General features: G+C 38.8%; 54 protein-coding genes and 10 pseudogenes (2 of these 64 running past the window's edge). 34 read left to right on the top strand and 30 right to left on the bottom strand.

Going from position 1 to position 57,671, the window contains the following annotated elements:
• Positions 1–878: pseudogene (gene acs / locus ACLKL2_RS09415) on the bottom strand (acetate--CoA ligase) (it extends 1,072 nt beyond the left edge of the window).
• A gap of 326 nt (positions 879–1,204) precedes the next feature.
• Between acs and ACLKL2_RS09410 the strand changes: the two are divergent.
• The 5 genes from ACLKL2_RS09410 (at position 1,205) to ACLKL2_RS09390 (ending at position 4,611) form a co-directional block, all read left to right on the top strand.
• Entirely contained in the window at positions 1,205–2,248 is a 1,044-nt protein-coding gene (locus tag ACLKL2_RS09410; RefSeq protein WP_413694192.1) for a hypothetical protein, read from the top strand.
• A gap of 5 nt (positions 2,249–2,253) precedes the next feature.
• On the top strand, positions 2,254–2,562 hold the full coding sequence (locus ACLKL2_RS09405) for a hypothetical protein (protein WP_413694191.1): 309 nt from the start codon (positions 2,254–2,256) through the stop codon (positions 2,560–2,562).
• Positions 2,562–3,245 (top strand): type IV pilus modification PilV family protein, encoded by a 684-nt coding sequence (locus ACLKL2_RS09400; RefSeq protein WP_413694190.1) that lies wholly within the window; start codon positions 2,562–2,564, stop codon positions 3,243–3,245. The genes ACLKL2_RS09405 and ACLKL2_RS09400 overlap by 1 nt, the downstream gene beginning before the upstream one ends.
• A 120-nt stretch (positions 3,246–3,365) precedes the next feature.
• Positions 3,366–3,899, top strand: a complete 534-nt coding sequence (locus ACLKL2_RS09395; RefSeq protein ID WP_413694189.1) for a hypothetical protein — start codon at positions 3,366–3,368, stop codon at positions 3,897–3,899.
• On the top strand, positions 3,871–4,611 hold the full coding sequence (locus ACLKL2_RS09390; RefSeq protein WP_413694188.1) for an NRDE family protein: 741 nt from the start codon (positions 3,871–3,873) through the stop codon (positions 4,609–4,611). Before ACLKL2_RS09395 ends, ACLKL2_RS09390 begins: the two co-directional genes overlap by 29 nt.
• Positions 4,612–4,648: 37 nt before the next feature.
• On the opposite strand, the gene ACLKL2_RS09385 is transcribed toward ACLKL2_RS09390, so the two are convergent.
• A complete protein-coding gene (locus tag ACLKL2_RS09385) occupies positions 4,649–4,876 on the bottom strand; it encodes a SlyX family protein (protein ID WP_413694187.1) in 228 nt (75 codons plus the stop codon).
• A gap of 97 nt (positions 4,877–4,973) precedes the next feature.
• Positions 4,974–5,870, bottom strand: coding sequence for a WD40 repeat domain-containing protein (locus tag ACLKL2_RS09380; protein ID WP_413694186.1), 897 nt, complete (start codon positions 5,868–5,870; stop codon positions 4,974–4,976).
• A gap of 125 nt (positions 5,871–5,995) precedes the next feature.
• Between ACLKL2_RS09380 and fkpA the strand changes: the two genes are divergently transcribed.
• Positions 5,996–6,772 (top strand): FKBP-type peptidyl-prolyl cis-trans isomerase, encoded by a 777-nt coding sequence (gene fkpA, locus ACLKL2_RS09375; RefSeq protein WP_413694185.1) that lies wholly within the window; start codon positions 5,996–5,998, stop codon positions 6,770–6,772.
• A gap of 64 nt (positions 6,773–6,836) precedes the next feature.
• Here fkpA and ACLKL2_RS09370 read toward each other — a convergent pair whose 3' ends face one another.
• Positions 6,837–7,433: a histidine phosphatase family protein gene (locus ACLKL2_RS09370; protein ID WP_413694184.1), complete on the bottom strand. Its 597-nt coding sequence runs from the start codon at positions 7,431–7,433 to the stop codon at positions 6,837–6,839.
• A gap of 109 nt (positions 7,434–7,542) precedes the next feature.
• Here ACLKL2_RS09370 and ACLKL2_RS09365 point away from each other — a divergent pair.
• From ACLKL2_RS09365 to ACLKL2_RS09350, 4 genes and pseudogenes are all read left to right on the top strand, one after another.
• A pseudogene (locus ACLKL2_RS09365) lies at positions 7,543–8,731 on the top strand (NAD(P)/FAD-dependent oxidoreductase).
• Positions 8,732–9,443: 712 nt separating this feature from the next.
• Complete coding sequence (locus ACLKL2_RS09360) at positions 9,444–10,286, top strand: AraC family transcriptional regulator (protein WP_413694183.1); 843 nt, start codon at positions 9,444–9,446, stop codon at positions 10,284–10,286.
• 42 nt (positions 10,287–10,328) lie between these two features.
• Positions 10,329–11,056 (top strand): annotated as a pseudogene (locus ACLKL2_RS09355) (AzlC family ABC transporter permease).
• Positions 11,049–11,276, top strand: coding sequence for an AzlD domain-containing protein (locus tag ACLKL2_RS09350; RefSeq protein WP_413694182.1), 228 nt, complete (start codon positions 11,049–11,051; stop codon positions 11,274–11,276). Before ACLKL2_RS09355 ends, ACLKL2_RS09350 begins: the two are co-directional and overlap by 8 nt.
• Before the next feature lie 578 nt (positions 11,277–11,854).
• On the opposite strand, the gene ACLKL2_RS09345 is transcribed toward ACLKL2_RS09350, so the two are convergent.
• Positions 11,855–12,478, bottom strand: coding sequence for a tyrosine-type recombinase/integrase (locus tag ACLKL2_RS09345; protein ID WP_413694181.1), 624 nt, complete (start codon positions 12,476–12,478; stop codon positions 11,855–11,857).
• A 179-nt stretch (positions 12,479–12,657) separates the two neighbouring features.
• The gene (locus ACLKL2_RS09340; RefSeq protein WP_409440157.1) at positions 12,658–13,557 is read right to left on the bottom strand and encodes a LysR family transcriptional regulator; all 900 of its coding nucleotides are present in this window, start codon (positions 13,555–13,557) and stop codon (positions 12,658–12,660) included.
• Positions 13,558–13,663: 106 nt separating this feature from the next.
• On the opposite strand from ACLKL2_RS09340, the gene ACLKL2_RS09335 reads away from it, so the two are divergent.
• Positions 13,664–14,176, top strand: coding sequence for a DMT family transporter (locus ACLKL2_RS09335; protein WP_413694180.1), 513 nt, complete (start codon positions 13,664–13,666; stop codon positions 14,174–14,176).
• Positions 14,130–14,579: a DMT family transporter gene (locus ACLKL2_RS09330; protein WP_413694179.1), complete on the top strand. Its 450-nt coding sequence runs from the start codon at positions 14,130–14,132 to the stop codon at positions 14,577–14,579. Before ACLKL2_RS09335 ends, ACLKL2_RS09330 begins: the two co-directional genes overlap by 47 nt.
• Positions 14,580–14,903: 324 nt before the next feature.
• On the opposite strand, the gene ACLKL2_RS09325 is transcribed toward ACLKL2_RS09330, so the two are convergent.
• The 3 genes from ACLKL2_RS09325 to ACLKL2_RS09315 form a co-directional block, all read right to left on the bottom strand.
• Positions 14,904–15,329, bottom strand: a complete 426-nt coding sequence (locus ACLKL2_RS09325) for a Fe2+-dependent dioxygenase (protein ID WP_413694178.1) — start codon at positions 15,327–15,329, stop codon at positions 14,904–14,906.
• On the bottom strand, positions 15,326–15,574 hold the full coding sequence (locus ACLKL2_RS09320; RefSeq protein WP_413694177.1) for a hypothetical protein: 249 nt from the start codon (positions 15,572–15,574) through the stop codon (positions 15,326–15,328). The genes ACLKL2_RS09325 and ACLKL2_RS09320 overlap by 4 nt, the downstream gene beginning before the upstream one ends.
• Positions 15,575–15,640: 66 nt before the next feature.
• Positions 15,641–17,869, bottom strand: coding sequence for a TonB-dependent siderophore receptor (locus ACLKL2_RS09315; RefSeq protein ID WP_413694176.1), 2,229 nt, complete (start codon positions 17,867–17,869; stop codon positions 15,641–15,643).
• A 370-nt stretch (positions 17,870–18,239) separates the two neighbouring features.
• Here ACLKL2_RS09315 and arsH point away from each other — a divergent pair, with 370 nt between their 5' ends.
• A complete protein-coding gene (gene arsH, locus ACLKL2_RS09310; RefSeq protein WP_413694175.1) occupies positions 18,240–18,971 on the top strand; it encodes an arsenical resistance protein ArsH in 732 nt (243 codons plus the stop codon).
• A 61-nt stretch (positions 18,972–19,032) separates the two neighbouring features.
• Here the strand turns inward: arsH and ACLKL2_RS09305 are convergent, their stop codons facing one another.
• From ACLKL2_RS09305 to ACLKL2_RS09285, 5 genes and pseudogenes are all read right to left on the bottom strand, one after another.
• Positions 19,033–20,016 carry a hypothetical protein gene (locus ACLKL2_RS09305; RefSeq protein ID WP_413694174.1) on the bottom strand — a complete coding sequence of 328 codons (984 nt, stop codon included), beginning with the start codon at positions 20,014–20,016 and terminating at the stop codon, positions 19,033–19,035.
• A 457-nt stretch (positions 20,017–20,473) separates the two neighbouring features.
• Complete coding sequence (locus tag ACLKL2_RS09300; protein ID WP_413694173.1) at positions 20,474–20,773, bottom strand: hypothetical protein; 300 nt, start codon at positions 20,771–20,773, stop codon at positions 20,474–20,476.
• Between the two features lie 61 nt (positions 20,774–20,834).
• Positions 20,835–22,154 (bottom strand): annotated as a pseudogene (locus tag ACLKL2_RS09295) (methyl-accepting chemotaxis protein); the annotation flags it as partial.
• Between the two features lie 183 nt (positions 22,155–22,337).
• Positions 22,338–23,192 (bottom strand): S-formylglutathione hydrolase, encoded by an 855-nt coding sequence (gene fghA, locus ACLKL2_RS09290; protein WP_413694171.1) that lies wholly within the window; start codon positions 23,190–23,192, stop codon positions 22,338–22,340.
• A gap of 64 nt (positions 23,193–23,256) precedes the next feature.
• Positions 23,257–24,390 carry an S-(hydroxymethyl)glutathione dehydrogenase/class III alcohol dehydrogenase gene (locus ACLKL2_RS09285; RefSeq protein WP_113817399.1) on the bottom strand — a complete coding sequence of 378 codons (1,134 nt, stop codon included), beginning with the start codon at positions 24,388–24,390 and terminating at the stop codon, positions 23,257–23,259.
• A gap of 189 nt (positions 24,391–24,579) precedes the next feature.
• Between ACLKL2_RS09285 and ACLKL2_RS09280 the strand changes: the two are divergent.
• Positions 24,580–25,444, top strand: a pseudogene (locus ACLKL2_RS09280) (LysR family transcriptional regulator).
• Positions 25,445–25,527: 83 nt separating this feature from the next.
• Here ACLKL2_RS09280 and ACLKL2_RS09275 read toward each other — a convergent pair.
• Positions 25,528–26,196, bottom strand: coding sequence for an alpha/beta hydrolase (locus ACLKL2_RS09275; protein WP_413694170.1), 669 nt, complete (start codon positions 26,194–26,196; stop codon positions 25,528–25,530).
• Positions 26,197–26,249: 53 nt separating this feature from the next.
• Positions 26,250–26,726: an Lrp/AsnC family transcriptional regulator gene (locus tag ACLKL2_RS09270; RefSeq protein WP_113817402.1), complete on the bottom strand. Its 477-nt coding sequence runs from the start codon at positions 26,724–26,726 to the stop codon at positions 26,250–26,252.
• Positions 26,727–27,005: 279 nt separating this feature from the next.
• On the opposite strand from ACLKL2_RS09270, the gene leuA reads away from it, so the two are divergent.
• The 13 genes from leuA (at position 27,006) to ACLKL2_RS09205 (ending at position 36,265) form a co-directional block, all read left to right on the top strand.
• On the top strand, positions 27,006–28,742 hold the full coding sequence (gene leuA / locus ACLKL2_RS09265) for a 2-isopropylmalate synthase (RefSeq protein ID WP_413694169.1): 1,737 nt from the start codon (positions 27,006–27,008) through the stop codon (positions 28,740–28,742).
• Between the two features lie 202 nt (positions 28,743–28,944).
• Positions 28,945–29,397: a response regulator gene (locus ACLKL2_RS09260; RefSeq protein WP_413694168.1), complete on the top strand. Its 453-nt coding sequence runs from the start codon at positions 28,945–28,947 to the stop codon at positions 29,395–29,397.
• Positions 29,397–29,636 carry a winged helix-turn-helix domain-containing protein gene (locus ACLKL2_RS09255; RefSeq protein WP_413694167.1) on the top strand — a complete coding sequence of 80 codons (240 nt, stop codon included), beginning with the start codon at positions 29,397–29,399 and terminating at the stop codon, positions 29,634–29,636. The genes ACLKL2_RS09260 and ACLKL2_RS09255 overlap by 1 nt, the downstream gene beginning before the upstream one ends.
• A gap of 240 nt (positions 29,637–29,876) precedes the next feature.
• Complete coding sequence (locus ACLKL2_RS09250; protein ID WP_413694166.1) at positions 29,877–30,512, top strand: PepSY-associated TM helix domain-containing protein; 636 nt, start codon at positions 29,877–29,879, stop codon at positions 30,510–30,512.
• A gap of 12 nt (positions 30,513–30,524) precedes the next feature.
• The gene (locus ACLKL2_RS09245) at positions 30,525–31,043 is read left to right on the top strand and encodes a DUF2271 domain-containing protein (RefSeq protein WP_413694165.1); all 519 of its coding nucleotides are present in this window, start codon (positions 30,525–30,527) and stop codon (positions 31,041–31,043) included.
• 37 nt (positions 31,044–31,080) lie between these two features.
• Positions 31,081–31,914, top strand: a complete 834-nt coding sequence (locus tag ACLKL2_RS09240) for a DUF4198 domain-containing protein (RefSeq protein WP_413694164.1) — start codon at positions 31,081–31,083, stop codon at positions 31,912–31,914.
• Positions 31,915–31,958: 44 nt separating this feature from the next.
• Positions 31,959–32,240 carry a hypothetical protein gene (locus ACLKL2_RS09235; RefSeq protein WP_413694163.1) on the top strand — a complete coding sequence of 94 codons (282 nt, stop codon included), beginning with the start codon at positions 31,959–31,961 and terminating at the stop codon, positions 32,238–32,240.
• Positions 32,237–32,812 (top strand): DUF6162 family protein, encoded by a 576-nt coding sequence (locus tag ACLKL2_RS09230; protein WP_413694162.1) that lies wholly within the window; start codon positions 32,237–32,239, stop codon positions 32,810–32,812. The genes ACLKL2_RS09235 and ACLKL2_RS09230 overlap by 4 nt, the downstream gene beginning before the upstream one ends.
• A gap of 26 nt (positions 32,813–32,838) precedes the next feature.
• Entirely contained in the window at positions 32,839–33,777 is a 939-nt protein-coding gene (locus tag ACLKL2_RS09225; RefSeq protein ID WP_413694161.1) for a metal ABC transporter solute-binding protein, Zn/Mn family, read from the top strand.
• Complete coding sequence (locus tag ACLKL2_RS09220; RefSeq protein ID WP_413694160.1) at positions 33,777–34,034, top strand: ATP-binding cassette domain-containing protein; 258 nt, start codon at positions 33,777–33,779, stop codon at positions 34,032–34,034. Before ACLKL2_RS09225 ends, ACLKL2_RS09220 begins: the two co-directional genes overlap by 1 nt.
• The gene (locus ACLKL2_RS09215; protein WP_413694291.1) at positions 33,926–34,507 is read left to right on the top strand and encodes a metal ABC transporter ATP-binding protein; all 582 of its coding nucleotides are present in this window, start codon (positions 33,926–33,928) and stop codon (positions 34,505–34,507) included. Before ACLKL2_RS09220 ends, ACLKL2_RS09215 begins: the two co-directional genes overlap by 109 nt.
• On the top strand, positions 34,507–35,451 hold the full coding sequence (locus tag ACLKL2_RS09210; RefSeq protein ID WP_413694159.1) for a metal ABC transporter permease: 945 nt from the start codon (positions 34,507–34,509) through the stop codon (positions 35,449–35,451). The genes ACLKL2_RS09215 and ACLKL2_RS09210 overlap by 1 nt, the downstream gene beginning before the upstream one ends.
• A complete protein-coding gene (locus tag ACLKL2_RS09205; RefSeq protein ID WP_413694158.1) occupies positions 35,384–36,265 on the top strand; it encodes a metal ABC transporter solute-binding protein, Zn/Mn family in 882 nt (293 codons plus the stop codon). Before ACLKL2_RS09210 ends, ACLKL2_RS09205 begins: the two co-directional genes overlap by 68 nt.
• Positions 36,266–36,309: 44 nt before the next feature.
• Here ACLKL2_RS09205 and ACLKL2_RS09200 read toward each other — a convergent pair whose 3' ends face one another.
• Entirely contained in the window at positions 36,310–37,770 is a 1,461-nt protein-coding gene (locus tag ACLKL2_RS09200) for a hypothetical protein (protein ID WP_113817412.1), read from the bottom strand.
• Between the two features lie 299 nt (positions 37,771–38,069).
• Between ACLKL2_RS09200 and guaD the strand changes: the two are divergent.
• Together guaD and ACLKL2_RS09190 are read left to right on the top strand one after the other, a co-directional pair.
• Positions 38,070–39,376 (top strand): annotated as a pseudogene (gene guaD, locus ACLKL2_RS09195) (guanine deaminase).
• A gap of 84 nt (positions 39,377–39,460) precedes the next feature.
• The gene (locus ACLKL2_RS09190; RefSeq protein WP_413694157.1) at positions 39,461–40,036 is read left to right on the top strand and encodes a nucleoside triphosphate pyrophosphohydrolase family protein; all 576 of its coding nucleotides are present in this window, start codon (positions 39,461–39,463) and stop codon (positions 40,034–40,036) included.
• Positions 40,037–40,113: 77 nt separating this feature from the next.
• Here the strand turns inward: ACLKL2_RS09190 and ACLKL2_RS09185 are convergent, their stop codons facing one another.
• From ACLKL2_RS09185 to mutS, 5 genes and pseudogenes are all read right to left on the bottom strand, one after another.
• Positions 40,114–40,905: a sensor histidine kinase gene (locus ACLKL2_RS09185; protein ID WP_413694156.1), complete on the bottom strand. Its 792-nt coding sequence runs from the start codon at positions 40,903–40,905 to the stop codon at positions 40,114–40,116.
• A gap of 20 nt (positions 40,906–40,925) precedes the next feature.
• A complete protein-coding gene (locus ACLKL2_RS09180) occupies positions 40,926–41,366 on the bottom strand; it encodes a hypothetical protein (RefSeq protein ID WP_413694155.1) in 441 nt (146 codons plus the stop codon).
• The gene (locus ACLKL2_RS09175) at positions 41,366–42,064 is read right to left on the bottom strand and encodes a response regulator transcription factor (protein WP_413694154.1); all 699 of its coding nucleotides are present in this window, start codon (positions 42,062–42,064) and stop codon (positions 41,366–41,368) included. Before ACLKL2_RS09175 ends, ACLKL2_RS09180 begins: the two co-directional genes overlap by 1 nt.
• Positions 42,065–42,278: 214 nt before the next feature.
• Positions 42,279–43,418, bottom strand: coding sequence for a Na/Pi cotransporter family protein (locus ACLKL2_RS09170; protein ID WP_113817419.1), 1,140 nt, complete (start codon positions 43,416–43,418; stop codon positions 42,279–42,281).
• Between the two features lie 808 nt (positions 43,419–44,226).
• A pseudogene (gene mutS / locus ACLKL2_RS09165) lies at positions 44,227–46,818 on the bottom strand (DNA mismatch repair protein MutS).
• Positions 46,819–46,863: 45 nt separating this feature from the next.
• Between mutS and ACLKL2_RS09160 the strand changes: the two are divergent.
• Together ACLKL2_RS09160 and recA are read left to right on the top strand one after the other, a co-directional pair.
• A complete protein-coding gene (locus ACLKL2_RS09160) occupies positions 46,864–47,376 on the top strand; it encodes a CinA family protein (RefSeq protein ID WP_413694153.1) in 513 nt (170 codons plus the stop codon).
• Between the two features lie 90 nt (positions 47,377–47,466).
• On the top strand, positions 47,467–48,516 hold the full coding sequence (gene recA / locus ACLKL2_RS09155; RefSeq protein ID WP_413694152.1) for a recombinase RecA: 1,050 nt from the start codon (positions 47,467–47,469) through the stop codon (positions 48,514–48,516).
• 101 nt (positions 48,517–48,617) lie between these two features.
• Here the strand turns inward: recA and ACLKL2_RS09150 are convergent, their stop codons facing one another.
• The 7 genes and pseudogenes from ACLKL2_RS09150 to ACLKL2_RS09120 all read right to left on the bottom strand — a co-directional run bounded on the left by ACLKL2_RS09150 (position 48,618) and on the right by ACLKL2_RS09120 (position 53,810).
• Positions 48,618–48,935: an AzlD domain-containing protein gene (locus tag ACLKL2_RS09150; protein ID WP_113819234.1), complete on the bottom strand. Its 318-nt coding sequence runs from the start codon at positions 48,933–48,935 to the stop codon at positions 48,618–48,620.
• Complete coding sequence (locus ACLKL2_RS09145) at positions 48,932–49,684, bottom strand: AzlC family ABC transporter permease (protein WP_413694151.1); 753 nt, start codon at positions 49,682–49,684, stop codon at positions 48,932–48,934. Before ACLKL2_RS09145 ends, ACLKL2_RS09150 begins: the two co-directional genes overlap by 4 nt.
• Positions 49,685–49,700: 16 nt before the next feature.
• Positions 49,701–50,846, bottom strand: coding sequence for a radical SAM family heme chaperone HemW (hemW, locus tag ACLKL2_RS09140; protein WP_413694290.1), 1,146 nt, complete (start codon positions 50,844–50,846; stop codon positions 49,701–49,703).
• Positions 50,847–50,909: 63 nt separating this feature from the next.
• Positions 50,910–51,521, bottom strand: a complete 612-nt coding sequence (locus ACLKL2_RS09135; RefSeq protein ID WP_113819237.1) for an XTP/dITP diphosphatase — start codon at positions 51,519–51,521, stop codon at positions 50,910–50,912.
• 165 nt (positions 51,522–51,686) lie between these two features.
• Positions 51,687–52,232 (bottom strand): YggT family protein, encoded by a 546-nt coding sequence (locus ACLKL2_RS09130; protein ID WP_113819238.1) that lies wholly within the window; start codon positions 52,230–52,232, stop codon positions 51,687–51,689.
• 37 nt (positions 52,233–52,269) lie between these two features.
• Positions 52,270–53,093, bottom strand: a pseudogene (proC, locus tag ACLKL2_RS09125) (pyrroline-5-carboxylate reductase).
• A 24-nt stretch (positions 53,094–53,117) separates the two neighbouring features.
• The gene (locus tag ACLKL2_RS09120) at positions 53,118–53,810 is read right to left on the bottom strand and encodes a YggS family pyridoxal phosphate-dependent enzyme (protein WP_113819240.1); all 693 of its coding nucleotides are present in this window, start codon (positions 53,808–53,810) and stop codon (positions 53,118–53,120) included.
• 20 nt (positions 53,811–53,830) lie between these two features.
• On the opposite strand from ACLKL2_RS09120, the pseudogene ACLKL2_RS09115 reads away from it, so the two are divergent.
• The 3 genes and pseudogenes from ACLKL2_RS09115 (at position 53,831) to yaaA (ending at position 56,827) form a co-directional block, all read left to right on the top strand.
• Positions 53,831–54,866 (top strand): annotated as a pseudogene (locus ACLKL2_RS09115) (type IV pilus twitching motility protein PilT).
• A gap of 9 nt (positions 54,867–54,875) precedes the next feature.
• Positions 54,876–55,985, top strand: a complete 1,110-nt coding sequence (locus ACLKL2_RS09110; protein ID WP_413694150.1) for a PilT/PilU family type 4a pilus ATPase — start codon at positions 54,876–54,878, stop codon at positions 55,983–55,985.
• 66 nt (positions 55,986–56,051) lie between these two features.
• Positions 56,052–56,827 (top strand): annotated as a pseudogene (gene yaaA / locus ACLKL2_RS09105) (peroxide stress protein YaaA).
• 101 nt (positions 56,828–56,928) lie between these two features.
• On the opposite strand, the gene ACLKL2_RS09100 reads toward yaaA, so the two are convergent.
• On the bottom strand, positions 56,929–57,671 hold the 3' portion of the coding sequence (locus ACLKL2_RS09100) for a Cof-type HAD-IIB family hydrolase (RefSeq protein ID WP_113819244.1). 55 nt of this gene lie beyond the right edge of the window; only the last 743 of its 798 coding nucleotides appear in the window; its start codon lies off the right edge, out of view; its stop codon occupies positions 56,929–56,931.

The following is a 57,671-nucleotide window of genomic DNA, read 5'->3' as shown; positions in this document are numbered from 1 at the left end:
AACACATACTTAAAGGTCATTGCTGCATATACTAGATAACCACCCGTGGTATGCAGTACACCTTTTGGTGTACCGGTAGAGCCTGAGGTATACAGAATAAATAACGGGTCTTCAGCGTTCATCACTTCTGGTTCGCAGTCACCAGCTTGATCTGCGGTGATCTCTGTCCAGTCAATGTCTCGACCTGCTTGCCAATTAATATCTGCACCGGTATTTTTTAACACAATGACATGTTCGACACAGTCTGTGCCATCTCGGGTTAACGCTTCATCAACGTTGCCTTTTAATGGCACGGTTCTACCACCACGACGTCCTTCATCAGCAGTGATCACTAATTTGGCATTACTGTCGATAATACGTCCGGCAATTGCATCAGGAGAAAAACCACCAAAGACGATTGAATGGACTGCACCAATACGCGTACAGGCTAACATAGCTACTGCCGCTTCCGGTGTCATTGGCATATATAAACAAATAACATCGCCTTTTTTAACACCTAATGACTTTAATGCATTAGCAAATTGACAGACTTGTGTGTAAAGCGTTTGAAAAGTGATGTTAGCGTCTTGATCGGGTGTATCGCCTTCCCAGATTAACGCAACTTGATCTGCTCGCGTTGCTAAATGACGGTCGATACAGTTAACTGAAACATTTAATTCACCGTCTTCAAACCATTTAATATCAACTTGACCAGGGGCGTATGAAGTGTTTTTTACTTTTGTATATGGGGTGATCCAGTCTAAAATTTTCCCTTTTTCATACCAAAATTTTTCTGGGTTTTCAATCGATTCAGCATAATCAGCTAGGTACTGATCATTTGTTAATAAGCTTTTCTTGGCTACTTCAGATGAAACTGGGTAAATATTATTTTCGCTCATTGCTCGCTCCGTTATGTCGTAATATTCATTACTTAAAAGGTTAGTGCTTGTTTAAACATTTATAACCTGATTCTAAATGACAGATAAAACCGTTATTGTGAGATAGGACAATGTTGTTAAATAAATGTTAATTGTCATTGAGTTAGCTGTCGTTTTGAGATCAGCATCAATAAAAAAGTAAACCTAATATCAATTATTTTTTACTTTACTGTTCGTATATTGCGTTTTTATGGCTACGCTTATTAGTTACCATGCAGAAGATAATGCGTAAAGAACGAGGGAAGCGTGAATCTCTTTAGTGTGGTTGAAAACACTGGAGAGATGTTATGGATAACAAACACCGCGGCTTTGCGGTACTCGCTATTGTAATAATATTGAGCATCGCAAGTATCGCTTACACCACTAATATGGCTTATCTGCAATTAATGGATAATAAAGTGCTGAGTAATTACTATGCTAATAGTGAGGCCTTTATCAACGCTGAGTCTGGGATTAACTTAGTACTGAATAAATTAAGCTCTGCAGCTCATGCCCATGAGATGTTAAAACAACTACCTTTCACTTTCGCAACTGCTGAGCAGGCTAATACTGCTTACCAAGTTAGCGTTACTAGTTTGACGGCGAATCAATTAGCTATCTCATCTACGGGTTACTCTAGCGATAAATCCGCCTTAAGGCTGATCTCTCTAGAAGTCTATTATGAGCTGGATTTTGATATTCCAACAGCACCCCTGCAGAGTAATGGTCGTTTAAATATTAATGCAGGAGATACGATTAATGACGGTTGTGAAGGTGTGTCGTTAATCGACTGTCTTTCCTCGGATAATATTGCCGACAATATTGTCATCAGCCAACATGATCTCAGTCTAAACGAACAAACGCTGGCGTTATGTCCTGATCATAAAAGCCTCGAGCAGGAAGCCATTTACGGCGAGTTGACAGATGCGCAAGGTGCATCGCGAATACAAAGTATTAATAAAGGGCAGTGGGGAAGCACAGCAACCTTTAATAATCCTATTTTTGATCAAGTCACGCCGATTACTGACTTAACTGATAGTCGCTCTTTATTCGAAAAAACTTTTGCCGTGACCTGGGCAGATGCAAAGGCACATTTTATTAAATCTGAACAAGTTGCTTATATTGATATGCGTTACGGTAGTGCAATGGATTGCTCACATCAATTAGCTCAGGTAGAAGAGAGTATCTCCGTTATTTATATTGAGGGCGATTGTCATATTAACCCGTTAGACGTGGCTTCTAGCACATTATCGGGAGATCAGCACTTTACCATTGGTAGCACAGAGCAACCTAAAATGGTGTTTATGGAAGGGGGACATTTGTTACCCCTCAAGATACACAAAGTGCAGTGATTGGCATGTTATACCTTTTGCCTAAGAGTGAAGCGGTATTAGATAACAGTGGTTCCTTTCAATATCAAGAGGGTATTCAACAAGTCAGTGAGCAGCAATCTATTAACCTATCTGGTATCAAGGTCAATGGCAGCTTACTGAGTGAATATGATTGTTCCTATACCAGTAACTTAGTAGACAGTGATGGCGTTACATCACCTCATTTATCTGTTCGTTACGATAAACAAGTCTTAAAGCGTTTATATCAACAATTAGCGGTGATCCCGTCAGCAAGTCATTATCAATTAGTCGCTGGAACATGGAGAGACTTCTAATGAAAAAGGAAAATCAAGGCTTTACCTTTGTAGAAATTTTAGTGTCACTGATTGTAATTAGCTTAACGGCGTTAAATATGAGTGGCTTACAAATAAAAATTGCACAACAACAAAATAAAAATATAGCCCATGCACAGGCAATTTCATTGGCAAGCACTAAGCTAGAAGGTTTGTTGAAGATAAATGACGTCGATGACCTGTTAGCACTACATCAACAGGTTGAAACTGATATCCCATTAGCTAGTAGCGTTTTCTCTATTGAATGGGAAATTAAGTCTGTTGCAGATGATTTTAATGCGAATAATCAATTTAAAGAAATTAATTTGCATGTATCTTGGTCTAATAGTTTAGGAGAAGTTGAAGGCGTTGTTTATTCACAGCAAATCAATATGACGTCGATACTCTCAGAGCAGTTTGAGCAACAAGCGAAAAAGGGTTTCTCTAATATCGTAGCACCGAGTACTACGTTAAATGAAATACTGTATTTTGACCCTAATAAAACGTATCAAGTGGGTGATTTTGTTATTTATAACAGTCATTTGTATCAAACTAATGGACTGTATTCGCAACTGAGTACTCCACTCATTAGCGGTTCGGATAATAGTGAGCTTGAAGTGGTAGGCTGGGATAGTCACGGGCAAGTGGATCAACTCAATCTGTTTGATAAGCAACAGGAGGAGTAAACGCTTTAATGTTATGACTTTGTGATAACCCAATAAACATGCTTATGCTATAATTGAACTATCATGCACTCGCTTTACTCTAATTCTATATAATTTAAATTTTGAAGGAATGTTTGGCCAATGATAGAAAGCCAACTGGTTATATTACAACAAGCTAATACCTATTTAGCAGCAGTGACAGAAGCACAATATACAGAAGTCATTTCGCCAATGTTTATGAGTTCTGCAGGTGCACATATGCGCCATATTTTAGATCATTACCAATCTGTTATTAATGGTTTTTCAGAAGGTTTAATTGATTACGATAAACGCAGTCGTGGTGGGGTTGTTGAAAGTTGTCCTAAAGCAGCACAAGCAGCCATTAAAGAGATTGGCGTATTTTTACAAAGCCTAACACCCGAACAGCTTGCAACGAGTGTTAAGTTATCCACTGAAATCTCTGTTGTTGATAAACAAGTTGCCATGGTTGATACCACATTAGCGAGAGAAGTTATTTTTGTTGGTAGTCATACGGTTCACCACTTAGCAACTATTAAACATATCGCACAAGTACAAGAAGTGGATATTGAACGAGATTTAGGAATTGCACCAGCCACAGCGACCTTCCTACGAGCAGAAGTAAGTTATGTGTACATTAACTTATCAATTGACTGAGCAGGGTTACCAGCTATTTTTTAATAGAGATGAGCAGCGTACTCGACCTCAAGCCATTATACCTATGTTAGATAAGCAACTTAACGCTGTTTATCCGATAGACCCTACAGGTGGTGGTACTTGGATCGCAACACATCAAAGTGGTGTGAGTTTAGCTTTACTCAACTATTATCAAGCTCAAATTAACCCCAGCCTTAAAAACTTTACCAGTCGTGGGGTGATTATTCCGCGTTTATTAGCGCGTGTTGATCAGATCCATCAACAGTTATTAAGCATGGACTTAAGCTGTTTCCAAGCCTTTCAACTATGTGTTTTTGACAGTCAATTGTCGTTATTAACGGCAAGTAAACACGGTGCCCGACAATATGTATGGGATGGTAAACAACTCACTCACTCTTTATTAAGCGCAATTGAGTCGTTGCCTGTTACCTCTTCCGGTGTGGATTTTGAAACTGTATCTGCCTATCGTAAACAGCACTTTGTTAATGCTATTAATGTACAAACAGCCAATACTGCTGATTATATTCAATATCATCAGCATCAAGGTGAATCGGGCAAATGTTCAGTAAAAATGTTCCGTGATGATGCCAAAACGGTGAGCTTTACTCATATTGCAGTCAATCAAAATAATCACTTAGGTAAGAAAGTGCAGCTGGGGTATGTGGATTACTTTGCAGAGCAAACAGAAGAGAAAATTTCACTGACTTTTTAATTTTAAAGTCAGTGAGTTATAACGGAGCTTGAGCTTATTATTTAGTAATGCGGTGGACGCATCTCTTCTTTTCTGACGCTAACTGATTCGGCTGACTCTCTTTTAACTTCACTGCTAATAAAGCCACTTGTTCTGTTAATTGTTGAGTGCGACGTTGCTGCTCAAATATCTCTTGATTAAGCGTGTCGATATTATCCTCTTGAAAAGCAACCTTCATTTCCAATTGTTCTATACGTTCTTCTAATTCTGTCTGTTTGTTAGTCATGATGTCTCTTATAAAGGGGCTAATGGCCAAATTTCTAATAAACCTGCGGAACTTTCAGTGACAATCGCTGAATCGTTCCATAATGAGGCTGAGTATACTACAGCTGTTTTAGGACGTGTCTCTTTCTTGCAGTCACTGCCCACTCTTGTTGTTTAAGTCCGCTCTCTGTATCCCATAAATTAACTGACTGAGTCGCATTGCCAGTTAATAAGTATTGCCCACCTTTGATAAAACGTACCGAAGAGAATATCGACTGACGGGCTTTATATATCAATGTGCTTTGTAACTTACCTGTTTGTAAGTTCCAGATTTGAGACGCTTTTTGAGTATCGGCAATAAATGCAAAGCGACCATTTTTCTCTAATCTTACTAAACTAACGCGCTGATCAAATTCAAAGCGTTGTACCACTTGTGCTGTCTCAGTATCCCATAAAAAGGCCTGGTGATCGTTGCCACCGGATAATACATAACGTCCATTACTAGACATATCGATACTGTTCACTTTTTCTCGGTGCAATGGTGCCTCTAAGCGGCGGCCCGTCTGTAAATTAATGTGAACTAACTTACCGTTAACCTGTCCATAAGCTATCATATTGCCGTTTTCAGATAGTTGAATATCTCGAATAGGAGAGTCGGACACTTGGTAAAATCCCAGTGATTTTCCAGTTTTTATATCCCATAGGGCAAACTCATGGCGACTCGCTGTTAAGGCAACACTATTATTTGCTGATAAACGAACAATAAAAACGTCATTGTCTTGATTTTGATGGTGATACCAGTTGAACAATAGTTTATTGTTTCGGTTGTCCCATAAACTGATACCATGGTGGATGGATGATATAAGCGAATAATCTCCATTGTCGGAGATGTCCGCACTGAAAGCTCCCTCTGCAGCATGCTCAAATTGCTGCGAAGGTTGTGGATATTGCTCACAAGCAGTTAACAATAGGGTGCTTACGAGTAAAAGGGATTTAAAAGTATTAGCTAATTGCATGATTAAATTGTCTTTGTTGGTAAACAGCTATAAGGTTAGTATAAGTTAACTGTTTTAGATACTGCTTTGCAATTTTTGAAGTGAAATCAAAAGCTATCTGTTTTAATTTAATATTTGGAGTAACAATGAAAAACATTTTTAAAGTTTCTTTACTAGCAGCTACAGTTGCATTGACCGTTGGTTGTAACCAAGAACAAGAATCAGCAGCCCCGACTCAAGAAGCAACTGCTGTGAATTTTAAAGATGCTAACGAAAAAGCAGCCTACGCAATTGGTGCTTCATTTTCTCGTTACGTTTCGACTACATTAGAAAAACAAGCTGAATTCGGCATGACATTAGATAAAGAAGTTATCCTACAAGGTATCACTGATACATTACGTGGAAACTCTAAATTAACTGATGAAGAGATGATCGAAACATTAAAAGTATACGATACAGAAGTTAAAGCTGCCGCTGAGAAAAAACAACTAGAATTAAAAGAAAAAGCGACAGCAGAGTCAAAAGCATTTTTAGAAGAGAATGCAAAAGCTGAAGGCGTAACAGTCACTGATTCAGGCCTACAATACTCAGTGATTACTGAAGCTGAAGGTCCAAAACCTGCTGCTGAAGACACTGTAACTGTACACTATGTTGGTACATTAATTGACGGTACAGAATTCGATAGCTCTGTTGCACGTGGCGAACCAGCTAAATTCCCACTAAACCGTGTTATTCCTGGTTGGACTGAAGGTGTTCAACTAATGAGTGTTGGCGAGAAATACAAGTTTGTTATTCCTGCTGACCTAGCATACGGAGAGCAAGGTGCTGGTTCTATCCCTGCTAACGCAACCCTGGTTTTCGAAGTTGAATTATTAGATATCGAGAAAAAAGCTGACGCAGCAGAAGAAAAAACAACTAAATAATGCTGTTAAAGCACTATTAGTTACTGAGGCCACTTTTTAGTGGCCTTTTTTGTGCCTTAAATTTTTAATCATTACGCTGAATACTTTGCAACATCCATCGCTCTGCCTGACAAGTGAGGTGACAGATACACGCATTGTGAATATTAAAATGACGAGGTGCATCCACTGGAATATGCAAAATATGCTTTAATAGCATCACAATGGATAAGCCATGGGTCACCACTGCGATAGACTCACCAGGATGACGCAACGCAATCTCATTTAACTTATTAACAATACGTTCCTGTACCTCTTGCAAGGTTTCACCCTCACCAATACGATAACCTAACTCGCCAGAGAATAAGCGTTGTAGCTTCTGTTTGTCTTGTGCTGTTAACTGTAATTTAGGTTGCCCATCTAAATAGTCATAACTGATTTCTCGTAATTGCCCACTGGTCTTTATAGTAAGTTGTTGAGCTGAAGCTAATGGCAGTGCAGAGGATTGAGCTCGGCCTAAATCGCTGCAATAGAGTTGTTGTAACGGTATTACTTTGAAGTATTCGGCTAATTGTAAAGCCTGTTGTTGTCCCTTTTCGGTGAGTGGACTATCAGAGTGGCCTTGAAAGCATCCTTGTTGATTAAATAAGGTTTCGCCGTGGCGAATTAAATACACATCAGTCATAGCATTCCTTAGCATAAAAGAGCACTAATATTAACACCATAAAATGGCAAATAGTGTATCCTTGTGCGATAAATTTTAGACGATAATGAACAAGTGTTAGGTGATTGATGTGATGGGTTTTGACGTAGTGGTAATTGGTGCTGGTGCATCTGGTTTAATGTGTGCCATTGAGGCTGGTAAACGTGGACGAAAAGTACTGGTTATCGAGCATGCTAAACGTATTGGTCAAAAGATCATTATGAGTGGCGGTGGGCGTTGTAACTTTACTAACTTATACGTAGAACCAAGCAACTTCCTATGTAGTAATCCACATTTTGTAAAATCAGCACTGAGCCGTTATACACAATGGGATTTTATCGCGTTGGTGGATAAACATAATATTGCCTGGCATGAGCGTGACCATGGACAATTGTTTTGTGATGATAGCGCCAAACAGATAGTAAAAATGCTCCTTGATGAAGCACAGGCAGCAGGTGTGACTATCAAAACGCAATGTGAAGTAATCGCTCATCAACAACTAGGCGATGACCATTTTAGAGTGCAAACTTCGCAAGGTGATGTTGAATGCCAATCATTAGTGGTTGCAACAGGTGGGCTGTCACTGCCGAAATTGGGCGCGACACCTTTTGCTTATCAACTGGCTGAAAAATATAACTTACCTGTGAAACCAACCCGTGCTGGCTTAGTGCCTTTCACTTTACAACCGACACAAAAAGAGAAACTAACTGAATTATCAGGTATTAGTTTACCTGCAACGGCCACAGCAATTAAAAAATGCGACGAAAAAAGATCGTCCAATGAGTTTTAGTGAAGCGTTATTGTTTACTCACCGCGGCTTAAGTGGCCCTGTGATTTTACAAATATCTAACTATTGGCAAGCGGGCGATACTATCTCAATTGATCTCTTACCCAGTGAAGATCTTAGTTTATTATTGACTCAAACCCAGCAAGATAGACCTGAATTAGCGTTAAAAACCGTGTTATCGCAGCATTTACCAAAGCGTGTCGTAGAGTGCTTATTAGCTATTGCAGAGATTGAAAGCCGCCCATTAAAGCAATTTACTGAAAAAGAGTTATCGCAAGTTGTCGAGCTGTTCCATCAGTGGCAACCACTCATTAACGGAACAGAAGGTTATCGTACAGCCGAAGTGACCTTAGGCGGTGTTGATACCGACGTTATCTCCTCTAAAACCATGGAATGTAAATCTGTAAAAGGGTTGTACTTTGTCGGCGAAGCCATGGATGTCACCGGTTGGCTAGGCGGGTTTAATTTCGCATGGTGTTGGAGCTGTGGTTGAGCCGCAGGGCAAGCGGTTTAATACTGTGAAGTAACAATAAAGCTGGCCCGTAGTAATGTTCGTTTTTATTCTTATCTTATATTTTAAAGTAGAGAGTAATTATGCCACGTGGACGAAAGCTAGCGTCTTTAGAAGATTATCAACAGGTACTTAAAAAAATATGGGATTGGAGAAGGTAAGTTTTATAAACCTTGGCTTGAAATTTAGATGTAAAATCTAAAGGTACGAGAAGTATTATACAAGTCAATTAAAAGGACTAGAAGCCCATCAATCTAACTCGCTTTGGGGCACAAAGCGACTTAGAATTTATGTGAATTTCTGAAGTATGTAACGTCAGCTGTTCCGACAGAGCGGTCATTAACGTTGATAGCTACTCAGTGTTTAGAAAGCATAGACCTTTATTCATCATGACAGACAACAAAGCCGCCATAGCAGTCATTCAAAATTCACTTAGATTTGTATAGTCTTAACGCTAAGGCATTTCGCCCTCAAAGTGCCACAGCAACCAACAAATTAGTGGGCAATATGACTCAGCCACAACAGTCTTATGAAAGAGGCTAATAGAAATGTTTAAAAAAATAGAACTAATTAGAACCGCAATCATTGTATAATGACTCATATCTCAAGGCTGCATTTATCCCATTCTAACCATGAACAGATAAAAGGTAATTTTCATGAGCAATTTTATACAAAAAATCACTGACTTATAAAAATGAAGCAAAAAGAAAAAGCTGACTTTGAAATAGCAAACGCCTTCGATGGTATTGAAGTTGTAAATGCAAATTATACTAAACAAACTTTTTCAAAGCATGTGCATGAAGGCTATACTATTGGTGTTATTGAATATGGTGCACAGAGGTTTGATCGTAGTGGTGCCTCCCATTTAGCTGGCAAAAATAGTATTATTTTGGTTAATGCTGACGATGTTCATACAGGAGAGTCAGCCACGACAACAGGCTGGGGTTATAAAGCAATGTATCCTACACCGGAGCATTTCGCGCACATAAGTACAGATTTATATAATGGAAAAAATTTGACCCCGTATTTCCACTCATCCGTTGTAGAAGATCCACAGTTGGCTCAACAGCTCAGGCTCATATTTTCTCAAATGGAGATGAATAGTTCTAAGCTTTTAATGGAAACGTTATTCTATGCCACTTTGATGAGCCTAACCTTACGCCATTCTAGTCCTGCGGATACTCCAAGTGATCGTTCTGGCAGTATAAATAAACTACTATTGGCTAAAGAGTTTTTAGATTGTTATCCTGAAGAAGATATTTCATTAGCACGTTTATCTGAAATATCTGGCTTAAGTAAGTTTCATTTTATTAGGCAATTCAATAAATATTTTCACTTAGCACCACATAGCTACCAAATACAAGTTAGATTAAAAAAAGCAAAAGCTTTGCTAAAGCTCGGGATTAAGCCAAGTCAAGTTTCCATCGATTGTGGATTCTATGATCAGAGTCATTTTACTCATCACTTTAAAAAAGCACTTGGAACCACACCTAGCCGTTTTCAAAAACAAGCAATTATATACAAGAATACTGACTAACAAAGATCTAAACTCCCCATAAATAAATAAGGAGTTAATTTTATGCAAAAGCATATGTATTCAAGTTGTAATAGCGTGAAACAAGAAAATAAACCACAACTCATATATCAAGCTACCATTGATATGCTGCCCTTAGGCATTGCAGTCATTCCATGGGGGATTTTGTGTGGATCTCTTGCTATCAAAATTGGACTATCACCTATTCAAGCTCAGCTTATGTCATTACTGGTATTTGCAGGAGCAGCACAACTTGCAAGTTTAACGCTTATAGGGGGGCTTTATCTTCCATATTTACCTCTACTTTTGTTATAAGTTCAAGGCACTTGCTTTATTCTGCTGTATTTAGAGAGCATGTTCGCCAAAGTTCACTCACGACTCGTTGCTGTACTGCTTTTTTCCTAACTGATGAGATGTTTGCTGTGACTTGTGCTTATATAGAAAAATATAAATCTTATAACCATTTGTATGCAATAAGTACTGGTATTGTATTTTATATCATGTGGAACATATCTACTTTTATAGGAATTAATGTTGGTCAGTTTATTCCTAATATTGAAAATATGGGACTTGAATTTGCCATAGCAGCAACTTTCATTGCAATTGTAATCCCTTCTATTAATAGTCTTTCAACACTAATCTCTGTTCTTGCTAGTGGGGTAAGCGTATTGGTCCTCACCGATATGGGCAATGAACACGCCTTAATTATCGCAACCTTAATTGGGATTATTTCAGGTTTTTTATTCGCTATAAAAGGAGGGACATATGAATAACTACTGGGTAATGTTGCTGGGAATGACATGTATCACATTTACTTGTCGATATTTATTCTTCTCTAAAAAACTCCCATTTGAACTGAGTGTAAAAGTAAAAATGGCGTTAGGTTATACGGCCCCTTCAGTTTTAACTGCAATGTGGGTACCTATTGTATTTTTAAGCAATGAAAACACTGAAAGTTCATTTTTTCTAGTCCATTTTTATTGGCTGGTTTAATTTGTATTCTTTTAAGTCTTAAGATAAAAAGCACATTAATAGTTGTAATTATCAGCATGCTTGTATTTTTAGCACTTCAATTTTTTTATTAGAGTTTTAAGTACTTTTTATTCAACAAGTTAATAGTGAATTTACCTCGAAAATTTAAAATTGTTAGCATTTTACGGTTAATTACCACTTAGGTTGAATAGTTTCCTTTCTGTTTAAATATCACCAACATAATTTAGACACGTAGAAAACGCACTTCTAAAAATATACTAAGGCTTTGTCTTCAGGTAATAGATGCAATAATTTTAAAAAACATCAAAGAAAATGTGTTCTGGCCAAATGATTTGAGCCACTAATTTGGAGTGAACAATAACCTTTTCTATCTTGCTTCGTGCAAAAAGTGTTTCAGGAAGCTATAAATATGTGGCTAATATTAACTACATATTACCAACATCTGCTATGAACTTGAATCTGACTCAAAATTAGCAGCAAATTTTGGTTAATATTAGTCTAAATAAGTTGATGGTTTCACAAAAGCTTAATCTCGGCTTTAGGCTCAAAAGCGTCCATGCTTATTTAACAATTAATGACTATATATCGGTGTGCTCAGAAATTCCTAATGCATCATCAACTTCAACACCAAGATATTTCACAGTACTTTCCAGCTTGGTGTGGCCTAACAATATTTGTACCGCACGAAGATTTTTAGTGCGTTTATATATTAGTGACACCTTAGTTCTACGCATTGAGTGTGTGCCGTAAGCAGTAGGATCAAGTCCAATACTAATAATCCAACGTTTTACGATTCTGGAATATTGACGAGTTGATAGATGATCATTGTTTTTTACTCTACTTGGAAAAAGATAATCACTAGCGCTTAAGTGCTGAGATTTGATCCAAGAAGTGATGGCGTTTCTAGTTTTAGTTGTTATTTCAAACTGTACTGGCTTCCCTGTTTTTTGCTGAACAAGTATTGCTCTGGATTGAACGGTTGTCCCATGGGCTATATCCCTGACTTTCAACTTAACAAAGTCACAAGCTCTAAGTTTGCAGTCTAGTGCGAGGTTAAACATAGTTAGTTCTCTGAGATTATTGCTTATTTCTAACCGTGTTCGTATTGACCACACCTCTTCGAGCTTAAGAGGTGATTTTTGCCCTACAAGCTTGCCTTTATTCCAAGTTGGTTTAGGTGTGTAAACGGTGAGTTGATACATGATAGTTCTCCTTCTTTAAAGGGACTATAAGTATAGTTGTTAGTGGTCGCTTTATCCGACACAGCAGACGTTAACCTTGAATATAATTTAGATAGAATAGAGTACGACTTCTAAGCTATATTGCCCCAAATCTGTTAGACGTTTCTTAAATTGTTGCCTACCTTAATTAGCATCAACACTTACCATATTTGACTCTTCAGAACTAATTTTTCTTCTAGATAATTAAGGAATACCTTGAGTTTTTCTGGAATGAAAGAGCGCTGAGGATAAACTGCGTATATCCCGTGCTCAGGTAGTTTGTATTGTTCCAATGTGGTTACTAATGCACCGCTATTCAACTCTTGTTCGACAAGAAATAGTGGCATTTGGCAGAGACCAATGTCATCGAGCATCAACAACTTGAGTACATCACTGTTATTTACCTGAATATTACCATCTGGCTTGATCCGCTCAGAACCATTGGGGCCATCAAACACCCATTCAAGACCCGACCTATAATAGGAATAGTACAAACAATTGTGCTGTTTTAGATCATTTAATTCTTGAGGCTTACCATGTTTTTTAAAATAACTAGGGGATCCGCAGAGTACACTACGACAACGAGATAGCTTACGTGCCACAAGATTTGAATCAGATAATTCACCGATTCTTAATACCATATCTAATCCATCTTGAACTAGATCTACGACTTTATCATCCATTGATAAACTAAGCTTTATATTAGGAAAACGAATTAAAAACTCACTTAACAAAGGTGCAATATGAAGTTGTCCAAACACCATGGGAACACTCACTTTGAGATGCCCAGAGGGAGTTCCTTGAAGACTGCTAATAGCATCCTCACCTTCATTGACTAAATTTTTAGCTCTATGGATATAGCTGTAATATTGTTCACCCGCCTCTGTCAAACTTAATTTACGAGTTGTTCGCTGAATCAGTTTTACACTCAGATGTGCCTCTAACGAACTAATTTGCTTACTCACGGCTGATTTGGTTACCCCAAGTTTGCGGCTTGCTTGAGAAAAACTGCCCAGTTCGACTACGGCAGTGAACACCGGAATAGTTGAAAATGTATCCATTTTTACTGTTTACCTGTGGGAAACAAAGAGTTCACAATATAGTGGATTATCAAGCTAATAGAAACTCTATATATTACATAACAACATTAAATCATTTGGAAATAGCATGAAGACACAACCAATCAATCTCTCTATGGCACTTGCAGGCGGGGTAATGCTTGCCAGTATGATTGCAGTTAATAGTAAACTAGCCACTTTTAGCTCACCTTTGCTTGCGTCCTGGGTTGCACACGGAGTTGGTACAATAGTTTCCCTTGTGGTGTTAATGCTAGCCAGTGCTTTCGTTAAAGGAAAAATATCTTCGCATTCCAAGTCAAAAACTCCCATTTGGGCTTATTTGGGAGGCATACCAGGCGCTTTTACCGTAATTTTGGCTGCTATCACGGTCAATAGCCCACTAGGTTTGTCCGGTTCAATCGTATTAATTATGGCAGGTCAAGTCTTGTTTGGATTTATATGCGATACCTTAGGCTTGTTTGGTTTAGATAAACGTTCAATGAACCTTAATGATGCTATTGCATTAATACTAATGGCGGTAGGTTGTTTAGTAACATTGTTCGGAAGGGATATTAATGACAATGGTAATTATGATTGCTCTATTCAACGGATGCTGTATTAGTTTTTGTAGAATACTTAATGGAAGACTAAGTCAGGATACCAGCCCGTTCTACGCATCTCTTTGGAATCATGCTATAGGGTTTATTTTCCTAAGTATAATTGTATATTTTACATCAATAGTTCCGCTTGAAAGAATTATGGATGCTCCTGCCGCAAGCTGGACTGGCGGTATTTTAGGCGCTTTATTTGTCGCTATAAATAGTTATGTACTGTCAAGAATTGGGGCAACGCTGACCGCATTGCTCGTTATTGGAGGTCAATTACTTACAGGGGTTGTTTGGGATATTATCAATAATGGTGGGGAACTATCACAGTTGTTTGGCATTTTATGTATATTAGCTGGTGTTTTGGTCGTAAAACGTAATCAACGCAAAGACATAAAAGAGATTGAAGCACCTAGGTAAACTTACTGGTTGTGTTAATTAGTAAGCACAGGAGTATTGCTACACTCAAAAAAGTGGTAAATTGCAAGTGTAAATGGTTACCATTCTTTACGACCTTTTCAACTTAGTGCGCTATCTTGCTTCGTGGTTCCAATCGGTAGAAAAGTACTTTTTTAAAGACCGCTTTAGGCTCACAGCGGACTTTTAAATTATGAACAATGATATCCATTTCTAAGTTGCTTTGGGGGCGAAAGCGAGATACAAAAATTGAACATCGCCAAGTTTACTTGTTAAATGCAATGAAAATATTTCGATGAGTGATCTTTCCTTGATTTTGTAGCTAAATTAAGTTTCAGCCCACAAGCGTAATAGGTTAGCGTGTGATTTGCTGATTTTGTCAAAGGCGTTGCTTTTACCTTGTGTTTTCATGATTTCTCGTCTGGCATTATCTAGATCTTGTAGTACTTCACGTTGGTCTGCATGACGAATATAACTCTCTAACCAAGTAATACCTACATGCCTTACCCCTTCAGTTACTGGATTGACTCGATGTAATGAGGTTGAAGGATAAATAATGGCGTGACCTGCCGGTAGTTTATAACTGAGCTGCTGCGCACCAAATGAAAAGACTAATTCTCCGCCTTGATAATCATCTGGGTTGGAGAGAAAGAGGGTGCAGGATAAATCGGATCTGAGTATTGCTTCGCTACCCATTAACGCATCATCAACATGATCCCCATAGCCACCTGAATGTTGGCTTTGGCTAATCAAAAAGGCGCTATTTTTTTAGCATAGGTGCTGGTGGAAAACTCTGGATGTGTGACTAATTGGCTGGTTAGGGCGTTAGTGACTTCTGACTCTAGCTCAGGCGTTGCTTGCCATTGCTGATTAGTTTTCACTGATTTAGCTGCCCAACCTGCTGTTTCGGAACCTGCATAAAACTCGCCTAATGTAAGTGTATTATGGATGTTAACTAAAGCTTCTTTGTCTAATACATTGTCTAGGATCGTGATCATGAGGTTTTATATTACCTTTTATTAATGAGAGTGGGCAGTAGTATTACTGCCCACTCATTTTAACCGTTATAAACGGTATTTAAAGTCCAAGGTGATTGAACGAGGGTCGTTGGCTTCTGCAGATACCCAGTTTGGTGTTGTGACAACACGACTTTTGTCAAATAGGTTACGTACCACTAATGATACATCCCATTTGTCCATTTCGTAGTAAGCACCAAAGTCAAACTCTGCATAACCAGGAATGGTGTAGTCATCATCGTTACGGGAACCTTCTGCACGCATCCCTAAAGCAAAACGCATTGGCTCATTTTGCATCGCATAGCTATTCCATACTGAGAATGCGTGGTACGGCGTGTAGTTAGCTTGTCTACCCGCATCATCGCCGGTCGTATCGTGTGCATCTGTGTAAGCATAGCTAACACGGCTAGAGATTTGGTCATTAAAGTGGAAGATGGCATCAACTTCTACACCTGTCGATCTAAACGCTTCACCTAACTCTTGTGTTAAGACACGCTCTCCATCGATGGTTTCAGTACTCGTTGGGTTTTTAGTGTTGATGTAGAATAACGTCACACTTGCATCTAGTTTCTTATCAAAGAAATCGCCTTTCACACCAATTTCATAGTTGTCACTTTCTTCTGACTCATACTCAACACCATCTTGGCCATATTGGATTAAGTTTGATGTATCCACTGGCTCATAAGCTTGGCTGTATGAAGCAAATAGGTTGATTTCAGGGGTAAGTCGGTAGACAACACCTAGATCATAAATGAAGTTAGTTAGGTCTTGGTCATAAGCATCATCACTTGAACTTGTTTCTTCACCTACGTACTTAGTGAAACCAACCCCTAGTGCTAAGGTAAAGTCGTTAAGCGAAATACGATCTTTTAGATATAAATTAAGCTCTTTATCAGTCGCGGTAGAAAAATCGCCGTCTTTTAGAGAGTCAGGCATTGCTGAGTATAATTGGCTATCTGGATCATAAAGGTCAATCGTGTATAGGCCAACTGCTTCTGCGTTATCTTGGAAGTTACGCATAAATTTAGTTTCTTTATAACGGAAGTTCGCACCGGCAATAAGATGATGCTCAAGCTCTCCAGTATCAAATTTACCTTCGGCATTCATATCTAGTAATGCATATTGATCTTCACCTTTCGCGTATACCCATTTTCTTTCGAAGGTGGTATCACCAATGCTGTTACCTAGCGCACTACTATTACTAATGTATAAATCTTGAGATTCTGATTCAGTACGAACCGCGGCTGCACGTGCATTTAACGTCCAGTTTTGTAATTGATGTTCAACGCTAAGTTCTAATGTCGTTGATTCTGTGGTGCCTTTATCAAGCGGGCTGCCGTAGTAACTACCACGGTTGATCACACTGCCGTAGCTGCTAGTGGTATCACCTAATGTACCGTTAGCGAAGTTAGTGGTGAATACACCATCTGTCCATGCACTGCCGCCAACTCTCTCTTGGTTTTTATATTCTACACGCGGTGTGATTTTTGTATCTTCACCGACCAAGAAAGTTAATGATGCATCAACTAGTTGATCATCATAAGAACGACCTTCTTGGTAACCATCAGCATCCGGCGTTAATTCTGCATTGATGCGGTACAATACTTTATCACTTGCTAATTCACCGGTAGAGTCGATGTTTACTGATGTTTGGTTTCTTTCAAAGTAGCCCGTGTCATCAGAAACAAAAGAGCGGTTTTTAATGCCTAAGGTTGTTTCAGATTCTTTTTTAGGCTTTTTAGTGGTGACATTTACCATACCGCCACCGACACCTGTTCCATATAAGATGGCATCAGAACCGGTAAGAAAAGTTGCTGATTCAAGGTTATAAGTGCTTGGTAAACGTGACCCTGTACCTGTTTCCCCACCTTGTAATGAGCGTAAACCATTCACCATAAAATTATCGATATTAGTTTCAATACCACGCACAATCACTCGACGCGCTGCCGAACTTTCTGTGTGGAAACTTGCAACATATTCAGCAACATCACGTGTATCTTCAGCAGCCATATCACTGATTTCTTTCTCCGATACTCGTACAACAGAACGACCAGTTTCTTTTAAAGTTAGGTTCATTTTTGTTGCTGTAGAGTCAACGGTATTATTAATACCTTGTTGCTCAGACTCTGCTGTTACAGTAATGGTATCAAGGCTTGATACTCCATCTTCTGCATCTACTTCTGCGGCAAATGAGGTTGGACATAGCGCTGTGATTAGGGCTGAGCCTACTGCTAAATGAGAGAGTGATTTTGAGGTGGTGAAAGACTTGCTAGACATGCTCCAATGTTTCCTTTTTAAATAATTATTTTATTAATCCATTTGGTATATCCAATATACTGGCGCGCACTTTAAACTAAATGATAATTATTACTATTAAATGGAGGCGTTATTTACATTTTTTACATTTGTTTTTGTGGTTATAAAATAAACGCATTATAGGTTAGTGAAAAAGGTGACAATGAATAGAGGCCTATTTATTGCCGGGAAAAGTAGCTAACGGTATGTTGTTTAGGTAGCAGAAAATAAAATACACTCATACATATATATAAGTGCATATGCAATTTATGTTATATTTTGGCGAGGGCTACGTGAAGTCTGATCGTTTAGTTAATTATTTTTTAGTCTGTGGCCTGCTTAGGAGAATAAAATGTCCAATCGCGACTCGAATTTACCCAATATCCAAGAAAACACATTCGATATACCAAGTGTCGATAAATTAGTTGTTAATTCTGCAGCAACAAGAGCTATTCATAAACCAAGAATCCTATTACTTTATGGCTCATTGCGAGATCGCTCTTATAGCCGTTTAGCAGTGGAAGAAAGTGCGCGTTTATTAGAAGCAATGGGGGCTGAAACCCGTATTTTTAACCCAGCTGGGTTACCGCAGCCGGATACGGAAGATGAAACCCATCCTAAAGTCAAAGAGTTACGTGAATTAATGATTTGGTCTGAAGGACAAGTTTGGTGTTCGCCTGAGCGTCATGGGTCAATGACGAGTATTCTAAAGAGTCAAATTGATTGGATGCCATTAAGTATCGGAGCGGTGCGACCAACACAGGGTAAAACTTTAGCAATCATGCAAGTATGTGGTGGTTCTCAATCGTTTAATGCGGTTAATCAAATGCGTATTTTAGGTCGTTGGATGCGTATGTTTACTATTCCAAATCAGTCTTCTGTGGCAAAAGCATTTTTAGAGTTTGAAGAAGATGGACGTATGAAACCTTCATCCTATTACAACCGTATTGTGGATGTAATGGAAGAGTTGGTGAAATTCACTCTATTATTACGTGATAATAAAGACTATATGGTAGATCGTTATTCTGAGCGTGTTGAGAGTGTAGAGCAACTGAGTCAACGGGTTAATCAAAAAAGCATATAAATACAGAATTGAACATCGTGCCTAGCACGATATTCAATTCCAGTAGGTTAAGTTGAGGGTGTTATCCGGCAGGTTGTAGATACTGTTCGATAATCTGTTTATGCTTCTGTGCTAATGCCCCTGCTTGTACAGGTGGGATGCGCATTAAATCTACTTTTTGGTTGGTTTTAGAAAACTCATTCGCAAAGTGAGCGGCGAGATCATGTTTACGAGTTTGTTGTGATAAGTCAGCTATATCAGCAATATCGATACTTGGGTCAAAACGATGAAAGCCACGATAATTAAAGTGTTTATCTACCTGTAAGTCGCTCAATCGAATAAACTCTTGCATTAACGCTCTGCTTAATGTGTTTAAGGTAAGGTCTTCAACCATTAAATACAGTGTTGCATTGGTCATTTCAGTTAATGTACTTCGCTGGCTTTGATGGACATTGATATCAACTAGCCACAAACCATTAGGTCGTTGTTGAACCTCAGATAAACTTAAGGTGCTGTGATCATAAGTGATTTTAGTTAACGTATCGTTTATTTCTTGTTCTGCGCTGAGTACTTTTTTCTGCTCATTAACTACATCCTTTTTATTATAAAACTCAGCCATTAAAGGCAAATCAATATGTGTGTTAAATGGTGTAGTTGTGCTGTTATTGAGTGTGAGTTTAAATAGCTCTCTTACTTCATGTTCGCGCGATTTTTTAATGGCCAAAAATACACTTTGAATAATTTCAGAAGTTGGGAGTTCGGGTTCAACACGCCACTTCCTACCAAATAATAGCTTCTCTTGGTTTGCTTTCAGCGATGACTTTTTGTGGTAATTATCATGTCCGATAACACCGACTTGAATATATAAGCCACTTGCTTCTTGCGCTGCAAACACCACATATCTTGGGTCATATTCAATATCACAGATTAATGCTTCTACACTGGCGAGTGTATGATGATAAGTGAGGTAGTGTTGAGGCACACAATAATTACCATTACTCAGTAATACTTTTGGTGCTTTAGGCATGATCTTTTCACCTAAACGCAATGCGACTTGTTTCACCATCTGAGAGACCTTATAAAGAATATTTTACATTGAAAAGATATACGCCATTCAATTCACGAAAGTTCACTGAATTGTTAAAAAGTAAAAATAAAGACCTGATAAATAGATTAATAATTTCATCACATAGGCTTATTACTGTTATTCAATAATGGTGAGTAAAATAAAGGTATAAGATGAAGGATTGATGACTAAATAAGCTGAAGATAATACCAATCATAGTAAGTAACTGATCTATTTTACTTGTTAAAATAACTTATTTTTTCGTTGTAAGTTTCGTATAGGGAACAACCATTTACATCAACTTACGTCTCAAACTAAGCCATTTTTCCGGCGCAAAATTTAGATCAGTTATTTAATACAATTGGTATAAGTTAATTTAAAACAGGGGGATAGAGCTAAACATAGATAACTTACTGCTATCTATGTCTAATTTAGATGGTTGTTTTCATCAGTAAAATTATTTTAATTTAAAATAACTCACCGAGTTGAGCAGCTCTTCACTTAATGCTGACAACGAAGAGGCTGACGCCATAGAAACCTGAGCGCGATTATTATTCTCTTCGCTCACTTGATTAACCTCTCTTACATTTGTGCGTATTTCATCTAAAGTTGTGGTTTGTAGTATTGAGGCACTAGAGGTTTGTTTAGAAATATCTTTAATCTGCTCAACGGAAATATTGATTTCATCTATCACATTGCCTGTATTTGCTACATGCTCAACACTTTGTAATGATTTATTATGGCTATTATTAATCACTGAGACTGCGCTCAAAGTACTGCGTTTTAGCGTTTCTAATGTGACCTGTATTTCCCCAGGTAGAGTCTTGAGTACGCTGGGCTAAGTTTCTAACCTCATCGGCTACCACTGCAAACCCTCGGCCCTGTTCTCCTGCTCGTGCTGCTTCAATCGCTGCATTTAACGCCAATAAGTTAGTCTGGTCGGCTATGCTTTTTATCACTTCTAAAATATTGGTGATGTTATCGGCTTCAGTATCTAACTGCTGAATCGCCGACACAGAGTTTTCAATCTCGTTGGCTAAATCCTCAATGGAATTAATGGTCTCATGAACGATTCCTTTACCTTTTTGTGCGGATTCAATAGCATTATCTGACTTAGCAACTGCGTTATCCGCATGCTCAGCAAGTTGTGTTGAAACACCATAAAGTTCATCTACAGAGTTTGATAAGGTATTCATTCTGCTGCGTTGAAATTCAGCATCTTCGATTCTTTGTTGGTTATCTTTAAGCAAACCATTGGTTGAATCATTTAAGTTATTAGCCATCGCAATTACCGATTGGAAAATAGCTTTCAAATTGTTAGTCATTGAAGAAACAGAGCGTTTAATCTCGCTGATCTCATCTTTATTATCACCGACATCAATGTTGTTACTAAGGTCACCCTCTGCTAATGATGAAGTGGCAGATACAATGCTATGTAGGTCTGTTTTGAGTTTTCTAATCATTAAAAAAGAGATGACGATGACAACAAAGAAGATACTCACGGCTAGTACCATCGACTGAATCATAATCTTATTTTCTTTTTCAATGATGTTCGTAGCGCGAATATTCACTAATTTGTCATGCATATTATTAATGCGTTCGATGCTGTCCAAAATGGGAGGAAAAGCTAAGCGTGCGGCTTTTTCTGCTTTTTTACGTGCCACAAAGGTAGCTTGAGTTAACCAGACATTTGTTAAGTCAGATAAAGCGCTGTCCAATTGCTTAACCTGCATGACTAGTTGGTCACGGGCTACGATTAAACCTTGATCTTGGGGTAATGCTAGTTGCTGATCCCATTGATGTTCAAGCGTCGGACTAATCTTCAATAAATTATCACGATAACTTGTTAACAGTGTTTTTACTTTATCGGTTGATGTTTCTAGCTCTGTTTGTTCAATGGCTCGAGCAGAAAATTTCATACCCATCTCTTCCGAGTCTTGATAAGCCTTAGTGATCTCTTTCCATTTGGTATTGGTGAGTGAGTAAAACTGTAAAATCTCTGAGTCGAGCGTGATATTTTTAACCACCTCTCTGCTGTTATTAACTAAGTTAATGGAGATAAATAAGAGGGCACATAATAGTAATAGCACTAAGCCAGATATTTTAAATGATAACGTTAAGTTCCTAAATAAATTCAAACTAAATCCTTATAGTATAAAAGTTATTGTGAAATACGGTGTTTAGACTTTACCACTACTACCTAAAAAGTGAGAGCTAGAATTGTATTTGGATTTACGTTGTTTTATTTCAGACTGAGGAGGGGATGAAAGTAAAGGCAACTACCTACCTTTACTTTATTGACTGGAGGTACAAAAACTGAATTACTTTTTTAGTAACCCTAAGTTTAATGCATGGAAACGCAGGTGTGATTCTATAAAGCTACTGATGAAGTAATAGCTATGGTCGTAACCTTCGCGCATATTAAGTTGAAAGTAGTTGGTCTTTTTATTGACGAGTGCAGACAGGTTCTCTGGTTTTAACTGCTCTTGTAAAAATGAATCCTGGCTACCCTGGTCAATCAAAATAGGTTGATGCTCAGATAAACTAGAGAGTATTTCACAGCTATCGTAAGCCTTCCATTCCTCGCGATCTTCACCTAAGTAAGCCGTCAATGCTTTTTGTCCCCAAGGGCAATTAATTGGGTTACAAATAGGGCTAAATGCACTGATTGAGGTGTATAAACTTGGGTTACGTAAGCCAATGGTTAATGCACCGTGACCACCCATTGAATGTCCACTGATCACGCGTTGTGATGTGACAGGGAAGTTCGCTTCGATTAACTTAGGTAGCTCATGTACAACGTAATCGTACATTTGATAATGCTTATTCCATGGAGCTTGTGTGGCATTAAGGTAAAAACCTGCGCCTAAGCCAAGGTCATAAGCTTGTTTTTGATCATCTGCAACTTGTTCGCCACGTGGGCTCGTATCGGGTGCCACAATTGCGATGCCTAATTCAGCTGCTAATCTTTGTGCGCCGGCTTTTTGCATGAAGTTTTCATCGCTACAAGTTAAGCCTGATAACCAATACATCACTGGCACCGGAGTATTACTGGTAGCTTGAGGTGGTAAATAGATGGCAAAACGCATTTCACAGTTTAATACAGAAGAAGGGTGAGTATATTGCTTGTGCCATCCTTCAAAAAGTTTATTACTGCTGATATTTTCAAGGATCATTGTATAGCCCTTTTAAAAATGAGGAGGCTAAGCGCTAATAAGTGCTTAGCCATAAATAAGATATTTATTTGTGGTCGAAGTGGATAACACTACGGATACTTTCACCGCTGTGCATTAAATCAAATGATGTATTGATCTCTTCTAGTGGCATGGTGTGAGTAATAAAGTCACTTAACTTAAATTCACCGCCTAAGTAACGCTCAACAATCTCTGGTAATTCAGAGCGGCCTTTAACACCACCAAATGCAGTACCACGCCATACACGACCTGTTACTAATTGGAATGGACGAGTTGAAATCTCTTGGCCTGCACCAGCAACACCAACAATGACAGATTCGCCCCAACCTTTGTGACAACATTCTAATGCACTGCGCATTACATCAACGTTACCGATACACTCAAATGAGTATTCAACGCCGCCGTCGGTCATCTCAACGATCACATCTTGAATTGGCTTGTCGTAATCTTTAGGGTTAATACAATCAGTTGCACCTAGCTGTTTAGCTAGTTCAAATTTACTTTCATTGATATCGATACCAATGATTTTATTTGCACCTGCCATTTTTGCACCAATGATTGCAGATAGACCAATACCACCTAAACCAAAGATCGCAACGTTATCGCCTTTTTCAACTTTCGCCGTATTTAACACAGCACCCATACCGGTTGTTACACCACAACCTAATAAACAAACTTCTTCAAGCGGTGCTTCTTTGTTTACTTTAGCTAATGAAATTTCTGGTAATACCGTGTACTCAGAGAATGTAGAACAACCCATGTAATGGAAGATAGGTTGACCGTCTTTATAGAAACGGCTTGTTCCATCTGGCATAACACCACGACCTTGAGTTTCACGTACCGCACTACATAAGTTAGTTTTACCTGAAGTACAGAACTTACAAACGCCACATTCAGCTGTGTATAGTGGAATAACGTGGTCACCAACACTCACGCTAGTCACGCCTTCGCCAACCTGCTCAACAATACCACCACCTTCGTGACCTAAGATAACTGGGAATAGGCCCTCTGGGTCTTCACCTGATAAAGTGAATGCATCAGTATGACAAACACCAGATGCAATAACTTTAACTAGTACTTCGCCTTTGCGTGGTAACATCACATCAACCTCTTCAACCACTAATGGTTGATTTGGGCCCCATGCGATAGCTGCTTTTGATTTAATGAATTGATCTGTCATATTTGCTCCAATTAAACGTGAAAAATATCAATCATAATAATGAATGGTTAAAATAGACCATTTTCCCAGAAAAATACTTAGCTCTGTATTTACTATAATTGGTATTGCATTATTTGATAGCTATTATATTTATTTCTACAATAATGATAATCTACCTAAAATGAAAATTACTTTTACTAGGTGGTAACAATGTCATGGCAAGGAATTAATGAGTTTGTGGCAGTCGCAGAAGCGAATAGTTTCTCCGTTGCGGCTAAACAACTCAATATATCAACGGCACAGGTTAGTCGGCAAATTAGCGCCTTAGAAAAACGCTTACAGGTCAAACTTTTTATCGCACAACACGTAAAGTCTCGCTGACAGAAGAAGCACAATTGTTTTACCAGCATTGCCGTAACTTATTAGATGGGTTAACTAATGCAGAGCAAGCGATCACAAACTTACAAGCGAACCCGCAAGGTAAGATAAAACTAACAGCGCCTGTCACTTATGGTGAACAGAAAGTGTTACCGTTAATTAATGACTTTGTTGCTTTACATAATGAAATAGAAGTGACCACTGAGTTAACCAATAACCGTGTTGATTTAATTGATGGTGGTTTTGATGTGGCAATCAGGTTAGGGCAGTTGCAGGATTCTAGCTTAATCGCTAAAAGGCTCAGTCAACGTTCTAATTTTGTTTGTGCATCGGCTGCTTATTTACAAAAACACGGTGAAGCACACTCTTTATCTGAGTTAAAACAACATAACTGCTTATTGGGGACGCGTGACTATTGGCGTTTTATCGAGCAGGGTAAAGAGAAAAACATAAGAGTAAAAGGTAACTTACGCTGTAACAGTGGTTTAAGCTTAGTGGATGCTGCACTAAAAGACATTGGTATTGTGCAACTGCCTGATTATTACGTGCAGTCTTATATAGAGTCAGGGCAATTAGTGACTATCTTAGATCAGTTCAGGGAGCCTGCCGAAGGGATTTGGGCTGTCTACCCCAGAACCGTTATTTATCACCTAAGATACGCTTGTTGATCGATTATTTGTCTACGAACTTAAAATAATCATTTAACTAGTATGACTGGTATTAGCCCCGATTTCTGTATTGATAATAACAATAAGGTCATTTCGGGGCGTTAGGAATAGTTTACTTTAATACCTTTTGGATCCACGCTGCAATATCCACTAACTGCTCTGCAACCACTGAATGTGGCATCATATATGATTGCCATTGCGCTTGATAACCTGCATCAATTAATAATGTATTAGCCATTTTACCCGCTTGAACTGGCACAACTTCATCCTGTTCGCCATGGTGCTGCATGATAGGTGTGTTTTTATTGGCTACTGATAACTCTGCTGGTAAGTGATCTGGGCTTGGTAAATAACAAGACATAGCAAGCACGCCTGCTAATTTTTGTGGGTAACGTAATCCTGAGAATAGACTGATCACACCACCTTGGCTGAAACCGGCTAATACAATTTTATCTGCTGCAATATCGCTATCAATTTGCTCTTGAATCAGTGCATGTAAACGTTGTTCTGACTCCATAACACCTGTCAGGTCGGCACGGTTATGTAGGTCCATGCTTTTAATATCGTACCAAGAACGCATCACAGCACCCTGATTAATGGTTACTGCTTGCTCTGGGGCATGTGGAAAAACAAAACGAATAGTGTGGTCTTGTGGCAATTTTAATGCTGGAACAATAGGTGAAAAACCTGCGCCAGAATCCCCCAAACCGTGTAACCAAATAACGCATGAGGTTGCTTCTTTAGTAGGGTTTACGATGATTTTATCTAAAGTGGCAGACATATTATTGTTCCTTATAAATAACTTAAAATATAATTTTGTATGAAAAGGTTGCGCTAATCTAATGGTAATGCAGTCTTTTTTAATACTTCACGTAAAACAAAACTAGAGTGAACACCGGTTACGCCCTCTAATTTAGTAATATGACCTAATAGAAACTGCTCATAATGTTGCATATCACGCACCACCACTTTTAATAAAAAATCTGCAGATTGCCCGGTGACAATTAAGCATTCTAATACTTCTGGTAGGGCGGTTACCGACGTTTCAAAGTTTTCAAAACGCTCAGGAGTATGCCTATCCATACTAATACCAATCATGGCCGTGAGGTTTAATCCCAAGGCAGCGCTTTTTAGTAAGGTCACATGTTTATCGATGATCCCCGATTCTTCTAGGCGTTTCACTCGGCGCGAGCAAGGTGTTGGTGATAAACCAATACTGTCAGCTAATTCTAAATTACTGATACGCGCATTACCTTGCATTAGTTGCAATATTTGTTTGTCGATACGGTCTAATTTCACGATGGATTGCATACATATTCCTACAATTGTATTTATTCACTACTATTTTACTTAATGGTAGTTATTTGTTGCAATGTTTTTTATTATTAATGGTTACTTTGCAATCATTCACTCTAAAAAGTTCGCTATAGTTTACACCATGGATAGCGAGCGAAGTTCCTAACCGGGAACGGGTGGCAACAATCTTACCATGCTGAGCCAACTCGCTAATTCTTTTATCTTTATCTTTAATTTCTTAGTATGATACCCACAAATAGTAACCATTAAAGAATCGTTTTTAGGGAATGTCTTATGTCAGCCAATAATAACCAAGCATCTAGCTTCAATCATAAAAAATACCGTGCTTTTGCACCTATTCAAAAAAATGATCGACGTTGGCCTAATCTGGTAATCGACCATGCACCTGATTGGTGTAGTGTAGATTTACGAGATGGTAACCAAGCATTGATTGAGCCAATGAGCCCAAGCCAAAAACTAGAAATGTTTAAGTTATTAGTTGATGTGGGTTTCAAAGAGATTGAAGTTGGCTTCCCTGCTGCCTCTGCACCTGATTTTGATTTTGTACGTCAGTTGATCGAAGAAGATCATATTCCAGATGACGTGACGATCCAAGTATTAACGCAGGCGAGAGAGCCACTTATTGCGCGCAGCTTTGAAGCATTAAAAGGCGCTAAAAAAGCCATTGTTCACCTTTATAACTCTACTTCTACCGTGCAACGTGAGCAAGTTTTCAAAAAGTCACGTGATGAAATTAAAGGTATTGCCATTCAAGGTGCTGAATGGGTAAAAGAGATGGCTGCACAACAGCCTGAAACACAATGGTTATTCCAATATTCACCGGAAAGTTTCACTGGTACAGAGATGGATTACGCATTAGAAGTATGTGATGCGGTAATTAATGTATGGCAACCAACGCCAGACAAAAAAGTGATCATTAACTTACCGGCTACCGTTGAAGTGTCAACGCCAAATGTTTATGCCGACCAAATTGAATGGATCAACGACAATATTAGTCATCGTGATTCAGTAAGAATTAGTTTACACACACACAATGACCGTGGTTGTGGTGTTGCCGCTGCCGAGTTAGGTGTATTAGCGGGTGCTGACCGTATTGAGGGTACGTTATTAGGTAATGGTGAGCGTACTGGTAATATGGATATCGTGACCATGGCGATGAACATTTACAGTCAAGGTATCGATCCTGAATTAATTTTATCAGATATGGATCGCATTATTTCGACGGTTGAACGCTGTACGCAACTAGCAGTACATCCTCGTCACGCTTATGCGGGCGAATTAGTATTTGCTGCATTCTCTGGTAGCCACCAAGATGCGATTAATAAGTGTATGAGCATTGATGCTGAAAAACGCAAAGATGATCCTGATGCACATTGGGAAGTGGCATATTTACCTATCGACCCTCGTGATTTAGGACGTAATTACCAACAAGTGATTCGCATTAATAGTCAATCAGGTAAAGGCGGCGTTGCTTATGTACTTGAGCAAGATTACGGTATTCAAATGCCACGCTGGATGCAGGTTGATTTTAGTCCTCATATTCAAGCTTTTGCAGAACAAAGTGAAGCTGAAGTAGGGCCAACTGCGATTCATGAGATCTTCTCAAATACCTACTTAAATCCTAACCATGCGGTAAATATTGAAAGTTATCAGTTAAACCGTGAAGGTAGTGTTGATACGTTAGAAGCTAAATTACAAACACAAGGGCAACAAGTTGAGTTGTCCGGTAAAGGTAAAGGTGTGTTAGATGCCTTTGTAAAAGGGTTGAGTGCTACGATCGGTCACGATATTGTGCTACTTGATTACAATGAGCATGCTTTACCAAGTACGGCAGGCTCAGAAAATGAGCAAGCAGTGGCAATGGCTTATGTTCAAATAAGTATCCAAGGGCAACGTTACTGCGCGGCTTCGCATTGTGATGATATTGTTACTGCATCAATGCAAGCGGTGCTAAATGCACTAAGCCGTAGTGATGTGCAAGTAGTCAATAGCGCTGCTATCTCTGCTTAATTAGCCAGCCTTAAGGTTAATGACTAAACAATAAAGCTTCGTAGATGTTAATGTCTGCGAAGCTTTGTCGTTTTTAATACACTTCCAACAAATCACTTCAGCAAAAAACACTCATTTTCTATCAAGATCTCCACAATGATATATTGATAAAACATCACGCAAGAAGTAGAATGCGACTCATTCTCATTTGCAAAGGATTGTTATGTCTAATATTGTCGTGGTTGATACGGATCTTGAAAGCCGACCTTTGATCACTAAAGTACTGTTCAAAGCTTCACATCAAGTAACTTGCTTAGGTAACAGTGACAATGTACTTAACCTCCTAGCACAACAAGGTGCAGACCTAGTTATTATTAATGATAGCTCCACATCTGAAGCGACTTTAAACTTGATCGCCAATATTTATGAAGATTTTGCTGTTCCTATTTTGTTATTAAGCGAAGTAGATAAACAAGATGTGTTACTTGAACAATTACAAGCAGGTGCCGATCAATATTTAATGAAACCATTTTCTGACAATGCTTTAATAGTGCATGTGGATGTGTTGCTTCGTCGTGTCGCATTAGAAAAAAACGCGCTAGCTTTACTTATTGCAGTCAGCAATTCTCTTCTAAAATATCACGTTTACCCTTTACCGATACTGAAGAGCAATTAGTGCAATACTTGACTAGCAAAGAAGGGGATATCATCTCGAAAGCGACATTACAGAAAGAAGTGTTGAAGAAAGAGCTTTCGATGTTTGATCGAAACTTAGATGTTCATATTAGTAATATTCGCCGCAAAATGTCTAATGCAGGACTATCTAAGCTACATATAAGAACCGTACATGGTAAAGGTTATAGTTTCAGTGAGAGGTTAGGTAAAATTGCACCTCTGTTTCTGTTTTTCCTATAGCAGTACGCCAATTTAGAGACCCATTCTCCTCAATAACGCTGTTTTCGCTAAACACTCTCTAAATAGTAAGAGAGTGTTTAAAATAACCCCTTTTTTCTTACCCTTTGAGCAATTGATATTTTTTTCGTTTTTCTGCCTTTAATTTTCAAATGTAAAGAATGTAAATTTATTTATTAATTAAATGATAATGAATTACATTTGCATCCCTAATAAGCAGCTCCTTAATTAAGATCTTTTTTCATGGCTTTCTCATTAAAAAACAAAAAAGTACAACTTTGGGCTAGACGCTTACACATCTATGTTTCAATGGCTTTATTGCTGGTTGTTTTATTCTTTGCAATTAGCGGTATCACCTTAAATCGTCCTCATTTATATACCAGTGATACTCCGCAGGTTGAACAGCAGTTTTTAGTTATCCCTGATACTATTTTTAGTATTGAAAGTAGTCGTTTGAGCGTCAATAAGTCAGGTTTATTGGATTACCTTAGTAGCCATGCAAACCTTTCAGGTACTCCTTCTTCAATGCACATCTTTAGTGATATCGAAGAAGGGGAAATACTCGAAGGGGAGATCTCTTTAGATTACAAAGGCCCTGGCTTTAATAGCACTGTATTTATCGACCTCGTTAGTAGAGAAGCTGAAATAGAATCAACACATTATGGGGTCGTGGCAGTATTAAATGATCTACATAAAGGCCGTAATAGTGGCCAAGTATGGGCTTGGTTCATTGATATTAGTGGCTTCTTAATGGTGTTTTTTGCTTTAACGGGTGTGTGTTTATTAGTGCCGAAAAAGAAGAGCTTTAGTTTAGGCCTGAAATGGATGACCTTTGGCTCAGTAGTAACCCTATTAATCTATCTATTTGCCGTTCCTTAATGAGAGTTAACAATGAAATTTAAAAGTGTGTTTTATGTATTAAGTGCATTACTTATTTTACCTAACTGGGTAAATGCTAAGGCTATCCCTGAACAGGCTGTGATGGACATTGAGTTTACTATTCCTACTGTGGAAGCGAGCATCTATGCGCGCCCTTATGTCGCCGTTTGGATTGAAGATAAGCAACGCCAACCGGTACGTACTATCCAATTATGGGTTGGTGAAGATGAGTGGTTAAAAGATTTAAGAAGTTGGTGGCGTAAAGTAGGCCGTAATGATCGCGCCGTCGTTGATGCTGTTACTTCTGCAACTCGACCTGTTGGCCAGTACCGCTTTTCATGGGATGGGTTAGATCAGCAAGGGAAACGTGTGGAGCAGGGGGATTATACCTTCTACGTAGAAGTAGTGCGTGAACATGGTGGGCGTAATTACCTACGTCAAAAAATACAACTTGCAGAGCAAGATTTTAAGCTGAGTTTACAGCCCACTGAAGAAACTGGCTTGATTAACCTACATTACCATATTCAATAAATTTACTTTTAAATTCATGAAAAGAAGAGAGACTCTGATGTTATCTAAAAAAATAAGTACTGTTGCTGTTGCTTGCGCTATGCTAGGTGGCTTAACGCTATCTCAAGTAGCTAATGCCCATCCTCGTTGGATTATGCCATCGCACTTCGCTATCTCTAAAGAAGGTGGCGATTGGTTAGCATTTGACGTCACCGCTTCCCATGGCACATTTGTATTAGATAAACCTGCCGGTGCTGAAAATGCGCGCATCGTTATGCCAGATGGGCGCCAAGAGCGACCAGATGCTGTTTTACGTGGTAAGCGCCGTTCTGTCTTTGATTTTCATTTTACTGAGGAAGGGACGCATCGCGTACAAGTCAATAACTTTCCAAGTTATGTAACGCATTACAAAGCCGGCAAGCGCGATACGCAAAAAAGATTACGAGCTAGTAAAGTAGATCGTGCAGCCTTGTTGCCTGAAGGTGCAAGAGATGTGAGCAGTACATTATTTTACACTCGCGCTGAAACTTACATTACTGTCGGTAAACCAAGTGAAAAGCCTTTCCCATTAGAAGGTACATACCTAGAATTAAAGCCAGAAACTAACCCTGCAGATATCGTGGCAACAGAGCCTGTGCGTTTTCAACTGTTCTTTAACGGTAAACCACAAGTGGGCGTGAAAGCTGACATTACCCGAGATGGTACGTTATACCGTAATCAACAAGAGCAAATTGATGTGGTGAGTGACGAGCAAGGTTTCATTGAATTTACGCCTGAAATTGCTGGTCGTTACCTATTAAAAGCAACACATAAAGCGCCGATTACTGACAACCCATTAGCAGACAATATGAATGTTTCTGTTCACTTAACCTTTGAAGCGGTACTACCTTAGTGGCATTGGTTAAGCGCATCGTAAATAGTATAGCCGGGGCTGGCTTGCTATTTACTAGTAGCGCAGCATTAGCCCATTATCCGTTGATGGAATGCTGGTCAAAAGGCGACCTTATCGAATGCCAGGCTGGTTACAGTGATGGTAGTAAAGCAACGAATTCTACCGTTAATATGTACGACTATGACGACAACTTAATTGCCAAAGTAAAAACTGACAAACGTTCCATTGCGACGTTTACACTTAGCGTTGATGAATTTTATATCGTCTTTGATTCTGGGCACGAATACCCAGTTGAAGTAGATGGTGTAGAGATTAACGAAAAATGATCACACAATCCGTTGTTAGTGAAAATAGGGGACATGAAGGGTATTGGATTGCCTTTTTATGTGCCCTTATTCTTATTGTTGGTAGCTTATTATTACCTTTTAATAGTGCGCACGATGGCCATCATACACTGGCTAAACACCAGGTCTTTATTTCTGATTTAGCGCCTTCTCCATTAGCTATGATTGCCGATCTGCGACTTGCTCATGAGGAGATTCGTTATTTATATGAAACCAATCAAACATGGCCTGAAGTAGCGAAGTTAGAGGAAGGTTGGTTGGCGCCTTTTGTTAAAGATAAAAGCTGGGATCACCAAGGAAAGCACCAATGGTTATTAGTAGCGCCGGGTGTTTATCAAAGTGAGCCTGTTACAGATGGCACGCGTTATTTGTTGAATAGTCAAGGTCAAGCAGTGGATATTTGGTTTGACCAAGCACAACAAGCAAGTCTGTTGCCTGCATTAGCGTCAACGGAAGACAATGCAACAGTGTTATCCACTGAGCAGTTTATTGATGCTGGTTGGATACAAGTTATTTTTAGTGATGACGTTGAAGAGACAGCACACCACCATTAATTGATTATTTTTATATAGGCCACATTATGTTGGCCTTATTTGTTAGTAGCGAGACCATTATCATGTTTAAACGCCTCTCAATCACCTTCTTGTTGTTGGTCTGTAGCACCTCAATTTATGCCAAGAAATTAACCGTCGGTATTACTCTGCAACCCTACTTTAGCTATGTAAAAGCGGTAGTGGGGGACCATGTTGATGTATTACCATTGGTTGATGAAGGATTTAATCCACATAACTATCAACCACAAGCTAATGATTTACGTCGCTTAAACCAGATGGATGTGATTATTGTCAATGGTATCGGTCACGATGACTTTGCCTTAAAAGTGATTAAAGCCGCTAACCGCGATGACTTAATCGTGGTTAAAGCCAATAAAGATGTGCCTTTATTACCAGCAATGGGGCAATCAGTAGGCACAGGCGTCGTAAACCCTCACACTTTTGTCGGGGTATCTACTACGATTCAAAAGGTTTATACCATTGCCACAGAAATGAGCAAAATTGATCCTGATAATGCTAAGTTATATCGCGCTAATGCCAGGGCATACGCCTTAAAATTTAGAAAAATGAAGCATCAAGCGATGATCGAATTAAGTGACATCAATACCGCAGGTATGAGGGTCGCAACCACACATAATGCCTACGGTTATATTCTGCAGGAGTTTGGTGTTGAAGTATCTGCCGTTATTGAGCCTGCTCATGGTGTTGAGCCAAGCGCTAGCCAACTACAAGAGACCATTGAAAAGATTCGTGAATCGGGTATTGATGTACTGTTTTATGAATTGAATATGCCTAATCGTTACGTGGATACTATTGAAAAAGAGACGGGCATTAAATTATACCGTTTCTCACACATGACTCATGGTGCTTATCGATTAGATAAAGTAGAGATCGAAATGCAGCAAAATATAGATACATTAGTGGAAGCTATGAAATACACTGCAGCGAACAGAGGTAGTAAGTAATGGGGCCTGCTATCGTATTAGATGACGTTAGTTTACGTTATGAAAACAATATTATCTTGGAAAAAGTCAGCGCAACCTTAGGTGCCGGCCAATGCCATGTAGTGATGGGGCCGAATGGCGGAGGGAAGACTTCCTTATTACGCTCAATATTAGGGTTAACCCTTTTAAAGGCGATATTCAATTTCAATGGCAACAAAGCAAAGGCAAGATCGGTTATGTACCGCAAAAAGCCACTTTTGAGCCAAGCTTACCGCTGACAGTACTGGATTTTATTTTATTAAATCAAAGTCGCTCACCGCTGTTTTTCAATTTTAATAAAAAGCATAAAGTAAAAGCATTACAGCAGCTAGCTCGATTAGGCATGGAAGACCGTGCTATGTTCCGCATGGGACAGTTATCGGGTGGAGAGCAACAACGTGTGTTGTTTGCACAAGCCTTATTAGATGATCCCGATTTGCTTATTTTAGATGAGCCAACCAATGGCATGGACGAACAAGGTGTACGTTATTTTGAAACGTTAATTAATGACTTGGTGAAAGAAGGGAAGACTATTCTGATTGTTCATCATGACATTAGCGCCGTTCGCCGTTTACAAGCGACGGTACACGTGGTGAATGGTATGTTATTAGAAAGTGGTCAAGCGGAAGAGGTGTTAAAACCAAGTAAAATTGAGAGACTATTTAACCATTATCGTCACCACTCAAGTCAGCAAAAAAGTGAGATTGCATAATGGATACATTACGTTTATTGGCAAGCCAAGGCGCGGAAGCTGGGTGGTTAAGTGAAAGTTTCAGTTATGCATTTATGATTAATGCTTTAGTGGCTGCTTTGTTAGTTGGGCCTTTACTCGGTGGATTGGGGACGCTGGTTATTGCAAAACGCTTAGCGTTTTTCTCTGAAGCGGTTGGCCATGCAGCATTAACTGGTATTGCAATTGGGGTGTTATTAGGCGAACCACCAGAAAACCCAATTATTGGTTTATTTTGTTTCTGCATGATCTTTGCTCTGTTATTGCATTTTGTTCGTAATCGTACCGCTGTGCCTTACGATACCCTAGTAGGTGTATTCCTTGCGGTTGCTTTAGCTGGTGGTGCTGCGTTGTTAATGTATGTGGCGCGTAAAATTAATATCCACATGTTAGAGAATGTATTATTTGGTTCTATATTAACTATTACAGACTTTGATTTATTGGTGTTAGGTCTAAGTTGTTTACTGATTATTGTAGGGTTAATGTTTACTTTTAATCGTATTTTATTGGCGTCTATCAGCCCTGATATTGCCAAAGTCCGCGGTTACAATACTCACTTTTACGATTACCTGTTTGTGATGATGATTACTCTTGTCACAATAGCAGCAGTGAAAATTGTGGGAGCAGTGCTAGTAGGTGCATTGTTATTAATTCCAGGTGCTACTGCTCGTTTAATGACTAAAAGTATGGGCAGTTTTGTGTTGCTATCTTCTTTTCTTGCTACCTTAAGCTGCATTATTGGTACCTTATTACCAATGGAACTTAAATGGCCAATTCCATCTGGTGCATCAATCATTCTAGTGTCTGCAAGTTTCTTTTTAATCGCTACGGTTACGCGTATTGTAGGAGAAAATAACGATGAAAAAAATGACTTATTTACCATCTGTGACTGGTTTAATGCTATTAGTAAGCATGTTCTTACCTAGTCAGGTAATGGCCAAAGATATCCTTACAACAACGCCTGTGACCTACATGTTAGCGACTCAGTTAATGAAGGGGACGCCAGTTACAACAACTTACCTTGCACCTAAGCGATACGGTATTGAGCGTTTAGGTAATTGGTTTGCAACAAAAGGTGAAGCCAAAGTAATGGCTGAAGCTCAACAAGCGACAGTGGCGATTACATTACGTTCTCTTTGGCCTCAAGACCCACTCTTTGCTTATGCGCGACAGGGGAATATTAAGATGATTGAGGTGGATGCTTCTCAGTCAATTTCACCAAGAGCAAAGGGTATTGCAACAGTACAATTAGGCAGTGGTAACACGTCTATTTATGCTTGGCTTAACCCTAATAACTTGAGCACTATGTTGAGTATTGTCAGTGATGATTTAAAACGTATTTGGCCAGAACAACAGCAGGTCATTGAAAAAAACCAGCAAAAATTATTGATTGATATCCGTCAATTGATTAATCAACAGCAAAGTATTTTGTTCGATAAAGGGATCGATTCAGTTGTATTACTCTCAGATCAGCTCGAAGATTTTGCTTCGGCGAATCAACTGTTTGTGGTCGATCGCCAGTTCAAAGAAGCATTGAACTGGACAGCTGAAGATAAAGCGCAGTTAAAAGCCTTAATTGAAGAATCACCAGAATTGTGGATTTTAACCACTAGAAAGGTCTCTGCTCAATTGAAACAATTATTGCCTGAGTTTGAGCATATTTTACAGGTGAATAGTATCGACCGTTGGGGCAGTAAAGGGATCAGCTTAGAAAACCCATTACAACCCTGGTTGTTTTAGCGTATCGAGTGGTTATCCGATATTGGATAACCACTCTTTATAAGTTAGGTGCGCCGCTTGATATGCAATAACGAAGACAGTTTGGATTGACGTTTTCTATCCGAAGGGTCTTTAATTTTTGCTTCTCCCGCCTTTACTATTTCCACGATACCAGAACGATTTAAAGTGATTCGGTAGCGTTCAAACTGCTCTAAATACTGACCTTGGTCAACAGCGACAATGATGTTGATTTGGTAGCGCCTTTCAATGGTTGTGCTTTGTATTTTATCTTTATTATTAGTCGCATTTAAGCGCTCAAATACCTTACCTGTACCACCTTCTGCATAACGAGTCAGCGGGCGTAAGCTAAATAAAATATTCTCCTCAATGGTATCGTAACCAGCTTGAAAGCCATTTTTACTGATACGGCTTTCAATACGATAATGTAATAGCTGCGCACTTTGTTTATTTTGCGTATTGCGTTCGGCTAACAAGGCCTTAGTTTGGTGAGGCAGCCTTGCATTGCTGGTGTAATCTAACCACACTTTTTGTTTGGCCATTTCATGTTGATTGGTTGAGTCGTACAAAGTGCGCGCCCATTTGGGCTTACCCTTACGTATCCAACGCCACAGAATATTCTTAAAGTCATCTTTAAAGACTTCACGAACGCCATAAATAATCGATAGTATAAAGACCATCAATGCGGTTAACTGGCTAAAGGCGCCTTGGGTTTTGATAATTAAGACTAATACCACACTCATTAATAACGCAGTCGCAACACCTGTTACCACCTTACGAGTGATATTACCCAGGACGATAGTTTTGCTTTTGAAAATAACACTGTATTCAATCAAACGACGTAATAAACGCATTTTATTGGCGATACGGTTAGGATCTTTTAAGGTAGAGTCAGAGTTGTAGCCTTTTTTCTTACGGTATTCACTTTCAGTATCACAAATCGCAAGTAGCGATAAGCGAGTCTCTGAAAAAGCACTTTGTCGTGGTTTTTTGGCCAACATACGTAGAATCGTTTGTTCGGTGAACCAAGATAAGTAGTTATCTACGTTTTCATAAATAGAGTTAAGTTTAGTGCTTTTAGGGTGGTGGCCACGGTGCTTTTTTAAGATATCTAAGCAGTGCTCTGCTAACTCAGTGGCAGATTCATAAAACGCTTCTAAACCTTCATTTTCACCAATTGCGATCACTTCATTGGCATCTGTTTCTAAAGCTGAAATATATTGGTAAGCAAACATGTTTAGGTTGCTTTTGTATTCTGAGGTTGAGCGTTTCATTCGGCTTGCAAAACGGCGATGTAACAGTGGTAAATGCAATCCATGAGTATGGTAAGCGCGGCGCCCATCTATGCCTGCATTGAAGTAATCACTTTCCGATAAGGTGTTTTTATTAATGCCCATCTCTTTTGGTAAAGAAAAATATAAATCGATGCGTCTAAACGTCCCTTGTGTCATATGGTGGGTGAGTTTAAACGATAATTTTCCGTCTTTCTTTAAAGCGATGTTGGGCAATGGGTCCTCCTTAGTGGGCCTTTATTATAGCTATATCATTACTCTTTGTAATGACAAAGCTGTGAATTAATTAACTTTTTATGGTTATTTATTTTATTTATATTTTAAATAAGAGTGTTTTCTTAGATGATAATAATATGCAATTAGTACTTTCAGATTTGAAAAAAATTGGCTATATTAACTTAGCTTTTGGTGATTTTCGGTTGTTAATAATAAAAACCCTTGAACAAGGGCCTGCTAAAAACAGGTCAAAAATCATAGTTATTTTTTTAATCTCAATTTAACTATGGGCGAATTTTATGAACCAAAAATCTATTACAGCTATCCGCGCGAGCTTTTTACACTTCCTTAATGATCCTGCAAAAGTTGATAATGTCGAAGACGCATACCAATACATTGCCGATGGTATTTTGGTTACTGAAAATGGCAAAGTCAGTTCATTGACTGCATTTTCACAAGAAAGTGCAGATTTATATCCTCAATTAGAAGATAAACGTGGGCAATTAATTATGCCTGGTTTTATCGATACGCATATTCATTATCCACAAACAGAGATGATTGCCGCTTACGGTGAACAACTATTAGAGTGGCTAGAAACCTATACGTTCCCAACAGAAAAACAGTTTGCAGACAAAGCCTATGCGCAAAAAATAGCGACATTTTTTATTAATGAGCTATTAAAGAATGGCACAACCAGTGCGCTTGTTTTCGGGACGGTTCACCCTGAGTCCGTCGATGCTTTATTTGAAGAAGCGGATAAAATAGATATGCGTATGATTGCGGGTAAAGTGATGATGGACCGTAATGCGCCGGATTACCTATTAGATACCGCGCAATCCAGTTATGACCAGTCTAAAGCGTTAATTGATAAATGGCATAATAAAGGCCGTTTACAATATGCGATCACCCCACGTTTTGCACCTACTTCTACACCAGAGCAATTAGCCATGGCGGGTAAGTTAAAATCTGAATACCCTGATGTTTACGTACAAACGCATCTTTCAGAAAATAAAGATGAGATTGAATGGGTAAAATCATTATTCCCTGAGCGTGCTGGTTATCTTGATGTTTACGATCATTACGGGTTAGTGGGCGATAAGTGTGTCTTTGCGCATTGTATTCACTTGACTGATCAAGAGTGGCAAACCATGGTGGACAGTGACTCGGTGATTGCATTTTGTCCCACCTCTAACCTGTTTTTAGGCAGCGGTTTATTTAATCTAGAAAAAGCCGATGATATTAAAGTGCGAGTTGGCTTAGCAACTGATGTGGGGGAGGTACCAGCTTTTCTCAACTGCAATCTTTAAGTGAAGCTTATAAAATTATGCAATTACAAGGGCAAACGCTTTCCGTCTTTAAAGGGTTATATATGGCGACCTTAGGCAGTGCAGAGTCGTTGAGCATGGCTGATAAAGTGGGAAATTTAGCACCTGGAAAAGAGGCTGACTTTATTGTATTAGATTGGGCGGCAACTGACCTACAAGCGTTACGCCTTGAGAATTCAAACAATCTACAAGATAAACTCTTTGCGTTAATGATGTTAGGCGATGAGCGCAATATCCAATCTACCTATGTTGCTGGGAAATTAGTCTATAGCGCAGCGTAATCCATATATTTAAATACTTTTCCTGTCTATAATAGGGCGCTAAATTTAGACTTTGCTATGACGCTGTTACAGATAGGAAATACCATGAAACTAACGCAATTAACGACTGAACTTTACACCAAGCTTTATAAGGATATTACGCAGTTTAGAGAAACTTTTGATCTACAATGTAATGCACCTGAAAGTATGGATGAAAAAGCTGATGAATTACACACTTCATTAATCATCGAAGAGTTAACTGAGTTAGCTGAAGCACCTGATAAAGTTGAGCAAGCTGACGCTATTGTAGATAGTGTGTATGTATTGATGGGACGCTTGGTGCATTTAGGTGATAAAAAAGTTGAAGATAACTTAGCGATTTCTTACTTAATTGATCTGTTTTTAAATGTTGCTAAACAGCGTGATATTGATTTCATTACTTGCTGGAATGAAGTGCACTCAAGTAACATGAGTAAGGTATGCCGCAACCAACAAGAGTTCGACGATACCGTCGTTTTTTATGCTAAGCAGGGTGTGCAATTAACGGACAGTGTTAAAGGTGATTTTATTATTGCTAAATGTGCTGAAGATGTGCAGTTAGAAAATAAGCTCGTGCGTAAAGGTAAGGTATTGAAATCAGTGTATTATCGTCCTGCTGATTTGGCGCCGTTAGTGAATTAATCACGTTTTATTTTGAACAAACAATGTTTATAAAGCCAAAAGACCGCCAGGTGTTTTGGCTTTTTTTGTTTATTGATTCAGACAAAGTTAATCTCTACATAATGCCCGTTATCTTTAGCGACATTCTTGTATTGCCATTCATAGTGTTTCACTAAACGCTCTATTAGTTCTAACCCCAAACCGAAGCCTAAATCATTTTCTAGCATGTTTTCAGATAAGTCTTGGTTGTGAATAATTAACTGATGAGCAGATTGGGTGATGATGATTTTACCTTCATTAGTATGTTGTAATGCATTTCGGAGCAAATTGTTGATGATGATTCTGCATAATACTGCGGGTAGCTGTTGCTCTGTTTGATCTGTTTGTATCTGTATTTGTACTTTTTTGCCATTTAATAGGTAGTGTAAGTCATTAAGTAGTTGTTGGGTAAGTTGCCCAAGCGATATTGTACTTAATGGCACCGTTTTGTCTGTTTGGCGATTTAACCATAGTAAGGTTTCAGTCAGGTTAGTCATATTTAAGCTGGCACGCTCGATACGATCTAATACCTGTAACTGTTTCTCTGTACTGATATTTTTTTCAATCATCTTGCGCAATAGTTCTGTATTAGTACGGGTAATAGCGATTGGTGTGCGTAACTCATGGCTCGCATAACCTAAAAACTGCTGCTCTCTCTCTAAGCTTTCTTGTACTGATTTTAAGCTAGATTTTACTATTTCAGCTAAGCTATTCAGTTCACTGTAGTGAAAGTCAGGAGCGGGTTGAGTTAACTGCTGTTTATTGAGTTTTTTAGCCCAAGTCATTAAATTTTCGATGGGGTTAGTGACTTTACGTAAAATAAAGTAGGGAACTAAAGCAAAAAGAGCCATAGCAGCGATGGCAATTAAGACTAAGTATTTAAAGGAGGAAATAATCCGCTTTTCGAGTGTTTATCGACCTCAGAAAAAAACAAGGTGGCCACAAAACGTATTTCATCATCACGCTTGAGTTTCATCGCAAAATAGCCAGCCTTAGGTGGTGAAAATAATGGGCTGCCTTCAATATATTTAACGAGTTTACCGACTTCCATCTCTTTTTCATCGATTTTGTTTTTTATTGAATCAGGTAAGTCATTAAAAGTACTCGCGATAATAAAGTTATTAAGCTTGATCGGGTTGCCTGCAGAAACGGGAAGTTGATAGGCTTGGGTGCGCATTTCTTTACGTATTGAAAAATCTAATCCGGTGATCAAATATTTAAAGCTGACAATAGACATGAGTGTAATAGTCGTGATGCCTGTGATGATCATCACTACCAAAAAATAGAGGCGTAAACTGGGCTTTATTTTCATTACTTTTGTTCTTCTTTTAACACAAACCCATATCCTACTAGGGTATGGATAAGTTTAATTGGGTGTTTATTTTCACCTTGTCCATCAACGGCTTTTCTGAGATTAAACATATGTACTTTTAAACTATTACTGTCGGGCTGCTCTTCTCCCCATACACTTTGTATTAATTTTTCTCTATTGACGGGGTTAGGGCTAGCTAACATTAATGTTTCTAAAATCTTAAAGCTGATAGGTGATAGTTTGAGACGGTGTTCATCTCGAGTGACTATCTGTTGTTCATTGTCTAAGGATAAACCGCCGATGATTAATTTTTTTGCTTGTGCACTTCTGCGACGTGATAACACTTTAATGCGTACAATTAACTCCTCCATGGCAAAAGGTTTCACTAAATAGTCATCTGCACCTTTGGCAAAGCCTTGTAGTTTGTCATCTAGTGTATCTTTGGCTGTTAACATCAAAATAGGCACGTCAATGCCCTCGGCTCTTAACGTATCACACACCGTCAGACCGTCCATTTTAGGTAAATTTAAGTCTAAAATAACCGCATCGTAATGATTGGATTTAATTAGATTAAAACCAGATAAACCATTGGCGGCATGGTCACATTGGATTTTCTCTAGTTCAAAGTAATCAATTACAGCGGTGGCTAAGTCGATATCATCCTCGACTAATAATAACTGTAATTTATCTATATCCATGAACAACCTCTATTTATATAACCTGCGTCTATTGTATATAAAATAATAGCAATAAATGGGTTAATGAAAGGTTAATTTGTCGGCAAGGTTTGGGAATACAAAAAAGCGACTCATTGAGTCGCTTTTATTGGGAGTTTACCTAGATGTTTTTTAAATCAATTATGTTAACAAGTAAAGTAGATCAGTTACTTAGTGTGGTTGGTATTAGTCTCATTTAACGGACACCAATTAAAATCAACCCTGGTAAGATAAAGAAAGTACCGATCACATAACCAAAGGCCAAGAATTTATTTTTAGTGCCGACTTCTGCTAGTTTCTCTGCGCCTTTTAAAGGTAATTCACGTAGGAACGGAATACCGTAAATAACGATAACGGCTAACAAATTAAATAGGAAGTGTACTAAAGCAATAGTTAATGCTGCCTCGGCCATTTCACCCGAGATAGCGGTTGCAGCTAATAATGCTGTGATGGTCGTGCCAATGTTTGCCCCTAAAGTAAATGGGTATATTTGACGTGTAGTAAACATACCGCTACCAGCTAAAGGGATCATCAGACTGGTTGTGGTAGAAGAAGATTGCACCATCACTGTCATTATTGCACCTGAAGTAATACCTGCTACTGGCCCTTTGCCTAATGCATTATGTAAGATGGCTTTAGCTTTACCCACTAATACTTTTCTTAACACTTTTCCTAAGAAAGTCACTGAGAATAAGATAAGTGAAACACCAATCACTACCATTGCAATACCTGCAAATTTGCCTGGTATTATAGAAGCGATATCAGACACAATATTTACACCGGGTTTAGTGAGAGGTTTCATAAAGTTGAAGCCTTTTAGCGACATATCCGCACTACCAACTAGTAAATGTGAAGCGATACCGGCCATTTTCTCTAATAAACCAAACATTAATTCTAGTGGTAAGAAGATAAGTACAGCAATTAAGTTAAAAAAGTCATGTACAGTGGCGGCACTAAAGGCGCGTTTAAAGTCATCACTATTACGAACGTGGCCGATCGATACGATGGAGTTAGTAATGGTTGTGCCGATATTGGCACCCATGATTAATGGAATTGCAATAGAGATGGGTAAGCCACCTGCAACCAGGCCCACAGTGACGGCGGTTACCGTTGAAGATGATTGTACTAATGCCGTGGCTAATGTACCTAAGATAAGTGCAATTAGTGGGTTGCTAGCAAATTGAAATATTTCAGCTGCTCCCGCTGCACCACCTGAAAATAGCTTAAAACCACTACTTACACTGCTAACAGCAACTAACATACAATAGACTAAAAAGAGGACTGCAGCCCAATTTAAATACTGGTTTAATGTAGTGTTGTTATGTTCATTTTTCATTATTTTCACGCCTATTACTGAAGTGGTTTTACTCAATTATTTAATCTGTTTTATTTACATCGGGGCGATTAAAACAGAGAAATATTACAGAAATATTTCAATTGTAATAATTTGATAATTTTTTTGAAATATTATTGTCATAATTAACAAAAGAGAGGTTACTAGGGAAAAGAGAGTGGTTTAAATTAATGGTTTACCTTCTATATAACCTCAAGACTGGTTAAGAAAAGCGAGTCAATACCGCTATTGATACGGATTTCTGCGTTAAATTATTGCTCAATAACCCGTTATTGCTTCAATAATTTGCCTTGAACTACGCACAACTAGCAGTATTGTCTATTACATGATTTAACTTTCTGATTTTATATAATGTTTCGCTTCCATCAACCAGAACTGAGGTTATATCGCTTGGTTAATGTATTGCTTATACCAATTGTATTAAATAACTGATCTAAATTTTGCGCCGGAAAAATGGCTTAGTTTGAGGCGTAAGTTGATGTAAATGGTTGTTCCCTATACGAAACTTACAACGAAAAAATAAGTTGTTTTAACAAGTAAAATAGATCAGTTACTTACTATGATTGGTATTAAATAGGTCGTTAAGTAAGAGATGAGTGTGGCAACAGAATATTAGTGCTTTTAAAAGTATAATGGGGGAGTGTCACGAGTACAAAAAAGCGACTCATTGAGTCGCTTTTAGATTATATGCAGATTGAGGACTGAGTAAGAGCACCTAGTTCAATAGAAACTATTTAAACAAAGTTTTATGACAGTAATATTGCCATGTATTTTTTGTTTTAATAAAGCCTTATAGCTGCTCTTTTAATTGGTATAACATGGCTAATGCTTGCTTAGGAGTTAATTCATCAGGATCTATATCTTGCAGTAGCGTAACAGCATAGTGAGGCTCTGGCGCTTCTAAGGCTAAACTTGCCTGTTGTTGTATCATTACAGGCTGCTCTATGTTGTTTGTTGTTGCCTCTGTTTGTATAGAGTTGGATTCTAGTTGCTGCAACTTTATTTTGGCATTCTCTAATACATTTTTAGGAACCCCAGCTAAAGCAGCTACCTGTAGACCATAACTCTTATTCGCCGCACCTTCTTGTAATGCATGTAAAAAGGCGATGCTGTCACCATGCTCTACAGCATCAAGGTGCACATTCACCAGTTCAGGAATAGTTTCTGGTAAACGGGTTAATTCGAAGTAGTGTGTCGCAAATAGCGTATAGGCTTGTATTTTCTCAGCCAACTGTTCAGCACAAGCCCAGGCCAGTGATAAACCATCAAAGGTACTCGTACCACGACCAATCTCATCCATTAACACTAATGAATTAGGCGTTGCATTATGCAAAATATTAGCCGTTTCCGTCATCTCAACCATAAAAGTAGAGCGTCCGCTGGCTAAATCATCGGATGCACCAATACGCGTAAAGATGCGATCAATTGGACCAATGGTTGCACTTTCTGCTGGAATAAAACTACCAATATGTGCCATCAGTACCATTAAGGCAACCTGACGCATATAGGTCGATTTACCCCCATATTCGGGCCGGTAATAATCAACATACGTCTGTCATTATGTAAATCAACAGGGTTAGCAATAAACGGTGTTTTACTCACTTGTTCAACGACTGGGTGACGACCTTCTTGAATGTTAATGCCATTTTCTTTCTGTAAAACAGGACGAACGTAGTTTAAGGTTAATGCTCGTTCCGTTAAGGTATTAAGTACATCTAATTCCGCTAACGCTTTGGCAGTAAATTGTAAGCTTCTTAAATGCGGTAACAATGAGATCAATAAGCTGTTCATACAGTTTCTTTTCTAATGCCAATGCTTTCCCTTGGCTAGAGAGGACTTTCTCTTCGTGCTCTTTTAACTCAGCAATAATATAGCGCTCAGCACCTTTTAGGGTTTGGCGACGTACATAGTGCTCGGGTACTTTGTCTGATTGACTACGTCCAATTTCAATAAAGTAACCGTGTACTCGGTTATAACCTACTTTTAAGGTACTAATGCCGGTACTTTCACGTTCACGCTGTTCAAGCGCTTCTAAGTAGTCTGTTGTTCCTTTTGATAAATTACGCCAATGATCTAGCTCTTCATTATACCCTTCTTTAATTACGCCACCATCACGGATTAATACAGGCGGGTTATCGATCACCGCTGTTTCTAGTAAATTTAATAATTCAGGGTAATTTCCCATCTCTTCACTTAAGGTAGCGACTAACTCTTTCGGTAACTCCGCAATCAAATGTTGTAATTCAGGCAGTAAAGAGAAAGCACAACGTAAACGTGTTAAATCACGAGGACGAGCAGAGCGAAGAGCTAAGCGAGCAATCACTCGTTCAATATCGCCAATCTGTTTTAATGGAATAGACAACGCATCAGTTAAATCAAAATCCATTAATGTTTGGATCATGGTTTGACGATAATTCAACACGGTTAAATTACGCACAGGCTGGTGGATCCAACGTTTTAATAAACGGCTACCCATAGGTGTCACAGTGGTATCAAGAACTTGTGCTAGGGTATTATCGGTTCCGCCTGAGAGGTTAAAGGTCAATTCTAAGTTACGGCGTGTTGCTGCATCTAAAATAACTGTATCAGTGCTTTGCTCTAATGTGACTGATTGAATATGTGTTAATGCGGTACGTTGTGTATCTTTTAAATATTGTAATACTGCGCCAGCAGCACAAATAGCAAAGTGTGATTGCTCAATACCAAAACCCACTAAGTCCTGTGTCCCTAATTGTTGGGTTAATAGGTTCTTACAGGTACCAAATTCAAATTCCCATTCAGGGCGTCGGCGAATAGTAGGTAGATGTTCAATAAGTTCGATCGATTCAAAGTTATCTGGATAAAGTAACTCTGCAGGATTTAAACGTTGTATTTCTGCCTGCAAGGCTTCTGCTTTAGCAAATTCATTAACAATAAAACGCCCACTACCAATATCAAGTGATGCGATACCGAAGTTATCACCTTGTTGATACACAGAACACAGTAAGTTATCTTGCTTATCATCTAACAAGGCTTCATCGGTGATCGTTCCTGGTGTGATAATACGTACTATCTTACGTTCAACTGGACCTTTACTCGTCGCCGGATCGCCAACTTGCTCACAAATAGCAATGGATTCACCTAGATTAATTAATCTCGCTAAATATCCCTCTACGCTATGGTAAGGAACACCGGCCATAGGGATTGCATTACCGCCAGTTTTGCCACGTTGGGTTAGCGATATACCTAATAATTGTGATGCTTTACGTGCATCTTCAAAAAATAATTCGTAGAAGTCGCCCATACGATAAAATAGTAAGGTGTCTGGTACCTCACTTTTTAAGGTTAAAAATTGTTGCATCATGGGAGTATGCTGTTTTAATTCTTGTGCTGTTGGCTTCATAATGAATACACTTAAAATAACTATTTCTAAAAAAGGCGGAAAATTATGCTAACTGAAAAAACCGTTAAAGAATTAGCGCTCGCATTAGGTGAAAAATTAACTAATGCTGGCTTAGTCGCGACAACTGCAGAATCCTGTACCGGTGGTGGTGTAGCATACGCTATTACAGAAATTTCTGGAAGTTCACTGTGGTTTGATCGTAGTTTTGTTACCTACAGTAATGGAGCAAAAACTCAAATGCTAGACGTTGACCCTGAATTGATTAATACATTTGGCGCCGTCTCTAAACAGGTGGTGAATGCAATGGCTATTGGCGCAGTAAAAAACTCAGATGCGGATATTGCTGTGGCTATTAGTGGCATCGCTGGTCCTGAAGGTGGCAGTGAAGAAAAACCCGTTGGCACAGTATGCATTGCTTGGTATAACGCACACAGCGGTCATAAGACAGAAAGTTACCTGTTTGTTGGTAACCGCTCAGAAGTAAGAACACAGGCCATTCGTTTAGCGTTATTAGGTTTAATAGAGAACGCAGATGCGCTAGGATCAGCACAAATATAGCGATATTTTTAATAAAAAACTTGATACTGTATAAATGGGCAGTATACTGATTGCATATACAGTAAAAAATCAAAACCACTGGAGAAAATAATGAGTCAAGACGCAAATAAAGATAAAGCATTAGCCGCGGCGTTAGGCCAAATTGAGAAGCAATTTGGTAAAGGTTCAATCATGCGTCTTGGAGACGGTGCCGCAGCAATGATGGAAATAGAATCAGTGTCAACGGGTTCATTAGGATTAGATGTTGCGTTGGGCATAGGCGGTTTGCCTTACGGTCGTATTGTTGAAATCTACGGACCAGAAAGTTCAGGTAAAACAACGCTGACATTACAAGTGATTGCTGAAGCACAAAAACAGGGTAAAACCTGTGCATTTATCGATGCAGAGCATGCGCTTGACCCATCTTACGCAAGAAAATTAGGCGTAAATGTTGATGAGTTACTTATTTCTCAGCCTGATACGGGTGAGCAAGCATTAGAAATCTGTGACATGCTAGTTCGTTCTGGCGCAGTGGGTGTTGTCATTGTCGATTCGGTTGCTGCATTAACACCAAAAGCTGAAATTGAAGGTGACATGGGCGATTCACACATGGGTCTTCAAGCTCGCCTAATGTCACAAGCATTACGTAAACTAACGGGTAACATTAAACAAACTAACACTATGTGTATCTTCATTAACCAAATTCGTATGAAGATTGGCGTTATGTTTGGTAACCCAGAAACCACGACAGGTGGTAATGCACTTAAATTTTATGCGTCAGTACGTTTAGATATCCGCCGTATTGGTGCTGTTAAAAACGGTGATGAAATTACTGGTAATGAAACACGTGTTAAAGTGGTTAAGAACAAAGTATCTCCACCATTTAAACAAGCTGAATTCCAAATCCTATACGGTCAAGGTATTAACAACTTAGGTGAATTAATCGACCTAGGTGTTAAGCAAGATTTAGTTGAAAAATCAGGTTCTTGGTACGCTTACAACGGTAGCAAAATTGGTCAAGGTAAGACTAATGCTTGTAAGTTCTTACAAGAAAACCCTGCGGTAGCTGAAGAGCTAAATGGCAAGTTACGTGAGATTTTACTGGCTAAACCAGTATTAACACCAGAAACTGAAGAGCAAGACGGTCCAGCACCAGAGTAAGCTATCACTCAAGCTATCCGTTAGCCTTAAATAAAAAAGCCGATGTTTAAACCACATCGGCTTTTTTATTGCTGCTTAATTGGTGCTTAATATAATTGCTATTAGCCCATCAAAAATTTCAGTAATAGAAATAGCAACATACCAAAGAAGATCGTTTTAAGCAGGCTTTTAGTGACCACACTAATCACTACGCTAAATATCGCCGCGAGCAAATACACATTGTGCCAACTGAAATCGATCTCACCCATTGGCATCACTACCGCCGGAACAATAATGGCCGTTAATACCGCTGGTGGCACAAACTTTAAGGACTGCTGCATCCAGATTGGAAAGTTAATTTTCCCAGCAAAGGCGAACATAACAAATCGAATGCCAAAGGTGATAACAAACATCCCTAGGATTAACCAAACTTCACTCATACTTGTTTCTCCTGAGAAAGCGGGGATTTTTGAAAATGCACCACAGTTAATCCTACTGCAACGCCAATTAATGCACTCACAATAAGCCCTAATTTATTAGGTAAATATGCAAAGTATAAAGAGGCGATAGCGGCACTGAGCATAGCACTGAACATGGCTTTAGTGTTGAGGTAAGGAACAACCATACCAATGAAAGTCACTGACATAGCAAACTCTAATCCCCAGCTGGTCATATCTGGGATAACATTACCTAATATTAAGCCAATTGCAGTAGCGGATGACCAGCTCACATAAAAACTAAACATTGAGCCAAGATAAAAGAAGTGCGCAAACTGATGGTCATCACCTAAGGGAGAGTTAGGTTGGTAGCGTTGGCTCATATTAGCGAAGGTTTCATCAGTTAAACCAAAGGCTAACAAGCTACGTAATGGAAATGACAAGTGACTAATATGAGGCACTAATGCCGTTGCATATAATAAATGACGTAAATTGACCACAAAAGTGGTCAATAGAATGACTTCCAAAGGCGCTTGAACTGCAATCAGTGCCAACACAATAAACTGCGCTGAACCAGCAAATACAATTAACGACATCGCCATGGTTGCCCACACCGATAATCCACTGCTTGGTGCTAAAGTGCCAAATAAAATACCAAAAGGAATACCGCCCACAATTAAAGGGATCGCAGCTTTTACGCCGCCGATAAATTCCGCTTTTTTGACTGTAGTTGCCTGACTGCTTGTTTGCATACTTAAATACCTACTATTAATCCATAAACATAGTTAATAATTCATTCAAATAACGATGACCTAATTCTGTGACCTGAGCAGTTTCAGCCGTGACACTTATTAATCCCTTTTGCTCTGCTTGTTGTAATGCTGGGTTTAATGCTGAACGGTTCAAGCCTGTGTAATCTTCAAATTCAGAAAAATTAAAGCTTTCCATTAGGCGAAGGCGATTCATCATATATTCAAAGACTAAGTCATCTGGATTTACATTAATGCAATCATCCATAAACGGCCGACTTGGCTCTAAGTAACCTTTAGGGTGTTTGATTTTAGTGGTACGTACTATTTTATTTTCAAGAGGCAATGACAACTTACCGTGTGCGCCACAGCCAATGCCAAGGTAATCACCAAAACGCCAATAGTTTAAATTATGCTGACACTGCCAACCTGGTCGGCTATAACCAGATATTTCATATTGTTGATATCCATGCTCAGCTAATAATTTTAATCCTGCTTCTTGAATGCTCCAAAGTACTTCATCATCGGGTAATTTAGGAGGATGAGAGAAGTATTGAGTATTTGGTTCAATGGTTAATTGATACCAAGACAGGTGCGTTGAGTTAAGTTCGATAGCAGTGTTTAAGTCGCTCATTGCATCATCTAAACTTTGGTTTGGCAACCCATGCATTAAGTCTAGATTGAAGGTTTTCATGCCCACATGGTGTGCTTGTCTGGCAGCTGTTTTTGCTTCTTCCACACCATGAATTCGCCCTAACTTAGTGAGCTTATCCTGTTGGAAGCTTTGTACTCCAAATGAGAAACGATTGATACCAGCGCTTTTAAAGTCAGCGATTTTTTGATTTTCAATCGCACCTGGGTTTGCTTCTAGGGTGATTTCAATTCCCTCTTGGAAAGGAATTAATCCTTGAATATTTTCCAATAGCCATTTAATACCTGGAGCTGAAATTAAGCTCGGTGTACCACCACCAATAAAAATACTAAATAGCTGACGTCCTTGCACAAAACGTAAGTCTTGTTTTAAGTCATCTATTAATGCATTTAAGTATTCTTGTTCAGGTATCTCTCCCTTTAGTTTGTGAGAATTAAAATCACAATAGGGGCACTTTTCAATACACCAAGGGATATGAACATATAAACTGAGCGGGGAAGTTGTAACATTAATTTTTCCAATCTAAAAAGCGACTATAAAAGTCGCTTTAAAATACCTGAATAGCGAAAGTTGTGTTTACGCGTTAGCTGATAACTGCTCTTTTAGTAAACTCACTAATTGAGTTAATGCTTTACCGCGATGACTTAATTCACTTTTACGTTGTTTAGTGAGTTGTGCAGAGGTTGATTGTTCGCTTTCAACCCAAAATATTGGGTCGTAACCAAAACCTTGCTCACCTAATACTGCTTCTGTAATGCTACCTTCCCACGTGCCTTGGCAAATAATAGGCGTTGGATCTAGCTCATGGCGAAGATAAACCAGTACACATTGAAAACGTGCTTTACGTTGTTCTGGGTTAATACCCACCAACTTTGACAGTAACTTATCGATGTTATCTCTGTCTGTTGCACCTTCTCCAGCATAACGTGCAGAGTAGATCCCGGGTTGACCATTTAAGAAATCGACTTCTAAACCAGAATCATCGGCAATGGCTGGTAATCCTGTCAGCTTAGATGCATGGCGTGCTTTAATAATCGCATTCTCAACAAAAGTTGTACCTGTTTCTGGTACATCTGGCACATTAAATTGGCTTTGCGGTAAAACTTCAATAGAAAAACTATTCAGTAATTCGCTCATCTCTTTTACTTTGCCTTGATTGCCCGTGGCCAGTACCCATTTTTGTTTCATCGTATTTCCTAACATTTATCATTGAAAATAAAGCGTGTGATTATTTTTTGCTGTTATTGGGGGATTATACTGTTTTGTTAGCGGAGGTGAAGGAAAGTTATGAAGAGATGTAGGTATGGCGAGGATATTTCGCCATACCTTATATTACGGTCATTCAGAAGGTGATTAACCGAGTATTTGTGCCAGTAAGTCCGTCACTAATTTTTCTACAAATTGTAAGCCAAGTAATACCACTAACATCGATAAATCAAAACCACCTAGTGGTGGAATGATACGACGAATAGGACGAAGCAATGGTTCAGTTAATTGGATCATGACAGCTTCAACAGGGTGTTGACCTTGGCTAACCCAACTTAAGATTGCACGTATTACTAATACCCAGAATAGCAGTTTAAAGATCGCAGTGACTAAGATAAATAAACCAGAAGCTAATACGATAGGTAAGTTAATCCCATAGTTTAGTACGGCACTTAGTACCAAAATTTTTGCAACTGCAACAACAAATGCAAATAATACCGTCGCGGTATCTAATCCGCCAATAGGTGGGATAATACGACGTAGAGGCGCAACAACAGGTTGTGTTGCTTTTACAATAAACTGGCTGAATGGATTATAAAAATCTGCTCTTGCTAGTTGTAACCAAACACGTAATAAAACCACCATTAGATACAGGTCAAAAACGGTATCGATTAAAAAGTTAACTGCATTCATTTATTTCTACCTTTTATAGAATGTTTATAGCAATGGGTTAAAATAGTTTTTCCATTTCTGCGCCGCGATCTGATGCAGCTTGCATCGCTTTACCTACGATTTCTGGTAGGTCTAGCTCGTTGAAGGTACGAATAGCTTCTGCAGTTGTACCTCCTTTAGATATAACGTTATTACGAAGAGTTTCAAGGTCTAGGTGTGCATTTTGTTTTACCATTTCAGCACTACCAATGGCAGATTGTTGTACCAGTAAACGTGCATCTTCTTTACTGAAGCCCATCTCCATCGCTTTTTTCTGCATTGATTCCATAAATAGGAAAAATAAGCGGGTGCTGAACCAGCTGCTGCGATCACACCATTAATTTGTGCTTCATCTTCAACCCATACAATTTCACCTACTGCGCTCATGAGTTCACTAGCAAAATCTTTGTCTTGTGCTGACACTTGTTGTGATGCAAATAAACCTGTCATGCCTTTTTGTAATAAAGAAGGGGTGTTTGGCATAGTACGAATCACGGCCGTATTTTCGCCCAATACTGATTGGAAACGTGTTACAGAAACACCGGCTGCAATTGAAATCACTAATTTATTAGAAAAATCAACGCCACCATCTACCAATGCTTGGCACACATCGGCCATCATTTGTGGTTTAACGCCTAATACAATCACATCTGCCCAAGTTGCAGATTGGTTATTATCTTGGCTTGCTGTAATTGCTAGGTCGTCCGCTAGTTGTTGAGTATTGGTTAAACTAGGTGCTGATGCGCAAATCAAGTTGGCTGGGTAGCCACCTTTTACTAAACCATTAATGATACTGCCAGCCATGTTGCCTGCACCAATAAAGGTGATTTTCTTATCTTGCATTATGTTTTTCCTTTTATTAACGTTTTATCGTGCGCCAAAAATGTCGGTGCCAATGCGTACCATGGTACTGCCGCATTTAATTGCACTTTCTAAATCGCCACTCATTCCCATCGACAGTGTATCGATATCTTGATATTGCTGTTGTAGGGTTTGATAAATTTCATGCAATGCTAAAAATTGTTCCTCGACTATTTTTGGGTCGTCACTTTTCTGCGGAATCGCCATGATACCACGAAGTTTTATACGCGGCAGATCTTGAATTTGTGCTGCCAATTCTAATACTTGCGATAAAGTAGTACCCGATTTGCTCTGTTCTCCGCTAATATTAACTTGCAAGCAAATATTAAGGTCTGGCATATCATCTGGGCGTTGTTGACTTAAACGTTGTGCTATCTTTAAACGGTCCACACTTTGTACCCAATCAAAATGCTCTGCAACAGGGCGGGTTTTATTCGATTGTAATGGACCAATAAAATACCAGTGAATGGGTCTATCAAACTCTGGATCTATTTTTATTTGTTGAATTTTCTCTACGCTTTCTTGTACATAGTTTTCTCCAAAGTGAGATAAACCCTGTAAGAAAGCCTGTTTAATTGAGGAAACCGGTTTGGTTTTACTCACAGCTAATAACCGCACTTTGTCTTGGCGTTGTGCATTTATACTAGCTTGGGCTATTTTTTGTTCAACAGCTACGATATTGTTAGGTATATTAGTCATATTATTAGGATTTTTAAATTATGGATATAACGGAATTATTAGCCTTTAGTGTAAAGCATAAAGCATCAGATCTCACACCTTTCTGCAGGTGTTCCTCCAATGATTCGTGTGGATGGGGAAGTACGTAAAATAAACATGCCTGCCTTAGAGCACAAAGAGGTGCATAATTTAATTTATGACATTATGAGTGACCAACAACGTAAAGATTTTGAAGAGTTGTTAGAAACGGATTTCTCTTTTGAAATTAAAGACCTTGCTCGATTCCGTGTGAATGTATTTAATCAAAACCGTGGTTCTGCTGCAGTATTTCGTACCATTCCAAGTGAAGTGTTAACCCTAGAAGCATTAGGCGCGCCTTCTATTTTTAAAGATATTTCAGATTACCCGCGTGGTCTCGTATTGGTGACAGGGCCTACGGGTTCTGGTAAATCAACGACACTAGCTGCAATGGTTGATTATATTAATGATTCTCGTAATGAGCATATCTTAACCATTGAAGACCCAATTGAGTTTGTGCACACAGCGAAAAAATCACTGATTAACCAACGTGAAGTACATAAAGACACTTTAAATTTTGAAATGGCGTTACGTAGTGCATTACGTGAAGATCCTGATGTTATTTTGATTGGTGAAATGCGAGACTTAGAAACGATTCGTTTAGCATTAACTGCTGCTGAAACAGGCCATTTAGTATTTGGTACTCTACATACAACCTCTGCTGCAAAAACCATTAACCGTATTGTTGATGTATTCCCAGCCGCTGAAAAAGCCATGGTTCGTTCAATGTTATCAGAGTCATTACGTGCGGTTATTTCACAAACCCTACTTAAGAAAAATGGCGGTGGTCGTATTGCGGCTCATGAAATCATGATAGGTATTCCTGCTATTCGAAACTTAATTCGTGAAGATAAAGTGGCGCAAATGTACTCGGTTATACAAACCGGTAAAGTCCACGGAATGCAGACATTAGATCAATGTTTACGAGATTTGGTTGCTCAAGGTTTTGTAGCTTATGAAGATGCTGCTTCAAAAGCGATGGACCCTAAAACATTTTAAGGAGTAGGTATGCTAGATAAATTATTAGGTTCTTTAGATCAGTTAAAAGCCTCAGACTTATACATTTCGGCTGGCTTGCCGCCTACAGTAAAACTCAATGGGCGTTTATCTTCCTTGTCCGATGATAATATGGCTCCCGAAGATATTTATAATTTATTAGCACTTACTATGGATGAACACGACTTCGCCCAATTCAAAAGCCAAAAAGAAGCAAATTTTGCAATTCATATTGAAGGCTTAGGGCGTTTTCGGATCAGTGCTTTTATGCAAAAAAGTAGCCCAGGTATGGTGGTACGCAGAATCAATGACAGAATTCCTACCAGTGATGAATTGTACTTACCAGATCAACTAAAAGAGATCTGTATGGCTAAGTCCGGTTTAGTCTTGTTTGTTGGACCGACTGGCTCAGGTAAGTCAACAACGCTGGCCGCTATGGTAGGGTTTCGTAACCAACATGCATCCGGGCATATTTTAACCATTGAAGATCCCATTGAATTTGTACATGAGCACGCACGTTCAGTAGTAACCCAGCGTGAAGTTGGGTTAGATACTGACTCAATTGAAGAAGCGTTACGTAATGCAACTCGCCAAGCGCCTGATGTCATTGTACAAGGTGAAATCCGCAGTACAGTGAGTATGTCTCATGCTATCAGTCATGCACAAACTGGTTATTTAAGCATGGCGACAATTAATGCTAACAGCGCTGAGAAAGCCTTGGAGCAAATGTTACATTATATGCCTGAAGAGCGTCATAACCAGTTTTTAAACGAGCTTGCGGTTAACTTAAAAGCGATTGTTGCACAACGTCTTATCCCAACATTAGATGAACAAGGTAGTGTGGCTGCTTTTGAGGTGATGGTGAATTCACCTGCATTATCTAATGCAATTCGAAAGGGTGAGCGCCACCTGTTAAAAGATATTATGAAGTCATCTAAACAAGCGGGAATGCAAACTTTAGATCAAGCGTTATTTAAATTATATTCGGACTCAAAAATTAGTTATAGTGAAGCACTAGCACATGCAGATTCAGCCAATGATCTCCGCTTAATGATTAAATTAAAAGTGGGCTCAAGTTCTAAACTCGCTTCGGATAGCTTAAATGAGTTTACTATCGACTGATGTCTGTGAATGAAAGTTAAATAGGGCTGAGGAGTATTGCCTTATTTTTAAAGATTAGGAAAAAATATGATAGTTGTTATTTCTCCAGCTAAAACCTTAGATTTTGAAACACCGGCAACCACTTCTGAGTTCACAGAAGCTAGCTTATTGTCGGAAAGTCAGCGATTAATTAATCGTTGCCAAGAACTGTCGATGCAAGATGTTGCGTCACTAATGAAAGTTAGCGATAAAATCGCAGGCTTAAATGTGGCTCGCTTTGCAGAATGGAAAACACCTTTTTCATTAGATAATGATGCTAAGCAATGTTTATTTGCATTTAAAGGTGATGTTTACACTGGTCTTGAAGCGGAAACATTAAGCGAAAGCACATTACAATATGCACAAAAAATCTGCGTATTTTGTCTGGTTTATACGGTTTATTACGCCCATTAGATTTAATGTTAGCGTACCGTCTTGAAATGGGGACGCGTTTAGATAACGAACGTGGTACTAACCTGTATCAATTCTGGGGTGACTTGATCACTGATGAATTAAATAAACAGTTAGCTACACAGGATTCACAGTACCTTATTAACTTAGCATCAAACGAATATTTTAAAGCGGTAAAACCTAAAGCCTTAAAAGCGAAAGTAATTACGCCGATTTTTAAAGATCAAAAGAATGGTCAATATAAGGTGATCAGTTTCTACGCTAAAAAAGCCCGTGGTTTAATGGCGCGTTACATCATGGAAAATGAAGTTACTGATATTGAACAGCTAAAAGCATTTACTGAAGCGGGGTATTACTTCGTGGAAGCTGCTTCAAGCGAAACAGATCTGGTCTTCCAACGCGAAGAGCAATAATCAATTTATTATCTTATGATTAATAAAAGCCGATTTATTGAGAGCACCTCAGTAAATCGGCTTTTTTATTGTGTTAACTTTAGGTTTTGTGGCTAGGTAGTTTAAGCTTGCCCGAGAATAGCTGCTAGTTTCACAGCAACACCATGCTCTTTAGAAGACTTAGTCACTTCTGCATTAGGCAGTGAGTTTAATAGATCTTTTTGTGAATTAGCCATTAATATTGGCGTTCCAATTTTTCGTAGCATCTCCACATCGTTCATCCCATCACCAAAGGCGATTCCTTGTTCTGCAGTAAAGCCCATTGAGTTTAAAACAGCGTCAACAGCCATCCCTTTATTGGTTTTCGCTTCCATCACTTCTAAACATTTATCAAGCGAGAAGGTGAGGTTCACTCTATCTGAAAAAGCATCATTTAATCGATTATAAATTTGGTTGAGTTTGTCTCTTTCTCCCCAAAAGAATATTTTAATGGTGTTCGATTGATCAAGGGTCTTTAAGTCGACCTCTTTACACATAAAGTTGCTATCAATACTCATGCCCATTAATGCCTGTAGAGAGAAGTTTGCATACCATTGTTGGTCAGTAAATAGGTTAACTTGTACTGCTGGGTCAAAATCCATCTCACAGATGGCAGTTGCGATATCCTGAGGTAAGTTTTGTTGTAAGACGATATTACCATCTTGGTCATGCACACGAGCGCCATTAGAGGTGATTAGTGGAATTGGCTCACCTAAGGTATCTTGGATTTGTTTCGCTTCAATATAGTGACGGCCCGTTGCAATCACAAACTTTTTACCACTTTGCTTCCATTGCTTGACCACTGCTTTTGTTTCATTTGATACTT

This window comes from Psychromonas sp. KJ10-2 (genome assembly GCF_047323255.1).
Taxonomy (GTDB): domain Bacteria; phylum Pseudomonadota; class Gammaproteobacteria; order Enterobacterales; family Psychromonadaceae; genus Psychromonas.
Note: the sequence above shows the minus strand (reverse complement) of the source record. Positions and strands in the feature narration are given on the sequence as shown.

Coding starts and splice junctions, on each gene's coding strand:
- ACLKL2_RS09410 (WP_413694192.1), top strand. CDS start 1,205: ATGGATAACAAACACCGCGGCTTTGCGGTACTCGCTATTGTAATAATA.
- ACLKL2_RS09405 (WP_413694191.1), top strand. CDS start 2,254: ATGTTATACCTTTTGCCTAAGAGTGAAGCGGTATTAGATAACAGTGGT.
- ACLKL2_RS09400 (WP_413694190.1), top strand. CDS start 2,562: ATGAAAAAGGAAAATCAAGGCTTTACCTTTGTAGAAATTTTAGTGTCA.
- ACLKL2_RS09395 (WP_413694189.1), top strand. CDS start 3,366: ATGATAGAAAGCCAACTGGTTATATTACAACAAGCTAATACCTATTTA.
- ACLKL2_RS09390 (WP_413694188.1), top strand. CDS start 3,871: ATGTGTACATTAACTTATCAATTGACTGAGCAGGGTTACCAGCTATTT.
- ACLKL2_RS09385 (WP_413694187.1), bottom strand. CDS start 4,876: ATGACTAACAAACAGACAGAATTAGAAGAACGTATAGAACAATTGGAA.
- ACLKL2_RS09380 (WP_413694186.1), bottom strand. CDS start 5,870: ATGCAATTAGCTAATACTTTTAAATCCCTTTTACTCGTAAGCACCCTA.
- fkpA (WP_413694185.1), top strand. CDS start 5,996: ATGAAAAACATTTTTAAAGTTTCTTTACTAGCAGCTACAGTTGCATTG.
- ACLKL2_RS09370 (WP_413694184.1), bottom strand. CDS start 7,433: ATGACTGATGTGTATTTAATTCGCCACGGCGAAACCTTATTTAATCAA.
- ACLKL2_RS09360 (WP_413694183.1), top strand. CDS start 9,444: ATGAAGCAAAAAGAAAAAGCTGACTTTGAAATAGCAAACGCCTTCGAT.
- ACLKL2_RS09350 (WP_413694182.1), top strand. CDS start 11,049: ATGAATAACTACTGGGTAATGTTGCTGGGAATGACATGTATCACATTT.
- ACLKL2_RS09345 (WP_413694181.1), bottom strand. CDS start 12,478: ATGTATCAACTCACCGTTTACACACCTAAACCAACTTGGAATAAAGGC.
- ACLKL2_RS09340 (WP_409440157.1), bottom strand. CDS start 13,557: ATGGATACATTTTCAACTATTCCGGTGTTCACTGCCGTAGTCGAACTG.
- ACLKL2_RS09335 (WP_413694180.1), top strand. CDS start 13,664: ATGAAGACACAACCAATCAATCTCTCTATGGCACTTGCAGGCGGGGTA.
- ACLKL2_RS09330 (WP_413694179.1), top strand. CDS start 14,130: ATGACAATGGTAATTATGATTGCTCTATTCAACGGATGCTGTATTAGT.
- ACLKL2_RS09320 (WP_413694177.1), bottom strand. CDS start 15,574: ATGATCACGATCCTAGACAATGTATTAGACAAAGAAGCTTTAGTTAAC.
- ACLKL2_RS09315 (WP_413694176.1), bottom strand. CDS start 17,869: ATGTCTAGCAAGTCTTTCACCACCTCAAAATCACTCTCTCATTTAGCA.
- arsH (WP_413694175.1), top strand. CDS start 18,240: ATGTCCAATCGCGACTCGAATTTACCCAATATCCAAGAAAACACATTC.
- ACLKL2_RS09305 (WP_413694174.1), bottom strand. CDS start 20,016: ATGGTGAAACAAGTCGCATTGCGTTTAGGTGAAAAGATCATGCCTAAA.
- fghA (WP_413694171.1), bottom strand. CDS start 23,192: ATGATCCTTGAAAATATCAGCAGTAATAAACTTTTTGAAGGATGGCAC.
- ACLKL2_RS09285 (WP_113817399.1), bottom strand. CDS start 24,390: ATGACAGATCAATTCATTAAATCAAAAGCAGCTATCGCATGGGGCCCA.
- ACLKL2_RS09275 (WP_413694170.1), bottom strand. CDS start 26,196: ATGTCTGCCACTTTAGATAAAATCATCGTAAACCCTACTAAAGAAGCA.
- ACLKL2_RS09270 (WP_113817402.1), bottom strand. CDS start 26,726: ATGCAATCCATCGTGAAATTAGACCGTATCGACAAACAAATATTGCAA.
- leuA (WP_413694169.1), top strand. CDS start 27,006: ATGTCAGCCAATAATAACCAAGCATCTAGCTTCAATCATAAAAAATAC.
- ACLKL2_RS09260 (WP_413694168.1), top strand. CDS start 28,945: ATGTCTAATATTGTCGTGGTTGATACGGATCTTGAAAGCCGACCTTTG.
- ACLKL2_RS09250 (WP_413694166.1), top strand. CDS start 29,877: ATGGCTTTCTCATTAAAAAACAAAAAAGTACAACTTTGGGCTAGACGC.
- ACLKL2_RS09245 (WP_413694165.1), top strand. CDS start 30,525: ATGAAATTTAAAAGTGTGTTTTATGTATTAAGTGCATTACTTATTTTA.
- ACLKL2_RS09240 (WP_413694164.1), top strand. CDS start 31,081: ATGTTATCTAAAAAAATAAGTACTGTTGCTGTTGCTTGCGCTATGCTA.
- ACLKL2_RS09230 (WP_413694162.1), top strand. CDS start 32,237: ATGATCACACAATCCGTTGTTAGTGAAAATAGGGGACATGAAGGGTAT.
- ACLKL2_RS09225 (WP_413694161.1), top strand. CDS start 32,839: ATGTTGGCCTTATTTGTTAGTAGCGAGACCATTATCATGTTTAAACGC.
- ACLKL2_RS09220 (WP_413694160.1), top strand. CDS start 33,777: ATGGGGCCTGCTATCGTATTAGATGACGTTAGTTTACGTTATGAAAAC.
- ACLKL2_RS09210 (WP_413694159.1), top strand. CDS start 34,507: ATGGATACATTACGTTTATTGGCAAGCCAAGGCGCGGAAGCTGGGTGG.
- ACLKL2_RS09205 (WP_413694158.1), top strand. CDS start 35,384: ATGAAAAAAATGACTTATTTACCATCTGTGACTGGTTTAATGCTATTA.
- ACLKL2_RS09190 (WP_413694157.1), top strand. CDS start 39,461: ATGAAACTAACGCAATTAACGACTGAACTTTACACCAAGCTTTATAAG.
- ACLKL2_RS09185 (WP_413694156.1), bottom strand. CDS start 40,905: ATGGCTCTTTTTGCTTTAGTTCCCTACTTTATTTTACGTAAAGTCACT.
- ACLKL2_RS09180 (WP_413694155.1), bottom strand. CDS start 41,366: ATGAAAATAAAGCCCAGTTTACGCCTCTATTTTTTGGTAGTGATGATC.
- ACLKL2_RS09175 (WP_413694154.1), bottom strand. CDS start 42,064: ATGGATATAGATAAATTACAGTTATTATTAGTCGAGGATGATATCGAC.
- ACLKL2_RS09170 (WP_113817419.1), bottom strand. CDS start 43,418: ATGAAAAATGAACATAACAACACTACATTAAACCAGTATTTAAATTGG.
- ACLKL2_RS09160 (WP_413694153.1), top strand. CDS start 46,864: ATGCTAACTGAAAAAACCGTTAAAGAATTAGCGCTCGCATTAGGTGAA.
- recA (WP_413694152.1), top strand. CDS start 47,467: ATGAGTCAAGACGCAAATAAAGATAAAGCATTAGCCGCGGCGTTAGGC.
- ACLKL2_RS09150 (WP_113819234.1), bottom strand. CDS start 48,935: ATGAGTGAAGTTTGGTTAATCCTAGGGATGTTTGTTATCACCTTTGGC.
- ACLKL2_RS09145 (WP_413694151.1), bottom strand. CDS start 49,684: ATGCAAACAAGCAGTCAGGCAACTACAGTCAAAAAAGCGGAATTTATC.
- ACLKL2_RS09135 (WP_113819237.1), bottom strand. CDS start 51,521: ATGAAACAAAAATGGGTACTGGCCACGGGCAATCAAGGCAAAGTAAAA.
- ACLKL2_RS09130 (WP_113819238.1), bottom strand. CDS start 52,232: ATGAATGCAGTTAACTTTTTAATCGATACCGTTTTTGACCTGTATCTA.
- ACLKL2_RS09120 (WP_113819240.1), bottom strand. CDS start 53,810: ATGACTAATATACCTAACAATATCGTAGCTGTTGAACAAAAAATAGCC.
- ACLKL2_RS09110 (WP_413694150.1), top strand. CDS start 54,876: ATGCTAGATAAATTATTAGGTTCTTTAGATCAGTTAAAAGCCTCAGAC.